This is a genomic window from Nocardia sp. NPDC049220 (assembly GCF_040647855.1).
In the GTDB taxonomy this organism is placed as follows: domain Bacteria; phylum Actinomycetota; class Actinomycetes; order Mycobacteriales; family Mycobacteriaceae; genus Nocardia.
The window spans coordinates 57,672-114,517 of record NZ_JBEZDA010000016.1 but is presented as its reverse complement, the minus strand read 5'-3'; the positions used below and the strand labels follow the sequence as shown (position 1 = coordinate 114,517).

The following is a 56,846-nucleotide window of genomic DNA, read 5'->3' as shown; positions in this document are numbered from 1 at the left end:
CGGGCACGGCCGACGAGGACCTTGTCCTCCTCCGACAGCTCGTCCATACCGAGGATGGCGATGATGTCCTGCAGTTCCTTGTACTTCTGCAGGATCCGCTTCACCTCGTTGGCCACGCGGAAGTGACGCTCCCCGACGATCGAGGCCTCCAGGATGCGGGAGGTCGAGGTCAGCGGGTCGACAGCCGGGTAGATACCCTTCTGCGAAATCGGGCGGGAGAGCTCGGTCGTCGCATCGAGGTGAGCGAAGGTGGTCGCCGGGGCCGGGTCGGTGTAGTCGTCGGCGGGCACGTAGATGGCCTGCAGCGAGGTGATCGACCGACCACGGGTCGAGGTGATGCGCTCCTGCAACTCACCCATTTCATCGGCCAGTGTCGGCTGGTAACCGACGGCCGAGGGCATCCGGCCGAGCAGGGTCGACACCTCGGAGCCGGCCTGGGTGAACCGGAAGATGTTGTCGATGAACAGCAGCACGTCCTGGTGCTGCACGTCGCGGAAGTACTCGGCCATGGTCAGGGCCGAGAGAGCGACACGCATACGGGTGCCCGGCGGCTCGTCCATCTGGCCGAAGACGAGGGCGGTGTCCGGCAGGACGCCCATTTCTTCCATTTCCAGCCGAAGGTCGGTGCCCTCACGCGTGCGCTCGCCGACACCGGCGAACACGGAGGTGCCGGAGAACTCCCGCGCGATGCGGGTGATCATCTCCTGGATCAGAACGGTCTTGCCGACACCGGCACCACCGAACAGACCGATCTTGCCACCCTTCACATACGGGGTGAGCAGGTCGATGACCTTGATACCCGTCTCCAGGATCTCGGTCTTGCCCTCGAGCTGGTCGAATGACGGCGGCTTGCGGTGGATCCCCCACTGCTCGCCGTCGCGACCAAGGCCGGGGGTGTCAAGGCAGTCGCCGAGCGCGTTGAAGACGTGACCCTTGACGACGTCACCGACCGGCACCGAGATGGGCTTCCCGGTGTCGGTCACGGTGGCACCACGGACCAGGCCGTCGGTCGGCTGCATCGAGATGGTGCGCACGATGTTGTCACCGAGGTGCTGGGCGACCTCGAGGGTCAGGGTTTTGGCCACCGAGGTCAGCGTGATCTCGGCGTGCAGAGCGTTGAACAGCTCGGGGATTGCTCCGCGCGGGAACTCGACGTCCACAACGGGGCCGATGACCCGGACGACGCGGCCCGCGGCGGCGCCGGTCCGGCTCGTGTTGTCTTGAGTGACAGCTGCGGTCATTGGTGTTGGTTCTCTCCGTGTCGATGTGCGGCCTTCGGGGGGCCTTCGTGGTTTCGCACGCTTCCGCATCCGGCCCCGTGCCTCAGGCCGTGTTCTTGACGGCGTTCGCGGTGCCCTTCGTGGCTACGCACGCTTGCGCCTCCGGGCACGTCTCTCATGCTGGAGCCGCTCAGTCTCGGTCCGAGCTCGACGCCAGCGCGTTCACGCCGCCGACGATTTCGCTGATTTCCTGCGTGATCTGGGCCTGGCGTACCGAGTTCGCCTGGCGGGTGAGCACACTGGCCAGTTCGTTGGCGTTGTCGGTGGCCGCCTTCATTGCGGTGCGCCGAGCCGCGGACTCGGATGCCGCTGCCTCGAGCAACGACGCGTAGATACGCGTGTTGACGTACTTCGGCAGCAGCGCTGCCAGCAGTACATCGGCGTCGGGCTCGAATTCGTACTGTGCGTGCACATCCGCGGTGGTGGAATCCGACAGGCTGTCCTCGCCCAGATCGAACTTCTCGTCGACGAAACTCACCTGGATCGGCGCGAGCCGGCGCACCTCCGGAACCTGGGTCAGCATCGACACGAACCGGGTGTACACGACGTGCAGTTCGTCGACACCGGCGATGTCGCCCGTCCCGTCCGGAGCGGCCACCGCCCCGTCCGCACCGGCCATGAACGCGTCGACCAGATGGTGGCAGGCTGCCGAAGCATCGGTGTACTTCGGCTGCTGCGAGAACCCGGTCCACGCGGACACGAACGGGCGGTTGCGGAAGGTGTAGTACGTCAGGCCCTTGTTGCCCATGACGTAGAGCACCGGCTCCTTGCCCTCGTCGCGCAAGGTGGTCATCAGCTCTTCCGCGCGTTTGAACACGTTCGAGTTGTAGCCACCACACATGCCGCTGTCACTGGTGATCACCAGGACGGCGGCGCGGCGAGGATTGGGGCGCTCGGTCAGCAGCGGGTGCGAAAGATTCTTCGACGCACCCGCCAGCTCACTGAGGACCTTGGTGATCTCCTCCGCGTACGGCTTGGCCGCCGCAACCCTGGCCTGAGCCTTCGAGATGCGCGAGGTCGCGATCAGCTCTTGGGCCTTGGTGATCTTCTTGATCGAATTCACACCACGAATACGGGAGCGCAATTCACGCAAACTTGCCATCAGCGGTTCACACTCCCTTCATTCGCGGCAGTAGGCGGGATCGAATAGCACATCGCAGACCCGCGTTACTTCTCGACGTGCTTGCGGGTCACCGACAGCGACTCGACCTCTTCGTGGTCGAGCTCACCGGCTTCTTCCTCGTTCACCACACGACTGCCGTCAGAGGCGAGGAAGCCCTGCTTGAACTTCTCCGTGCCTGCCTTGATCGCGTCGGCCGCGTCGCCGGCGAGCACCTTGCCGCCCGCGATGGCCTTGAAGGCGTCGGCGGCGGTGCGGTGCAGATCTTCCAGCAACTCGGCGTTGAAGCGGCGGATATCGGCGACCGGAACCGAATCGAAGTAGCCGCCGTCGACCAGGTAGATCGAGACGATCTGGTCCTCGACCGGCACCGGCGAGTACTGGTCCTGCTTGAGCAGTTCCACCCAGCGGGCACCGCGCTCGAGCTGCGCCAGCGACGCCGCGTCGAGGTCGGAAGCGAACGCGGAGAATGCCTCCAGTTCGCGGTACTGCGCCATCTCCAGACGCAGCGAACCCGCTACCTTCTTCATGCCCTTGGTCTGGGCCGCACCACCGACGCGGGAGACCGAGGTGCCGACGTTGATCGCCGGACGGACGCCCTTGTTGAACAGGTCGGACTCGAGGAAGACCTGACCATCGGTGATGGAGATGACGTTGGTCGGAATGAACGCCGAGATGTCGTTGGCCTTGGTCTCGATGATCGGCAGGCCGGTCATCGAGCCGGCGCCCATCTCGTCGGACAGCTTCGCGCAACGCTCGAGCAGACGGGAGTGCAGGTAGAAGACGTCACCCGGGTACGCCTCGCGGCCCGGCGGACGACGCAGCAGCAGCGAGATGGCGCGGTATGCCTCGGCCTGCTTGGTCAGGTCGTCGAACACGATGAGGACGTGTTTGCCCTGGTACATCCAGTGCTGTCCGAGAGCCGAACCCGTATACGGCGCAAGCCACTTGAAGCCGGCGGAGTCCGAGGCCGGGGCCGCGACGATGGTGGTGTACTCCATCGCACCGTGCGCCTCCAGCGCGGTCTTGACGCCCGCGATGGTCGAACCCTTCTGGCCGATGGCGACGTAGATGCAACGCATCTGCTTCGTCGGGTCGCCCGACTCCCAGTTCGCCTTCTGCGCCAGGATCGCGTCGATGCAGACCGCGGTCTTGCCGGTCTTGCGGTCACCGATGATCAACTGACGCTGGCCACGGCCGATCGCGGTCAGCGCGTCGATGGCGGTGATGCCGGTGGCCATCGGCTCCTCGACCGGCTGGCGCTCCAGCACGGTCGCGGCCTGCAGCTCCAGCACGCGCTGCTCGTCGGCCTCGATCTCGCCGAGGCCGTCGATCGGCTGGCCGAGCGGGTTCACGACACGGCCGAGGAACTTGTCGCCGACCGGAACCGAGAGCACGTCGCCGGTCCGGCGGACCTGCTGGCCCTCCTCGATCTCGGCGAACTCACCGAGGATGACCGCGCCGATCGCGCGGTCCTCGAGGTTCAGCGCGACGCCGAGCACGCCGCCCGGAAACTCGAGCAGCTCGTTGGCCATTGCCGACGGCAGGCCGCTGACATGCGCGATCCCGTCGCTGGTGTCGGTGACCACACCGACTTCTTCGATGGAGGTCTCGGGGGTGTAGCTCTGGGTGTAGCTCTCGATCGCGCTACGGATCTCGTCGGAGGAGATCGTCAGCTCCGCCATGTTCTTCCTGCTCTCGCTGTCTGGGTCTGGAATGTTCGGGGTGGTGTTAGCGCGCTAGATCAGGGCCCGGCGCAGCTTTTCCAGTCGGCCGATTGCGCTGCCGTCGATCACATCGTCCCCGACGCGTACGACGAGTCCGCTCAGCAAACTCGGGTCGACCTGGATGTGCACCGTGGTCGCCCTGCCGTAAATGCGCTGCAGCGAGGCGGCCAGCCGGTTGCGCTGCTGCTGGGTGAGCGCGATCGCGGCACGCACGTGCGCGACGATCTGATCGCGACGACCCGCTGCCAGGTCGGCCAGCTCGTCGAAGGCGGCACCGATGCTCGACTGCGGCCGGGTCACCACCTGCTCCGCCAGGGTCAGGGTGATGGGCTCCGTCTTGCCCGTCAGTAGCCGGGCGATGAGTTCGCGCTTGGCCGAGGCCGCCTTGGCCCGATCCGACAGTGCCTGCTCCAACTCGGGGTTGTCGCTGATGATCCGGCCGAGCCGGAACAGCTCGTCCTCGACCGCGTCGAGCCGTCCGCTGACGGCCGCCGATTCCAGCAATGCCTCCTGGCCCAGCAGCACCAAGATCTCGACCAGGTCGGGGGTGCGCGACCAGTCCTGGGCCACCGCGGTGGTCAGCACCGCCAGCGTGGCAGCGCTGACCTTGCCGCCGAAGACCCGCTCGCTGAGCTCCGCGCGTGCAGAACCCGGCACCGACACGTCCGCGAGCGCCACACGCAGCGAACGCTGGTCGTCCAGCACGGCGACAACGGCGAACAGTTCCGAACCCGTCGTGGCCGCAACACTGTCGCTTCCGGTCAGAGCGGCCCGAAGCGCCTCCTGCGACCGGGAGCTGGCCTCGCGGCTCGCTGCGTACATGCTTCTCACTTTCGCGTCGTTACCTTCCGACCCCGATGCCCGCATCGGTCTCGTCGAGCTCGGTCAGGAACCGCTCGATCGATGCCGCCTGCTTGGCTTCGTCCGAAACCGACTGTCCGATAATCTTTTCGGCCAGATCGACGGCCGTGCGGCCGACCTCGGAGCGCAGCTCGGTCAGGATCTGCTGGCGCTGGGCTTCCAGCTGGGTGTGGCCCGCCGCAACGATGCGGTCGGCCTCGGCCTGGGCGTCGGTGCGCATCTGCGCAAGGATTTCCTGGCCCTGGGTGCGTGCGTCCTCTCGGATGCGCGCGGCCTCGAGCCGGGCCTCGGCCAGCTGCTGCTGGTACTGCTGCAGGGTGAGCTGAGCTTCTTCCTGCGCGGCCTCGGCGCGAGCAATGCCGCCCTCGATCTTGTCGGAACGCTCATCGAGCGTCTTCATCAGGCGAGGGATCACGTACTTGTAGAACAGGATCCCGATGATGACGACGCAGACGACCGACCAGACGATGTCATACGTTTCGGGGATGAGAGGATTCACTTCCTCTCCCTCCACCGCGAGCAAAACCGACTCGTACATCGGAATCAGAAGATGAAGCCGGCGACGAGGCCGATCAGGGCGAGCGCCTCGGTGAACGCGATACCGAGGAACATGTTGGTCCGGATCGTGCCCTGCAGTTCAGGCTGACGAGCGATGCCCTCGATCGCCTTTCCGACGACGATGCCGACGCCGATACCAGGGCCGATCGCGGCGAGACCGTAGCCGATGGCACCGAAACCCTTGAACTTGTCGGGGGTCGTCGCGGCTTCCTGGGCCAGGTAAGCGAGGCTCATGAGTCTTCCATTCCCTTTCTGTTGCTCACCCGCCGGTCGGCGAGGTGTAGCAGTTTTCCGGTAGTTGTGTCAGTCAAAGTCAGTGATCGTCCGCGTGCTGCGCGAGCCCGATGTAGACGGCGGTCAGCAACGCAAACACATAGGCCTGCAGGAAGATGACCAACAGTTCGAACAGCGTGAATCCGAACCCCGCGAGCAGCGAGAACGGCGAGAACACCTTCATCCATGCGGCGGCGTCGAAGAGGAAGAACCAGGTCGCGCTGAAGAACAGCACCAGCATGATGTGGCCGGCGAGCATGTTCGCCATGAGTCGGACGGTCAGCGTGAACGGGCGCAGGATGAAGGTCGAGACGAACTCGATCGGAATCAGCAACACGTGCAATGCGGGCGGAACATTCGGAACGACGATGCTGCTGCGCATGTAGTTCAGAAATCCGTACTTGCGGATACCGACGTAATTGAATGCCAGGTATGCGACGACGGCGAGCACCAGCGGCATGCCGATTCGGGCGTTCGACGAGATGTTCAACCCCGGGATGACACCGGAGAAGTTCAGAAAAAGGACCGTGAAGAAGATCGATGCGATCAGCGGGAGGAACTTACGGCCCGATTCCTTGCCCAATACCTCCTCGCAGATCTGCTCCTTGACAAAGACCAGGCCGGTTTCGGCGACATTCTGCAGACCGCGCGGAACGATCTTGGGCGAACGGAAAGCCAGCACCATGACCAGGACCAGGACCGCCGTCATGAGGATGCGGATCAGCATCAAGCGATCGAGTTCGAACGGCGTTCCCTCGAACAGCACAGCTGGAGGGAAGAAGTCGGTAAGCGACGGCGCGTGGAACTCGCCCGCCAGAGTGGTGACGCTCAGCGTTCTCTCCCGTGTTCGGGCCGCGGGTAACGGTCATTCCCGCGGTTCGATCGGACATTGACGATCAATTTGGGTCGACTCAGGTCGGCTCGAAATTCGTCAGCAGCTGTGCGGCGGTTGGGTTCCACCAGGCGTCTGTACGTGTGTCGGCGACATCGTCGACATGCAGAACCGGAACCCTTCGGAGCCCGGCACGGCAGTAAGCATAGCGACCCAGGACAAGGATCTGGACGATCCCCCTCACTTGGTTGCCTGCTTACCAAGACTTTACCAACCTATCTACGACAGCGTGTAGGTGGGTGGGGTCGCTACTCGCCGGTATCCGCCGGACCGCTGGTCTCGGTGGTTGTCACGTACGGAACCTTCTGACGGAGGACACCGTATGTCTCCGCACCGAGCACGATCACCAAAGCCCCGACCACCGTGAGGAACAGGACGACCCGATCGTAGAACTCGAACCGCATCAGGATCGCGACGACCACCAGCGCGACCAGCATCTTGCCGACCCAACTGACCAGCATGACCAGACCGGCGGTGCTCGGCGGGAGTTTCGCACCGAACAGGACGACGGCGGCGGTGGTGAGGATGAACCCGCCGCCGATCGCAGCGCCGAGTAGGGCGCCCCACACCCCGGGCATCCCCGAAACCACGGCGCCGAGCGCCACAGCCAGGACCACCAGCACGCCCAGTCCGAACAGGCCGTAGCGCAGGGCCGCTCGCAGCGGCGCGTCGGGACCGGGGACGGGTGTGGGAGTAGGGCTCACGGCCGCCGACTTTACCTGGACGGCGTCCGGCCGCCCGCCGGCTCCCCACGCCGCAGCCCCGGAATCGCGGTGATCACCAAGGCGAAAACCAACCCGCCTGCCATCAGCAGGACAACCAGCCTGCGGTCCATCAGCGAGGTGCCCACCGCACCGAACGCCAGTACCCCGACCCACAAATAGATCAGCAGCACGACACGACGGTGTGAATGTCCGATCTGCAGCAAGCGATGATGCAAGTGCATTTTGTCCGGAGTCGAGAAACTCACGCCAGCGCGTACCCGGCGCACAATGGCGAGTAGCAGATCGAGCACCGGAATGAACATCACCGCACCGACCAGCAACAGCGGCGACAGCAGACCGACGATGTCACGCGGACCATAGCCCTGCAACGGAATTCTGCCGGAGGCGCCGGTCGACACCGCGGCAAGCATCAGGCCGATCAACATCGAGCCGGAGTCGCCCATGAATATCCGCGCCGGCTGGAAATTGTGCGGCAGAAATCCGAGGCAGGCACCCGCGAGCGCCGCGGCGAGCAGCGCAGGAGGATAGGTGTCGACCGAACCACCCTGCTCGTTCATCAATCCGAGGCAGAAGGCGAACACCGCGAGCGCCGCGATCACTCCGAGGCCCGCCGCGAGACCGTCCAACCCGTCGACGAAATTCATGGCATTGACCAAGGTGACCGTCACCGCGACCGTGACCAGTCCACCTTGCAATCCGTCCAACACCACCGTGGTGTTGCTGAACGGGTTGTAGACGACGTACCAGCCCAATCCCATCACGGCCATCACACCCGCCGCCGTCACCTGTCCGGCGAACTTCGTCAGCGCGTCGAGTCCCCAGCGATCGTCGACAATGCCGACGAGCACGATCAGTGTGCTCGCGACCAGCACCGCGATCGGGATGTTCGGCTTGTAATCGAACCCGCTGCGTAGAGCAGGCAGCTGATGGGCGAACAGCACCGCCGCGGCCACCCCGATGTACATCCCGACGCCGCCCATTCGAGGAATCGGTTTGACGTGCACGTCCCGATCGCGCGGCACCGCGACCGCGCCGAAACCGATCGCCAGTACCCGAACCCCGCCGGTGGCCAGAAACGTCACCACCGAGGAGATGAGAAGCACGACCAACAGCTCACGCAGCGGAACAACAGCGCTCGAACCCATCATCCGCGGTTGCGCCCCTTCATCCGAGCCGCTGCTGGGTCGCGGGACCGGTCAATGCCTCCGGCGACATGCCGAGCACCTCCGCGATGTCGGCGACCGCGACCGCACCCTCGCGCAGAATCCGCGGCTGGTCGGCGGTCAGATCGACAATGGTGGAGGCGACGGCATGCTCGGCGGGACCACCGTCGAGGTAAACGCCGACCAGCTCACCGAGCTGGTCGCGGGCCTCGGACGCGGTACCGGCCGGCGCCTGTCCTGAGACGTTGGCGCTGGATACCGCGAGCGGACCGACCGCGCGCAACAGTTCCAGCGCGACCGGGTGCAGCGGCATTCGCAGCATCACCGTCCCGCGCGTGTCCCCGAGATCCCACGCCAGCGAAGGAGCTTGCTGCACAACAAGACTCAAGCCACCGGGCCAAAACGCACGGATCAGCTCACGCGCCTGTGGGCGCACCGAGAACACCAAGCCGTCGATGGTGTGCCAGGAACCGACCAGTACCGGTACCGGCATGTCTCTGCCACGGCGCTTGGCCGCGAGTAACGACCCGACCGCCGTGGCGTCGAAAGCGTCGGCGGCCAGGCCGTACAGGGTGTCGGTGGGCAACACGACCAGACGCCCGGATTTCAGGGCGCTGGTGGCTGCGGACAGTCCGGCGGCGCGAGAGTCGGAATCCGCGCAGTCGTAGACGGTACTCACGGCACCCATCCTGGCATGGTCTACCGCCTTGCCGAGAATCCAGGCCGTAATAGCGCGGTGACGTGAGGTGCGGGGTCAGGTGCGGGTGGCGGCGACGAAGCGGGGTTTACCCGCGAGATCCGGGTGCTCGACGATGTCGGCGAAGGCGCCGTGTTCAGCCAAGAGGGCGGCCAGATCCGAGCCGTTGGAGTCGTCGTGCTCGATCGCGACGCGGCCGCCGGGACGCAGCAGACGGGCGATGTTCGGGATCATCGCGCGGATGACGTCGAGTCCGTCCCGACCGCCGAACAAGGCGAAGTGCGGGTCGTGCTCGGCCACTTCGGGGTCGAGAACAGCGTCCTTCGGGATGTAGGGCGGATTGGAGACCACGACGTCCACCCGACTGTCCAGGTCGGTGAGCAGCTCGGGATCAGTGGCATCGTCGGCATAGAGCGTGACCGGGGTGTCGCCGGCCGCGATGCGGTCGTCGGCGTTACGCCGCGCCCACGACAACGCGACCGGATCGAGTTCGATCGCGTGTACGTCGGCGTCGGGACGCGCGTGCACGATGGCCAGCGCCAGTGCTCCCGACCCGGTGCACAGATCGACCACAATCGGGACGTGGTCGTGCGTCAACGCCGCCAGCTGCGCAAGCGCCCACGCGAACAACAACTCGGTTTCCGGCCGCGGCACGAAAACACCGGGCCCGACCGCGAGATCTATCCGGCCCATCGCGGCCGTTCCGGTCAAGTGCTGCAAGGGGATACGCTGCGCACGGCGAGCGACCAGATCGTGATACTCGGCCAACTGGTCGGACGTCACGAGCGGGGTCAGCGCGAGTCTGGTGCGCTCGACGCCGAGAACATGCGCCGCCAAATGCTCGGCATCGGCACGTGGGCTGTGCACCCCCGCCGTCATCAATGTCCCGACAGCGGCATTGATGGCGGGGCGCAGTGCGACTCGGGTCGTAGACATGGCACCGACTCTGCCCGAAACTCGGTTATTCCGCCGCCATGCGTGCTTCGCGATCCGCTTTCCCCAGGGCGTTCAGCAGCGCGTCCAGGTCGCCGTCGAGCACGGCGTCCAGGTTGTGTGCCTTGAAGCCGATCCGGTGGTCGGCGATCCGGTTCTCCGGGAAGTTGTAGGTGCGGATCCGCTCGGAGCGGTCCACGGTGCGGATCTGGCTGGCCCGGCCCGCCGCGGCCTCCTGGTCTGCCTGCTCCTCGGCGAGCGCCTGCAACCTGGCCGCGAGCACCTGCATGGCACGGGCCTTGTTCTGCAACTGGGAGCGTTCGTTCTGGCAGGTCACCACGATGCCGGTGGGCAGATGGGTGATGCGCACCGCGGAGTCCGTGGTGTTGACGCCCTGGCCGCCTTTGCCGGAGGAGCGGTAGACATCGATGCGCAGATCGGATTCGTCGATCTGCACCTCGGCGACTTCGTCGGGCTCTGGGTAGATGAGTATGCCCGCGGCTGAGGTGTGGATGCGGCCCTGCGATTCGGTCACCGGGACGCGCTGCACCCGGTGCACGCCGCCTTCGAACTTGAACCTCGACCACACGCCGTCGCGAGCGGCGTCGCGACTTTTGATCGACAGTGTCGCCTCTTTGTATCCCCCCAGGTCGGACAGGGCGACATCGAGAATCTCGACCTTCCAGCCGCGCCGCTCGGCATAGCGCACGTACATTCGGGCCAGGTCGGCGGCGAACAGCGCGGATTCCTCGCCGCCTTCGCCGGACTTCACTTCGAGCACGACGTCGTCACCGTCGTGCGGATCCCGCGGGGCGAGCAGGTCGGCGAGCGTCTGCTCCAACTCGTCGACCTGTCGCGCCAAATCGGGGACCTCGGCGGCAAAAGCGGAATCGTCGGCGGCGAGTTCCCGCGCGGCCGACAGATCGTCACGTGCCGCGGCGAGCTTGTTGTAGGTGGACATGATCGGCGCCAGCTCGGCGAAGCGCTTGCCGACCCGACGTGCGGCGCCCGCATCGTTGTGCAGCGACGGATCGGCCAGCTGCGTCTCCAGGCCGGCGTACTCGGCCAGAATGTCGTCGATTGCGGACGGTTGCGTCACGGTGCTTCCTTCTCCTGGTACCTGTCCGTACAAAACACCGACGCCCGGCCTGCGCTGCAGGACCGGGCGTCGGCGAGGAAGCTACTTGGCGTCGGCTTTCTTGCCGGCACGCTTGCCGTAGCGCGCCTCGAAGCGAGCCACGCGACCACCGGTGTCGAGGATCTTCTGCTTGCCGGTGTAGAACGGGTGGCACTGCGAGCAGACCTCGACCGTGATGTGTCCGGACTCCTTGGTGCTGCGAGTCTGGAAGGTGTTGCCGCAACCACAGACGACCGTGGTGTCGACATACGTGGGGTGAATTCCTGCCTTCATGGATGTCCTCTCGATTGTGGTCGCCGGGTCGCTCGCGCGATGTCGCGAGAACGTGAACCGGAACCGACTAGGCGGGAGGTCTGCTCAGCTGAGCAGACGCAACGACCGTTCAGTATGCCAGAACTGCCGTTACGCTGCCAAAACGCCCCCGGCGCGTAATTTGTTCCCGCTTCGGACACTCTCCCGCCGCACCGCCCCCGGAATTTCGGGCACGCCAATCGACGTCGGCTCAGGAACCCTGAGAGCGGGCAGTCCGCCGCTCGGGGAGGTGAACTGCCGCGTGCACCGCGCTGCTTGCGTGTGACCGCGCACCGGGGTGCCTGGACACAAAGGAGAACACTGTGATCACTCGAATCGCGACCGCGACGTACGTGCTACTGATTCTCGCTGTCGCGGTGGGGTGGAGTGCGCACCCGGAATCCGCCGGCGCCGCCACGCCCCCGAACGCGGTACATACGCACTCTGCCACCGGCACCGCGATATCGAGCTGCACTGTGATCATCGGGTTCCTGATCAGCTGCGCTGCCGTGATCGGCAGCATGTGCTTCAGTCCGCAGACGCCGAAAGGGCCCCGCCTGCGCGGGGCCCTTTCGGCGAAGCAACTCGCGAATCTACTCGTCGAGCGCGCCTGGCGCGGTCTTGCTCACTTGCATCAGGAACTCGAGGTTGTTCTTGGACTTCTTGAGCCGGTCGATCAACAGATCGATGGCCTGGTGCGAGTCCAGGCCCGACAGTACTCGGCGCAGTTTGTGCAGCACCGCAGCCTCGTCGGGGCTGAGCAGTAGCTCGTCCTTACGGGTACCGGACGGGTTGACGTCCACTGCGGGGAACACACGCCGCTCCGCGATCTTGCGGTCCAACTTGAGTTCCGCGTTGCCGGTGCCCTTGAACTCCTCGAAGATCACCGTGTCACCGGTCGAACCGGTCTCCACCATCGCGGTAGCGATGATCGTCAACGAACCACCGTTCTCGATGTTGCGCGCCGCGCCGAGGAACCGCTTGGGCGGGTACAACGCAGTGGAATCGACACCACCGGAGAGGATTCGGCCCGAGGCGGGCGAGGAGTTGTTGTACGCGCGACCCAGGCGGGTGATCGAGTCGAGCAGCACCACAACATCTTTGCCCATCTCGACCAAACGCTTGGCACGCTCGATCGCGAGTTCGGCGACCGAGGTGTGGTCCGACGGCGGACGGTCGAAGGTCGAGGCGATGACCTCACCCTTCACCGAACGCTGCATGTCGGTGACCTCTTCCGGACGCTCGTCGACCAGAACGACCATGAGGTAGCAGTCGGGGTCGTTGGTCGCGATCGCATTCGCGATGTCCTGCATGATCGTCGTCTTACCCGCCTTGGGCGGCGAAACGATCAGCGCACGCTGGCCCTTACCGATCGGCATGATCAGGTCGATCACCCGGGTGGTCAGCTTGTTCTGCTGGGTCTCGAGACGCAGCCGCTGGTTCGGGTACAGCGGGGTCAGCTTGTTGAAATCGGGACGACGCTTGGCCGCCTCGACATCGCCGCCGTTGACCGTATCCAGCCGCACCAACGGATCGAACTTCTGCCGCTGGTTGCTCTGCTCACCATCGCGCGGCGCACGCACCGCGCCGGTGATCGCGTCACCGCGGCGCAGCCCGTTCTTCCGCACCAGGTTCATCGACACGTAGACGTCGTTCGGTCCGGCCAGGTAACCCGAGGTGCGGACGAAAGCGTAGTTGTCCAGCACGTCGAGGATTCCCGCGACCGGCTGCAGCACGTCATCGTCACGGATCTCCAGATCGCGGGCTTCACCGCCACCGCCACCGCCCTCGCGATCACGGCCACGACGACGCTCACGGAAACGACGTCCGCGACGACCGCGACCGCCCTCTTCCTCGTCGCCGCCACGGCTGTCCCCGCCACGGCTGTCCCCGCCACGACCATCGCCGCCACGGCTGTCCCCGCCACGGCTGTCGCCGCCACGGCTTCCGTCGCCACCACGATTGCCGTTCTGGTTCCGCTCACCCTGTCCGCGGTCACCCTGATTGCGTTCCCGACGGCGCTCGCCGCCCTGGTCGGCGTCCTGCTTCGACTCGTCACCACGCGCCTCGGCCGTCGCGGTCTCGCCGCCGGATCGCGCCTGGTCACGTCCACGACGCTGCCGACCGCGACCACGCTGACCGCCCTCGCGGCCGGAATCCTCGGCGGTGTCGGTTGGGGCAGACGCCTGGTCGGTCGCGTTCGTGGCCGCAGGCGCGGACTCGGCGGGCGCCGTCTTCGCCGGGCCGGAAGCCGTGGCACCCGCGGCCGAGGACGTCACGTCGAGGGTCACCTGCTCGGCCTTGGCCGACGCCGACTTGGGAGCCGCCGACGGGGCGGGGGCATCGTTGGTAGCGGTAACCGTGGACACGACTTCGCCCTTGGCGGGCTTTTCCACCTTCGCCGGTTTTCCGGCTTGGTTTTCCTTGATAGCGGCGATCAAATCGCCCTTGCGCATTCCGGAGGTTCCTCGGATACCGAGCTCCCCCGCCAGCGCGCGCAACTGCGGCAACAACATTCCAGTCAGCCCCGATCGTGCGACGTCGGTTTTTTCGCTCATTGTCGAAATCTGTCCGGATTCACTTTCGCGGTCGCCCGTCGGGTTGGATTCCACCCCGGGTGTCGCGAGCAGGTCCGTATCTGTCACGGATATCCTTTCCTTCCCTCGATTGCCGTGTGCTGATTCGAGGGTTCGTCCCGCAGCCCGGGCATTCTGCCGGACTCGGATGCGTCCGTCCGGGCGCTATGTGCCGTATCACCTGCCCCGCCGGACCGGCGGCTTCTCCACCGATCGTGAAAAGGTGGGGAGAGATCATTCCAGTTGCGCAGCTACGCAGCACCCCCATGGCCTGGAGGCTCGAGCCTGGAGCCTGCTGGAGCGATTGCCCTGATGAAGCACCGGCGTCTGATTGCGCACGATGTACGGACTCGCCCAGGATAGCTGCCCATGGCGAATATCGGCAAGGCGGACGCGCCGTCAGTCGATCTGGACGCCCTCGGCGAGTCCGGGCTCGACCACGCGCAGCCCTTCCGCGGCCGCGAGTTCGCGCAGTTCCGCAGGGAATTCGCTGGTGCCGAGGGCCAGCACGGTCGGACCCGCGCCGGAAACGGTGGCGGCGATCCCCGCCGCCCGTAGGCGGGTGATCCAGGTGGTGGTCAGGGGTAGCGCCGGGGCACGCTGGGCCTGATGCAGGCGGTCGGCGGTAGCGGGCATCAGCAGGTCGGGGCGCTGGGTCAGCGCCACCACCGCGAGCGCGGCGCGGCTGACGTTGAACGCGGCGTCGCCGTGTGGCACGACCTCGGGCAACAGGCCACGAGTGTGTGCGGTGGACGAGCGCTCCTCCGGGATCAGCACGACCGGACGCAACGCGGGATGCGGCTCGAGGCGGACGGCACGGTAGACACGGCCCTGGTAGTCGGTCACCGGAGCACCCTCGCTCCCCCGGTCCGCGGCGCGATCCGACTCGGTCCAGGACACCACGATCCCACCGAGGACGCTGGCCGCCGCGTTGTCCGGGTGACCCTCGAACTCCGAGGCGAGTTGCACCAATTGATCGGCCGAGATAGCCAACTCCGGATCCAGTTTCGCCGCGAGCGCACACCCCGCGGCCACACCGCCGACCACTGCGGAAGCCGACGAACCCAGCCCACGAGAATGCGGAATCACGTTGCGGCACACCACATCGAGACCATTGGCCCACACCCCGGCGGCCTCCAGGCCGCGCTCTATCGCGCGGACCACGAGATGCGAAGGGCCCCAGGGCACATCGTCGGCGCTCTCGCCCTCGACTCGAATAGCGAGCCCGGAATCGGTTGTGCGCACCTCGATCTCGTCGTAAATCCCCAATGCCACACCGAGCGAATCGAACCCGGGACCAAGGTTCGCGCTGGACGCGGGTACCCGCGCGGTCACAGTGAGACCGGCGGGCAGCGTCGCGCTCATCAACTGACTGTCGCGCGAATTCAACTCAGGTCAGCTCTAGTTCGGCGGCCACCGCGACCGGGTCTACCGAAATCGCTTGCACCTGCGGCATTCCCGACAACGCGGTATCCGGATCCTTGAGTCCGTTACCGGTCACCGTGCACACCACGGTGAGGCCGGAATCCAGCCAGCCCTCCTTGCGTGCGGCGAGCACGCCCGCCACGCTGGCGGCCGACGCGGGCTCGACGAACACGCCCTCGGTGGCCGCGACCAAGTGATAAGCCGCGAGGATCTCCTCGTCGGTGGCGGCGCGGAACGCGCCGCCGGACTGCTCCTTGGCCTCCACCGCGCCGTTCCAGGACGCGGGCGCGCCGATCCGGATAGCCGTCGCGATGGTCTCCGGGTCCTTCACCGGAGCGCCGTTCACCAGTGGCGCGGCGCCGGCGGCCTGCACACCGAGCATCCGCGGCAATTGGGTGGTGACGCCATCGGCGTAGTACTCGCGGTAACCGCGCCAGTACGCGGTGATGTTGCCCGCGTTTCCGACCGGAAGCGCGTGCACGTCCGGCGCCTTGCCGAGCACGTCGCAGATCTCGAAGGACGCGGTCTTCTGCCCCTCGATGCGCGCCGGGTTCACCGAGTTCACCAGCCCGATGCTGGGGAAATCCGCGGTGACCTTGCGCGCGAGCTCGAGACAGTCATCGAAATTGCCCCGCACCTGGATGATCTTCGCGCCGAGCATGACGGCCTGGGCCAGCTTGCCCATCGCGATCTTGCCCTGCGGGATCAATACGGCGCAGCTCATCCCCGCTCGGGTGGCGTACGCGGCCGCCGATGCCGAGGTGTTGCCGGTGGACGCGCACAGGACTGCGCGCTGCCCGCGATACTTGGCGTCGGTCATCGCCATGGTCATACCGCGGTCCTTGAACGAGCCGGTCGGGTTCAAGCCCTCGACCTTCAGGTACACCTCGCACCCGGTCAGCTCGGACAGGTGCGGCGCGGGCACCAGCGGCGTGCCGCCCTCGTACAGGGTGACCGGCTCCCAGTCCGCTGCGCCAACGAGCCGGTCGCGATAGGCCGCGATCAGGCCCGGCCAGCGCGAGTGCACCCCTACCTGCGGCGCGACGCCAGTCGTACGCGCACCCGTCTCCCGGCCACCGCCCCTCATGGCGTCGCTGCGCGACACTGTGCTCATTCTTCGGTGCCTTCCAATCTCAGAACGCTGGTCACGGATGTGACGGATGTCATCTCCGCCAGAGCGGCGACGGTGTCCGCGAGCGCCGATTCCACGGCGTGGTGGGTCACCACGACCAGGCGCGCTCCCGTGCCGTGCCCTTCTTGACGGACGGTCGAGATACTCACCTCGTGTTTGGCGAATTCGCCCGCTACCTTCGCCAGGACCCCAGGACGGTCCTCGACCTGCAGGTTCACGTGATAACGGGTGGGCGTATCGCCGATCGGCGCGATCGGTAGCTCAGCATAAACCGATTCGCCCGGCGCGCGGCCGCCGTAGAACTTGTTGCGCGCTGCCATCACTAGATCGCCCAGCACCGCGGAAGCGGTCGGCGCGCCACCCGCGCCCTGCCCGTAGAACATCAGCCGTCCGGCGTTGTCCGCCTCTACGACGACCGCGTTGAAGGCGCCGTTCACCGCGGCCAGTGGGTGTCTACGCGGGATGAGGGCCGGGTAGACGCGCACCGAGATGCGTTCCTTGCCGCCCTCCTCCGGACCAGGCTCACCGGGGCCCGCGTCGACACGCTCGCAAATCGCCAACAGCTTCACCGTGCAATCCAGCGCCGAGGCGGTCTCCAAGTCTTCCGCAGAGATCTGCGAGATGCCCTCACGGAACACGTCGGCTGCGGTGACCCGGGTATGGAACGCCAGCGACGCCAGGATCGCCGCCTTGGCCGCGGCGTCGTAGCCCTCCACGTCGGCCGTCGGATCGGCCTCGGCGTAACCGAGACGGGTGGCCTCGGCCAGTGTGGCCGAGTAGTCGGCGCCGGTCTCGTCCATCGCGGAGAGGATGAAGTTGGTGGTGCCGTTGACGATGCCGACGACCCGGTTCACCCGGTCACCGGCTAGAGACTGGATCAGCGGGCGCACCACGGGAATGGCGCCTGCGACAGCGGCCTCGAAGTACAAGTCGGCCCTGCTGCGCTCGGCGGCCGCGGCGAGTTCGCCGGTGTAATCGGCGAGCAGCGCCTTATTGGCGGTCACCACGGATTTGCCGGCGTTCAGCGCGGCCAGGATCAGCCGGCGCGGCGGATCGATGCCGCCGATCACCTCGACAACCAGGTCGACATCGTCGCGGGCGACGAGCCCATCCGCGTCGGTGGTCAACAGTTCCGCGGGGATACCGCGGTCGGTGTCCAGGTTGCGGACCGCGACACCGCGCAGCACCACTGGGGCGCCGACGCGGGAACGCAGATCGGCGGCGTGGTCACGCAGGATGCGTACGACCTCGGTGCCGACATTGCCCATACCGAGCACCGCGACGCCGATCGGGCGATCGGCCCCCCAGACACCGTTCTTCGCGTTCACCGTCACGATTCCACCTCCAAGCTGAGTAAGTCCGCGACCGTCTCCCGGCGCAGGATGAGTCGCGGCCGACCGTCACGCACGGCGACCACAGCGGGACGGGGCAGCTGGTTGTATCGGCTGGACATCGAATAGCAGTACGCGCCGGTGGCTGCGACGGCGATCAGGTCGCTGGGACCGACATCAGCGGGCATCCAGGTATCGCGAATGACGATATCGCCACTCTCGCAGTGCTTTCCCACGACACGGGCGACCACCGGCGCGGCCTCCGATGACCGCGAGACCAGCCGGCAGTCGTAGTCCGCCTGATACAGCGCGGGACGAATGTTGTCACTCATGCCGCCGTCGACACTCACATAGCGCCGGTGCAGACCGCCGTCCAGCGACACGTCCTTGGTAGTACCCACCTCGTAGAGCGTCACCGTTCCCGGCCCCGCGATGGCGCGACCAGGCTCCACCGCGACGATCGGTTCCGGCAGACCCGCGCGCTGTGCCTCCGCCGTGACCAACTTGCGCAGGTTCGCGGCGAACTCGTCCAGTGGTGGCGGGTTGTCCGTGGGCAGATACGAAATCCCGAGTCCGCCGCCGAGGTCCAGCGTGGCGATCCGCGCGGTCCGCTCGACGCCGAATTTGTCGATGGCGTCGCGCAGCAGGCCGAGCATCCGGCGCGCGGCGATCTCGAAGCCGTCGATCTCGAAGATCTGCGAGCCGATGTGGCTGTGCAGACCGACCAGACGCAGGTTGTCGGCGTCGAATACGCGCGCGATCGCCTCCATCGCGTCGCCGCCCGCGATCGAGAAGCCGAACTTCTGGTCCTCGTGCGCGGTCGAAATATATTCGTGCGTATGCGCCTCCACGCCGACCGTGACCCGGACCAGGACGTCCTGCACCACACCTGATCGACCGGCGACGGCTTCCAGGCGCTCGATCTCGATCAACGAGTCGACCACGACGTGGCCGACACCGGCGGACACCGCGGACTCCAGTTCGGCTACCGATTTATTGTTGCCGTGCAGGGCGATTCGCTCAGCGGGAAAGCCCGCGTGCAACGCGACAGCGAGTTCTCCGCCCGAGCACACGTCGAGAGACAGGCCCTCATCGCGGATCCAGCGGGCGATCTCACCGCACAAAAAGGCCTTGGACGCGTAATGGACTCGCGTGTTGGGACCGAAGGCACGGACCATGTCGCGGCAGCGGGATCGAAAATCGTCCTCATCGACCACGAACAGCGGCGTGCCGAACTCGGCGGCCAGATCGGGTACCGGCACCCCGGCGAGGGTGACCACGCCATCGGCGGCGCGCGCGGCATTGCGCGGCCACACATTCGCGGGTAGGTCGATCATCTGCTTCGGGTCGCTCGGACGCTCCGGCAGATTCGGGGCGTGCGGGATCTCGGCATGTCGGGGGCCAGCGGGGTGCGCACTCATGCTCGCGCCTCGCTGACCGTCGGCTCCGCCACGACCGCGCCGAGAGCTCGGTCCATGATTCGCTCGCGCACTAGCGCTTCCTTCCTCACACTGGTCGACCGAAACAACTTCGGCTCGTTCACATCCGCTCCGGCGCACTGACGCCGAGCAGGCCGAGCCCATTGGCCAGGACCTGGCGCGTGGCGTTGACCAGCACCAGCCGGGCGGCATTCATCGGTGCGACGGGCTCGTCACCCAGCGGAAGAACACGCAGGTTCTTGTTGGTCTGGAAACGGTGGTAGGCGCCGGCCAACTCCTCCAGGTAGCGGGCCACCCGATGCGGTTCACGCAGGCTCGCGGCGCTGGCCACGACGCGCGGGTACTCGCCGAGGGTGCGGATCAGTTCGCCCTCCTCGTCGGCCGTCAACAGCGCGAGATCCGGCGTCACCGCGTGGTATTCGAACTCGGCGGCATTGCGTGCGATGGATGCGGTGCGCGCGTGCGCGTATTGCACGTAGTAGACCGGATTCTCATTGCTCTGACTGGCCCACAGGTCCAGGTCGATGTCGATACTCGAGTTCACCGACGAGCGCACCAGCGAGTATCGGGCCGCGTCGACGCCAATCGCCTCGACCAGGTCGTCGAGCGTCACCACGGTGCCGGCGCGTTTGCTCATCCTGACCGCGACGCCGTCCTTCAGAAGGTTCACCATCTGCCCGATCAGCACCTCAACGGTGTCCGGGTTGTCACCGAACGCCGCGGCGGCGGCCTTCAGCCTGCCGATGTAACCGTGGTGGTCAGCGCCGAGCATGTAGATGCACAGATCGAAGCCGCGTGCGCGCTTGTTCTGAAAGTAGGCGATGTCACCCGCGATGTAGGCGGCCTTGCCGTCGCTCTTGATGACCACCCGGTCCTGGTCGTCGCCGTACTCCGAGCTGGCGATCCACCAGGCGCCGTCCTTTTCGTACAGGTCACCGGAGTCCTTCAGCTTCGCCACGGCCTGCTCGACCGCGCCGGAAGCGAAGAGCGAACTCTCGTTGAAGTACATGTCGAAGTCGGCGCCGAACTCGTGCAGCGACTTCTTGATGTGCCCGAACATGAGCTCGACGCCCTCGGCCCGGAACAGTTCGAGGCGCTCGGCCTCCGACTTGCTCAGTACGTCGGGGTGGGCGGCCACGATCTGCTCGGCGATCTCACCGATGTAGCTGCCGGCGTACCCCTTCTCCGGGGTCGGCGCTCCCGCCGCGGCGGCGACCAGCGAGGCGGCGAACCGATCGATCTGTGCGCCGTGATCGTTGAAGTAGTACTCGCGGACCACGTCAGCGCCCTGCGCGACCAGGATCCGGCCGAGCGCGTCGCCTACCGCAGCCCAACGGGTGCCGCCGAGATGCACCGGCCCGGTCGGGTTGGCCGAGACGAATTCGAGGTTGATCCGGGTGTCCCGCAGCGTCGCCGCGGTGCCGTACGCGGCGCCCGCGCCGAGCACCCGCTCGAGGATCGCGCCCTGCGCCGAGGCGGCAAGGCGGATGTTCAGGAAGCCTGGCCCGGCGACCTCGGCCGACGACACGCCATCGGCGTCGGACAGCGCGTCGGCGAGCCAGGTCGCCAGTTCGCGCGGATTCGCACCGGCGCGCTTGGCCACCTGCATCGCGACATTCGTGGCATAGTCGCCATGTTCCGGGTTACGGGGACGCTCCACGGTGACCTCGCCGGGCAGAACCGCAGGGTCCAGTCCACGTTCGACAAGCACCTTCGCCGCAGTCGTGCGAAGGAGATCTGCAAGGTCAGCTGGAGTCACGAGTCTCTATCCTATGGTCTGAGCGGGTGTGCACCGTGAGTGGGCACTGCGCAGCCAGCGGATCCACCACGTCGAAAGAGCACAACGAGCGATGCCGAGCAGTCCCAGCGCCAAATCGGCCAAGGCCGCCAAGTCCGCAGCGAAGTTGTCGGCTCCCCGTAAAGCGGGCAGACAAGGGCAACTCCCGAAGAAAAGTCACCAGATCCCCTGGCTGGCCATCGGCGCGGCCCTAGCCATCATCGCATTGATCGGCGGGTTGGCTTACAACCTGGTCCCCCGGTACCGGGAGCATGCCGAGCTCGACAAGTACACACCGAGCGCGGAGAAGAAGGACCCGTCGAGCGACATCGCGGGCGTGGTGAAGAAGGAGTACCCAGCGGGGCTGCATATCGGCCCGAACCAGCGGGTGGCCTACGACCAGGCACCGCCGTTCGGCGGCCCCCATGACCAGTCGTGGGCGACCTGCACCGGCGTGGTCTACGGCAAGCCGATCCGGGTGGAGAACGCGGTGCACTCGCTCGAACACGGCGCCGTCTGGATCACCTACAACCCCGAGAAGGTGAACGCCGACGGGATCGCGACGTTGAAGGCGAAAGTCGACGGCAAGCCGTACACGATGATGTCGCCCTATCCCGGCCAGGATTCCGCGGTGGCGCTGCAAGCGTGGGGCCACCAGCTGAAAGTGGACAGCCCCGACGATAAGCGAGTCGGCCAGTTCATCACCGCGCTGCGGCTGAACTCCTACTCCTACCCCGAGGTCGGCGCCGACTGCTCGACCATCGCCTTCGACACCGACAACCCGCCGCCGTTCGACCCGACGCCACCCGGACCCGACGCGGTGCCGATGGACGGCAAGGGCTTGCAGCCGGACGCGTCCGAACTCGGTGGCGGCATGCCCGGCGGTCTGCCGGGTGTGCCCGGCGTGCCTGGTCTTCCCGGCCTGCCCGGTGCACCGGTGCCCGCGCAACCCGCGCCCCGCCCGCCCGCACCGGGCGCGGAACGCTGATGCCGACCGAAACCGGCGCCGTGGAATCCGGCGAGTCCGTCCCCGGTCTCGCCGAACAGCTCCGCCGCCAGCGCACCGCACTGTTGATCCTCGGCACGATCGGCGCCATCCTGATCGGCTTCGCGGTCGGCGTGCTCGCGCGTATTCCGCTGGTCGACTCGCCCGAGCCGGATCCCGGCCCCGTCGACATCGGCTTCAGCCAGGACATGTCGGCTCATCACGCCCAGGCGGTGGAGATGGCGGGCGTGGTCCTGATCCGATCCACTGATAACGAGGTACGGCGCCTCGCCTACGACATCCTCACCACACAGCAGAGCCAGGTCGGCCATCTGCAGGGCTGGCTGCAGCTATGGGCAAAACCCGCACAGAGCGTGGACGGGTACATGGGCTGGATGACCGAGCCCTCCAGCGGTCACGTCCATTCCGGCGCGAGCTCCCCCGACCACGGGATGTCCGGACCGATGAACACCATGCCCGGCATGGCCACTCCCGCCGACCTGGCGGCGCTGCGCCAGGCCACCGGGCCCGCCCTCGACACCCTGTTCCTACAGCTGATGCTGCGCCACCACCATGGTGGGCTCTCGATGATCGACTACGCCGCCCGGCACGCCGAGACCACCGCGGTAACCGCCCTCGCCGAAACCATGGCCACGACCCAACGCGGCGAATCCGACCTGATGACAAGGATGCTGACCGCGCGGGGCGCCACCCCTATCCCGGCCGGCTGAACCCGGAACCGCTCGTTTCAACGCACTTTTTGGCGGACGGCGACCGATGCGATAGGCTGACCCAGCCCGATCGGACCGCCCCCAGGCCCCGACCGAGATCTATCCCGCCCTCGTAGCTCAGGGGATAGAGCGTCTGCCTCCGGAGCAGAAGGCCGCAGGTTCGAATCCTGCCGAGGGCACGTAGGCCGCCCACCAAAGCATTTGGTAGGCGGCCTTTTTCGTGCCGAGACTCGAAACGACCGAGTGACCGTGCATACCCGCGAATCGCCGACAATCCGGCCATTCCCAACCGGCTATATCTGCCCGTGGCGAACCGGCCCGACTGGTTCGTAGGTGCTGAGGACGATGCCGAGATCGGTCACGGTGAGTTCGACAGGGCGCATCGTCGCCGGGAGGACGCCGTCGTTGAACAAGCGGCGACCGGAGCCGAGCACCACCGGAAACGTCATCAGGCGGAAACGGTCGACGAGCTCGTGCTGCAACAGCGTCCGGAGCAGTTGGCCACTTCCCCAGATCTGCAGCTCGTCGCCAGGTTCCTCTTTCAGCGCTTGCACCGCCGCGACGACGTCGCTCGTCAGGAGGCGAACGGTGTCGGGGTGCTCGCCGCGCCACGTGGCATCGGCCGCGCTGAACGAGTGGGACACGACATACTTGGGCAGCGAGTTGATCGCCATGGCAATGGGGTTGTCGGGGTCGGTCTGATCAGGCCAGTGGCCGCGGAAGATATCGAACGTTCTGCGACCGAACAAGAACGCGCTGGCGTGGCTGTTGAGCTCGGTGACGAACTCGCCGACGGCCTGGTCCGCGAACGGGGCCTGCCAGCCGCCGTGGGTGAAGGCGTCGCTGGGATCTTCTTCAGGCCCGCCGGGGGCCTGCATCACGCCGTCGAGGGTCAGGAACGTCTGAACGGTGAGCTTCATGTGGATGCAGACGGTGCGGCGCACTGATTCTGAGCGGTAGCACGATCGCAACTCCTGGTGAGCGGGCCGCAGGCGCGACAACAGTGCGAGGCTCCCCCGGTCATGGGTTCCGCACAGAGCGAGTGTCGGGCAAACGCGAAAAGGCCCCGACCGGAGGTCGGGGCCTTACTTGTCGGACTGTGGGTTATGAAAGGGGTTCGGTGGGTTTTTCGGTGCCTGTCAGAACGCCGGCGCTGGACAGGTAGGCGAAGGCGGCCGCAGTCAGGTCCGGGGCGAGGAAGTAGAGGTGAGCCTTGCTGACGGTTCCGGTTTCGGTGGCCTCACACAGGGCGTTGAGGGCGTTGGGATCGACCGTCAGACCGCTCAACTTGCCTGCCTCGTAGTCCATCTCCACCCACTTGGCGTGGATCGCCGCGCTCATGATGTTGCCGGTGAAGTCGGCGCGGTCAGCCGCGGCGCTCAGACTCATCTCGAGGCCGTCATCGAGGTCGGTCGGCGTGTCATGCCATCGACCGTGTTCCCACCAACGCACGAAGGAGATCGGCCCGTCCGTGGTACGCGGACGGTACGCCGTCAGCTCCACCGAGCGTACCCAAGCAGGCGCGGTGGCCAGCGGATCGTAGGCAGTGCCCGCGACCTTGTTGTCCTCGTCGGTACCGAACAGCAGCGCGCGATCACCGGAATATCTGATCAGCGTGTACCAATTACCCTCGCGGTCGTCGTAGCTCAGGCGACCACCCGCCACTGTGGCCGACTGCCCGATCCCCTCTCCGCTCCCGACGCGATAGTCCTCGTCGGCATGAGTCGCGGAGGTGATCACGTCGAACACGGTCATGCGCGCCCACAGCACCTCGGGATGCGGCAACTGAAATCCCATGCCCGGCAACGTATCACCGGCCCACCACCACGACAACCGGGCCGGCAACCAACCGGACAATACTTCCGGCAGTGCCGACCCACCCCGGCAAATCCATCTACTGCACAGCTATCAGGTCATCCATGAAAACCTGACGGCGAAGCAAATTCACAGTAATAGCTCATATCGCGGCCGCATCCGCGCGGCGACTCGGCTGCCGAATTCGACCAGCGTTCAGATTCCCGGGCGCGTCGCGCGCTACGGCGACGTTCAGGCGGATCCGGACAGTCGTCACTGTTTCACTTGCCACGGGGTCCGGGGCACGGATCCGAATCACATCCCGTCGCATCCCGCCCAGTCGGGTGACAGTCGACATCCGCGGCCAGCGCGTGATCCGTTCGGATCGACACCAGACCGGGGCGAGTGCTGATCTCGGTGCGTAAGCCGGCCCGCTTCAGCTGTCGATTTCCCGCCGACCTGCGATGACACCCCGTCGCCGGTGTTTCGTTTGCGACAGCGAGGGCACGCCGGTGCCGTAACGTTTCAGAGCTACCAGGGGGTAGACCGGAGGCGAAACGATGACATATCCGCCGGGCGGGCAACCGCCACACGATCGACTCGAGGCACAACAGCAGCCCCCCGACTATCCACCACCCATGGGCCACGGCTACTCATCACACGATGGGTACCCACCCCAGGGTTTCCCGCCGCCCGGTTATCCACCGCAGGGACCTCCCAGCGGTTATCGACCGCAGCCGCCGAAGAAGAGCAGGACCGGCGTAATCGTCGGATCGGCGGTGATCATGGCACTCGTCCTGTCCGGGGTGGTGATCGCCGGCGCCGTCCTGACCTCCCGCGGCAAAGGCCCGCTGGCCTCGGACGAGAAGAAGATCGAGGTGGCGATCCGCGACTTCTACGACATACTCGGTTCGGAGGGCTTCCGTGCTGCGGCGGAACGGGCGTGCGCAGCCGACCACGCCGAGTTCGGCGCGATGACCGAGGCGCAGAAGCAGGAATTCGATACCGCGACCGTTTCGGTCACCATCGATAAGATCGAGGACATCGTTGTGATCGGCGACCGCGCGACCGCGGAGATCACCGGCAAACTCACCGTCGTGGTTCCCGGCGAACAACCCGATATCGATACCAGCACCACTGAACACTTGAAGAAGGAAAACGGCACGTGGAAGGTCTGCTCCGCGCAGCCGGGCATGAACTGACCGCACGCTCCTGCGCATGAGGTGCTGTCGACCGCCCCCCCGCGCTGCCCCCGCTCGATTCGCACCGAGACGTACTCTGGCACAACGTGATTCGATATCGGCAACGGATCGCGAGACAGTCACGATCACCGGCACTTCGGTAATCGTGACCCGCACCCGACCCGTCCCGGCGGGCCCCGACGCTCAAACCCCCCGGTGTCACCGCTGAGATTCGGTCCGGAACCCCCGGGCCGTTGTCGAGCGAGCGGCGGGAATCGAACCCGCGTAAACGGCTTTGCAGACCGCTGCCTCAACCACTCAGCCACGCCCGCCTCGACACTGATACTGCCCGTAGCGGCGGGCGCCACCCAGCCTTGCGCTCAGCCTGATCCGAAGTCGCCTCGCCGGTCCGCGACCCGCGCACGCGCATGGAATGATCGGGGGATGTCTCGGCCACGCCCACTTCCGCACGACCCGATCGAGGAGGCCCACCGTCAGTGGGTCGGCCACGGCTGGGGGGACGTCGCCGACGGCATGGCCGCGGTGACCTCCTTGGTGCGGGCCCAGCAAATCGTGATGGCGCGGGTCGACGAGGCATTGAGACCAACCGGGCTGACCTTCTCGCGGTACGAATTGCTCATGCTGCTCAACTTCAGCAAAACCGGCGCGCTGCCGATGGCGAAGGCCAGCGCGCGGTTACAGGTACATCCCACCAGCGTGACCAACACCGTCGACCGCCTGCAGGCGGCGAAGCTGGTCGAGCGGGTACCGCATCCTAGCGACCGGCGCGCGACGTTGATCGAGATCACCGACGCGGGAAGAGAATTGGTAGCGAAGGCGACCGAGGATTTGAATACGAAGGTCTTCGCTCTGCCGGGGCTCGCACCGGAACGACTACATACTTTGCTGCAATTGCTCGCCGAATTCCGGCACGCCGCGGGCGACTTCGACACCGGTGCGGGAACGGCGCGCTGGGCGGCGATCGGTACCGAGTGAAATAACGGAACCGAGCGGTTGGATTCGCGCTCGGACCGACCGTCCGGCGCCGGACTGGCATCCGGCTAGCGAATTGCCGGGCCTGCCATCTTGGCAGCGGGGGCGAAAGGGTCCACCATAGAGTCCATGGTGCTGGTCTTGGGGGTATCGGCGGGCGCTGGTGGCGCTCGTGCGATGCTCACGCATTCCGATCAGCCACACCTGCCCCCGATCGACCACTGTCAGGTGCCACGACGCGCGGGCGGCGCCGTCGACGAGCCGGTCTTCGAGGCGATCCGTCGGATGAACGGAGCCGCCGACCGACGCGACGAGCTGATCTCCGGGATGGCCGTGACCTGCCGGTGCCCCCTGCACGCCGAGGCGATCCGCGCCAGCGCGGGCGGGCATCGGGTCACCATCATCGACGAGCCGCTGGCCCAGCTGCGCTATCTCCGCTTCACCGGGCAACTTCCGGACAGCGGCTCGGTGCTGCTCTACGACCTGGGCAGCTCCGGGCTGACCATCACGCACGCCAACTGCCGCACCGACACCATCCTGTCCACCAAGCGCAGCACTGTGCTCGGCGGCGACGGCTACGACACGCTGCTGCGCTGGCGACTCGCCCGCCACGGCGTGCTCACCGACAGGCCGACCAGTCGGCAACACCGCGAGGAACTGAGCAGCGCACGGGTGGTCACGGCGATCGACATCGGCTCCGGCGATCGCGCTGTGGTGACCCGCAGCGATCTCGCCGAACTGTGCGCGGCGGGCATCCACCACTCGGCGTCGTTCGTACGCCAGATGATCGAGGAGTCCGGGGTGCAGCCCGAGGCGATAGTGCTACTCGGCGGCTGCACTCGAAACCCGAGCATCCGCGAGGAGTTGGCCGCGATGGTCGAACTCCCGATCATCTACGACCCCGACCCGGACTACGTCTCGGCGCGCGGTGCGGTCCTACTGGCCGCCGAACGGCCCAGCGGCGACGTCCGGATGACCCAGGCCCGCTCCGGCGCCAGTGTGGTTCGTGCGACCGGCGACCGCCGCAAGCTCATCGCGGCAGTCGCGGTGACGGTCGCTCTCGGCGCCACCATCGCCGGACTGCTCGCCATGCAGAAGAGCACGACACAGCCCACCGACGGCCGCGCGCCCACCCCGGTCGAAATCGTCGCCCCGTCCGCCGGGCCCTTCGGATAGCCGCTAGCCGACCCCGGACGAATCGCCGGCGCTGATCGCTCGGTCGCCGACGGACTCAGCGGTTGGTGAATTTCGCAGGACGCTTCTCGACAAAGGCGCTCATGCCTTCCTTCTGGTCTTCGATCGCGAAGAGCGAGTGGAAGACTCGCCGTTCGAAGCGCAACCCCTCCGCCAGGGTGGTCTCGAAGGAGCGGTTCACCGCTTCTTTGGCGATCATCGTGACCGGCAGTGACATCGACGCGATGGTCTCGGCGACCCGGAGCGCGGTATCGAGCAATTCGTCGGCGGGCACGATGCGCGAGACCAGCCCGGCGCGCTCGGCCTCCTCGGCGTCCATCGTGCGACCGGTGAGGACCAGGTCCATCGCCTTGGCCTTGCCGATCGCGCGGGTCAGGCGTTGCGAACCACCGATGCCGGGGATGACCCCCAAAGTGATCTCCGGCTGCCCGAACTTCGCGGTGTCCGCCGCGAGCAGGATGTCGCAGATCATCGCCAGCTCACAGCCGCCGCCCAGCGCATACCCGGCGACCGCGGCGATGGTGGGCTTGCGGAACTGCGCCAGCCGGTCCCAGCGGGCGAAGTAATCATCGAGGAACATGTCCATGTACGACTTGGGCTGCATCTCCTTGATGTCGGCGCCCGCCGCGAAGGCCCGCTGCGACCCGGTGATCACCACGGCGCCGATCTCGTCGTCACGCTCGAGGTCGTCGAGGGCCGCGATGACTTCGTCGAGCACCTGGGCGTTCAACGCGTTGAGCGCCTTCGGGCGATTCAGCGTTATCCAGCCGACCCGGCCCTTGCGTTCCAGCACAATCGTCTCGAAATCGGGCCCTCGCCGGTCGCCACCCGCCACGGAATCGCTTCGCGATGCGTCCATCTTCAGGCATCCTCCTGGTCGGAACGGTCACGGATATCGGTGACGATACAGCAGGAGGGTTTAGTGAACTTCCTGCTATCTCCCTCGAATGCCTTAAATGTCCTGCACTGCAAGGCAATTCGATGTTACTGGAATCCCTGATGGTCCCGGCCGCTCCCCCGTCATCCCTCCGAAAATGACGGTCAATCCTCCAAGATGATTCCCGCTGTGTCCTCCGGTGGATAGGTTGCCTATCCGCCGCTTTGGCATGTCTGGGGACTTCTCTCCCCCTGCTTCCTCATACTGGCCATCCTGAACCGAGGGAGGTCGTGTCAAGGGCGCTCTTTCCCTTGACTCGGCCGAGGGAGGTCAGACAATCGGGCCATGAGGAGGCAGGGACACCCCACCCCGGATGTCATCTCGAATCGGGAGTTCCGTCGTGTGCTGATCCTGTTCGATCGGGACCACAGCCGGTTGAGTGAGCTGGAGCTTCCGGTTTCGATCATTGCTGCGGGAGGCCAGTCGGGTACGGCTCTCGTCGTGCCCAGCACTGCTCGGTTGTTGAAAAGTGGTCAGACAGGAACACAGATCGTTCTGCCACGGCGCAAACGTGTCGCCGACGCGCCGACGCGCCGCGGGCGACGCCTCATCAGCCGCGCTGCGCGTCGAAGCGCGGCGGCGGCGCGTATGCGCCGCCGCAGGCGCTCCTTGATCCTGTATGGCGAAATTCGGCAACAACCCGCGTAGTGCGGGCAACCTGCCAACTGAGCCCCGGTCCTAGACGGTCCGTTGCTCGGCAATGAGATCGAACCGGGTCGTGATGTGCATCGACGCGGCTCGTTCGTCGATCAATCGCATTCTTGCCGTTCGCTCGATCGGGTCGAGATGAGTGGGGTGTGCGGTCATCTGCCCATCCCATTTGCGATACAGCATTCCCGGCTCGGCGGTGAACCAGCCGTCCGTGAGTGCGTCTGCCGCGAGCAGCAGGCCGACATCCTCAGAGGCGGGGAGTGCCATCCAACCGCCAACTGCAAGGAGAAGGTCTCGACGGATGCACAGCGATGCCGGGTGAACGGACGCGCGGAAGTCATTGCGCCGCCAATGATCAAGCACGGTTCCACTCGCCAGTCGTCCATCCGGAGGGTCCTGGTCGAACCCGATCGTTGATCCGTCTGGGAGTAGATCGAGGACCCGCGAGGTCGTCCAGCCAACACCTGGTTGTTGCAGGGCTTCAATGTCGCGCGCGAGTGCACCAGGAGCTAGTTGGTCGTCCGCGTCGAGAACCTTCACGAACGATCCGATAGACCTGGCCAGAGCCAGCGAACGGCAGACACCTGGGCCTCCGTGCCGTCCCATACCGGGCTTGATCCGTGAATCGGCGGCGGGCAGCATTGCCGCTGCTTCGCCTGTGGTCCCGTCCTCCTGGACGATCCATTCCCAGTCCCAACCGGCTGGGAGTTCCTGCGTAAGCAGCGACCGGTAAGCATCGTCGAGATATTCGGCGACAGGGCGATACGTCGCGGTGATGACAGAGACTGTGTGGACCATCAGAGCTCCCAGCGGCGGAGCGTGGTGGAGAAAATGAGCTCGGTGCGGTCGCCCGGGAGGATTACGTCAGAGAACTCAACCACCCTGCCCGTGGTGTCAATAGTGCGCTTCTGCACGACGAATACTGATACACCAGTCGAGAGGTCGAGTTCCTCGGTCTCCGCCGCGGTCGGAGGTCGGGTGCTGATGGTCTCGTCGATTCGGTCTATCTCGATGCCCACCGTGTATAGCTGGTGCTGGGTACCACCAGGCCACGGTTCATTCGCATCGTCGAGAAGGTTGGGATTTCCCGCCACCAGGTCGTACGCCAGATACGAGGTGCTGAGATTCAGCGGGACGCCCTCATGATCGAGCATTGTTCTGTAGTTGCGGCGAAGGACTCGTACTCCGGGCGGAATCTCAAGCACACCGGCGATGCGCTCATCCGACTCAATGATTTCGTACCGTGCCGAGAACTGAAGATCATTGACGGTAACACCGGTGTCGCGTTCTGTGGATCCCGTCGCTCCGCGCTCGACCTCCGGCAGATGGACTCGGTCTTTCTCCCACTGATACCGGGCGGAATCCCGACGGACCTTCTGCCGGGGCGCGCGCACAAACGTGCCGATCCCGTGCTTAGCCTCCAGGAGTCCTTCTGTCCGGAGAACGGCCAGTGCTTGGCGGAGGGTCGGCGGGCTGACCCTATAGCGCTCGATCAGGGCAGTCTCGCCCGGAATCCGGTCGCCTGGGCGTAGCTCTCCGGTTGCTATTTGCCGACGCAAGTCGTCAGAGATCAGCTCGTACTTAGCTGGCATGGGTGTCCTTCTCGGCATCGGTGACTTCATCATCTTAAGTCCTCTGTAGGTGTTGACTCGCTCACGTCTTCTGTGCTCCTATATAGGAGTAGGTCCTATATAGGACATCAGTACAGCAGAAGGAGCTGACATGGCTATCAAGCGCGGTTTCGGGTTCCCGATCGAGTCGAGGGTGGCGTTCCCTCAGGGACTTGTTCTGATGGGCGAGATTTCGCAGAAGACGAAGTACAACCCGGATCGGACGGCGTTGCCGGAGCCGGTGTACGACATCGACAAGGAGGGTCAGGGCACGGGGTTGCCGGTGTGGAAGGCGATGGTGACCGATCCTGATCAGGAGAAGGCCACGCAAGCGTCATTCGAGATCGAGTTCGTCTCCTCGCACCAGCCGGTCCCCGCGTCGCCGGAGATCGTGCCGGGTACCGGGATGCGGATGATCGAGCTGGAGGGTTTGACCGCGGAGCCGATGGTGGTCCGGAAGGGCTCGGGGGACAAGAACTTCTCGTTCGTGTCCTACAAGTTCCGTGCGACCGGGATCAAGGGCGACAACAATACCCCGAAGGCCAACGCCGCCAACGGTTCGAAGGCGGCGTGATGAGTGTCGAGGATGTTTCGCTGCGGATGCGGTGGGCGCGGGCGGCGGCGGTGTTGATCATCGTCGGTGTCGGTGTGGCCGCGTTCATTCTCAGCTATGAGACATTGCGGGATCTGGCGGAGTTGGCGCGTATCGAGGATCGGATTTCGTGGCTGTTCCCGGTGATCGTGGACGGCACCATCATCCAGGCCACGGTGTCTGTGATGGTGCTGTCCAACCGGCCCGATGAGCGTCTCTGGTTCTCCTGGGTCCTGGGTGTCGGCGCGGTGGTGTCGGTGGCGGGCAACAGTTTGCACGCGTTCACCGATGGTCGTCCGCTTCCGGCGTGGCAAGCGGCTGTCATCGCGGCTATCGCTCCGATCGCGTTGTTGGTGGACACCCATGGCGGGGTGATGCTGTTCCGCGCTGCTCAGCGCAAACCCGTCGAGGAACCCGTCCGGGAAGCCGTCGCTGCACCTGTCCCGGACTTGGTGCCGGAGAACGAAGTGCCCGCGATCGAGGCTGCCGAGCCTGAGCCTGTGACGGTTCCGCTTCCGGCTGCTCCGGCTGTGGCGGTGGTGGCTCCGGTCCGGCCGCTGCGTCCTGCTCGTCCTGTTCCTGTTCCTGTTCGTCCGCGTCCGGTTCAGCCGATGCTGCCGCTCGCGATTGGGGGTGCCTGATGTTCACGTTCGTTACGGTTCGTCCTGGTGTGGTGGGGTTGTTCGTGGTCGCTGCGCTGGTGGTGCTGCCTTTGACACTGCTGCTCACGGTTGATCGTGAATCGACTGTGACAGTTCCGGTTTCGCCTGTTCGGTCGGATGGCTGCGTGATGTTCTGCGCTGGTCCGGTGGTTGAGGGTGGTGATCGGTGATGTCGGTAACTGCTGCTCTGGTCAGCGCTGGTGTGGTGGTGACCTCGGGGTTGATGTGGCAGTGGCGTCGTGTCGGTGCCGACACCACTCCGACTCCGGAGGATCACGCCGCGGCTGCCCCGCTGGAGCTTCGTTCGGCGGTGTTCATCGTGACCGATCCGGCGCAACTGGCCCTGATGTGGCCTGCTCTGGGTCTCGGCTCATGGCAGATCGGTTATCCGAACATCGTCTCGGCTGAGTACACCGCGTCCGGTATGTCGGTCGAGGTGCAGATGCTCGGCGGTCAGAAGCTCAAGGACTGGAACAACGACAACACCCGTGATGCGCTCGCTCAGTACCTGGGTGTTCCCGCGGTAACGGTCTGCTCGACTGATCCCGGTTTCCTCCGCCTGGACCTGCGGGTCTACGACACCCTTGCCGACACGGCAATCCTGTCGGGTCCGGTCTCGCATGAGGTCGATTTGGAAGCGGTCCCGGTCGGGGTGACCGAGGACTTCGACACTTGGCGGTTGCGGGTGCTGTATTCGCACATCTTGCTGGCTGGTGCGATGGGTTCGGGTAAGGGCTCGGTGTTGTGGTCGATCATCGCTGCTCTGGGTCCGGCTATCAAAGCGGGTCTGGTGGATGTGTGGATGGCGGATCCGAAGGGCGGCATGGAGTTCGGCCGTGGGCAACGGTTGTGGGTGCGGTTCCAGTGGGACGCGCACGGCATCCTGGCCATGCTGAATGAAGCGGTCGAGATGATGCAGGAACGCGCGGCTCGGTTGCGTGAGGCCGGTATCCGCAAGCTCGTCCCCACCATCGATGAACCTTTGATCCTGATCGTCATCGATGAGGCTGCCGCCTTGTCCGCCTACGCCGACCGGGAACAGCGCCAAGAGTTCGACCGGTTGACCGGGCTGCTGCTGTCCCAAGGCCGCGCGGTCGGGGTGAGCGTGATCGCGGCGTTGCAGGACCCGTCGAAAGAGACCATGCCCAACCGGCAACTGTTCCCGGTCCGCATCGGCCTCCGGTTGGATGAGCCGACCCAAACCGTCATGGTGCACGGCCAAGGCGCTAGGGATCGTGGTGCGCGTTGTGACGAGATCAGCGAGCACACACCAGGCGTCGGCTATGTCGGTGAGGACGGCACCACGGAGTTCGTGCGGGTGCGGGCGTTCTACGTCTCCGACGAAGACATCGACACCATTGTCGACACCTACTCACCAGCACCTGAGATCACCGGTCCGACTGAGGACTACAGCGGTTTCAACCCTGATGACCTCGGCGATGAATCCGGGCCGGTGGCGGCATGAAGCACGGGTTCGTGACCGAAAGGCATGTGGTCGTGTACTGCGACGGCTGCGGCGACATCTACAGCGACGACGACGGCGAGTCGATTTGCTTCGACTCGGTCCACCAGGCTGTTTCCTACATCAACGCCCGTAGCGCTCGCGTGGGCTGGCGCTATGACGGCGACCGCGTGCTGTGTGTCCACTGCGTGGCTGCCATCTGGTGCCCACACGGACACCATTTCCCCGATGCCTGGCAGACCACCGTCTGGCCGCTGGGCACCACCACCCGTTCCCGCACCTGCAAGGTATGCGGCATCCGCGAAATGGAGATCCATCCATGAACATCAAGCGCACCCACCCCACCAGCACCGACGCGGATGTCGTGATCGATCTGCGGGCACGTCGCCGCTGCCAACTCGAAGCCCGTGGCCTGGACCCGGTCGCGGTCGCGGTCAACCTCCTCGTCGAAACCGGATCGGCCCCCGGTTGGGACATCAGCGACTACGACGACGGTTCGGGGTGGGCGGCATGAACAGCCCCGACCGGCAGGTGTTCTTCTACCTGCTCCAGCCCAACCAGGTCCGCTCCGGTGATGTCCTCTATGAGATCAATGACCGACCAGTGCCCGGCAACCCGATCCGCATCCACGAAACCTGCTGTCTGGCAACTGATTACAGCGTTAATGCGAGTGGTGAATGGGAATTGTTCGGCGAGACCGGTGAGCCCTGGCGGGTGGCTGCCGATGCCCGGCTGAAGGTCCGGCGTCAGCGTCGCCGCACCAGTGATCTCCATGCCCCGTGTCGTGGGCAGATGACCTTGTTCGACCCGACGCAAGGGGTGACCAAATGACAACGACGAAATCTCCCTCCAGCAAACGCCTGGATGTCTTCGACCTGATCGCCCTCGGGTTGCTCAACACCGTGTGGGAAATCGGTGCGTTGGCCCTGCTGTTCCCCATGTTCTCGATTCCGCTTGCCGTGACCATCACGGCGTGGGTGATGTCGGGTTGGCCGGTCGGTGTCGCGGCTGCCGGGGTGTCCGTCGCGGGGATCATGCTGTGGCAGCGGATGCGGCCGGAGATGTTCGAGCGATGGGTCACCCAGCGGGCCCGCACCCGATACCTGACCTGGACTCGCTACCGGCGGCGGTGGGCCAAGCTCATGGGCGCGTGCCATCTGACCATCACCCAGGGTGATCGGACGTTCATTCCTCGCCTGCTCGATGTCCAGATCGGTACCGCGGTCGACCGTGTCCGGGTGCGGATGCTCGACGGGCATTGCCCCGCCGACTTCGAAAACCGTGTCTCGCACCTGGCACACGCCTTCCGCGCCCAGGAATGCCGCGCCACCATCACCGCACCCGGCACCATCGAACTGGTCTTCCGGCACTCGGACGCACTGGCTGACACAATCACCCTTCCGCGGGTGGATCACTGGACGAAACCGAAGGCAGCCTGATGGACACCACTCCCACCACCGTCTCGTCGGCCCCTGAGGTCCCGCCCCGGCAGACCGCGGCTGATCGTCGGGCGATGCCGTCGTTTCTGGAGGTCGCCGAAGCGACAGCAGAGAAGTTCGATATCTGTAAGCGCCCGATACCGATGCGGGTGTATGACCCGAAAACGGTGACCGAGTCCTACATTGCGGCACCGTGTAAGTCCACGATCGCCTCGACCTGCCCCTCGTGTGCCAAAAAGGCCCGTCAGATGCGGATCACCCAGTGCTACGACGGCTGGCACCTGGAAGCCGAACCCGTGCAGGCCAAGAACGACCCGACCGAGCAGCAAACCGAACTGCTCACCGCCCGCGCGGTCATGTTCGACGACTACCAGGCCGCGAAAGCCGACGGCGACCAAGAGTTGATGGCAGGTATCCGGGAAGTCGTCGAATCCCTGGACCGGGAACTGCGGGACTCCGGTCTGCGGGGCGGCAAGTTCCCGCCTCTGGAACCCAAACCCGCCAAGCGGCGTACCCGCTCCACCAGACGCCGCCAAGACGTCCCGGACCTGCCGCGGCGCAAAGTCGGCCGCAAGACAGTCGGACGCGAGTATGCAGGCAAGTACCGGCCCTCGATGATGATCACCCTGACCCTGCCCTCCTACGGCACGGTGCACTCCGATGGCGCGGTCAACAGCAAAGGCGAACCCTGCGGTGACGGGTCACCCCGCAAACCCGACAGCTACGACTACTCTTCCGCGGCCCGTGACATCATCCACTTCACCTCGCTGTTCGACCGGTTCAAACAGAACCTCCGTCGCGCGGTGGGCTGGAACGTGCAGTACTACGCAGTCGTCGAACCCCAGCGTCGCGGTGCCCCGCATGTCCACATGCTGATCCGGGGAACGATCCCGCGTGAGGTCGTCAAGCAGGTCGCTGCTGCAACCTACTTCCAAGTGTGGTGGCCCCATCACGACCACGAGATCTACCGCGGTGACCGGATGCCGGTGTGGGATCACCAGGCGTGCCGGTTCGTCGATCCCGATACTCGCCAACCACTTCCGACGTTCGATGAAGCACAAGACATCCTCTCGACCGTCGATGACCTCGAACCGGCGCATGTCGTGAAGTTCGGGACCCAGATCGACCCGAAAGACATCCGCGGTGTCCTCGGCAACACCGAGGAAGCTGCCCGCACCGTCGGCTACGTCACCAAATACCTCACCAAGTCCATCGCCGAAGTCCTTGAGCCCCAAACCGCCCGTGCCGCCGTCCACTACGACCGTCTCCACACCGAGCTGCAGCACACTCCGTGTTCGGAGACGTGTGCGGTGTGGTTGCGGTACGGGATCTCCCCGAAGGGTGCCAGCGAGAAAACCATTGCTGGTCGCTGCCGCGGCAAAGCACACCGCCGAGACACCCTCGGGTTGCCCGGTCGCCGAGTCCTGCCCTCGGAGCAGTGGTCCGGCAAGACCCTGCCCGACTACCGCGCCGAACGCGCCGAGTTCGTTCGGCAACTCCTCGCCAGAGTCGGAATGGTCAAGGCTGACACCTCGCATCTGAAGATCACCCCGGTTGAACCCGGTGACCACGCGGTACCACCCCGAGAACACCTCATCATGGCCGCCATCTCCCAACGCACGAAATGGCGCGCCGAATACACCAACGCCCTACTGGCAGCCGATCCACCAGGGCCACAAGAAACTTCGGCAATTCCACAAGCGGCATAGGGGATGACGATGACCAACAGAACAGCAGCGGCGGCCGGTCTGCAATTCGGCCCAACCTGGCAAACGCGCGAAGAGGTTGCCCAGAGGTTGCGCTTCTCCGTGAAAACGCTCGCCAACTGGGCATCGCAGACCCCTCCAAAGGGACCACGATTTACCAAGGTGGGTAGGCAGTGCCGCTATAACCTCGCTGACGTTATCGCGTGGCAAGAGGCGCAAGGTGCGGAGGCTGCGTAGATGCCCCAAGTAGCTCTAGAGCCCGGCGCATACCCGCCGAAACACAAGCTCCAGCCGGTCAAAGGGGCGGATGGACTTTGGAGGCTCACTGAGGTGCGGCACCGCTCGTACAGCGGCATCTACGTGCGAACCAGCGGCATCGGAGCCACCAAGAAGGACTGCTTGGCCGATTGGGAAGCAAAGTTCGAGAAGAATCGTCGCAAGGGCAGCGTTGTTGCATACGCCTTCGATGACGAACCCGAATTCGGGCTGACCGACAAGATGAGCGAAGTCTTCAAGCGGTTCATCGACGAACAGCGCCGGAGGGTGGAAACGGGCAAGCTCAAGGCGCAATCGCTGCACCATTACGAGACTGCCATTTACCCCACTGACAGCGTCCGGGCCAGTGATAAGGCCATCAAGCTCGAACTAGAGCTCGGCAATCTGTCGGTTGGCGAAGTCGGAAAGCCTCGGTTCCTGAATGCCTATCTCAAAGCTGTGGCCAGGCGCTCTCCGAGTATGGCTGCTCGCCACCACCTGATTCTGACGTCTGTGTTCGCCGACTTGACGTTGAATGGTCCGTTCGACGATTCGCCGATGAGGCTGGTTCCGAACCCATATGAGGTTGGCGGGAAGCAACGGGCTCTCACCGCAGATGAGCGTGTGTTGCTCGTCGACCTGATTACGTCGAGTCGCCGCAAGCCGAAGAACTCTGCGTACTTACTTTCGTTCACTCTGATGCTGCTGGGCACTGGAGTCCGGCCGAGTGAGGGTCTGGCGGTCCGCTGGTTGGACTGTCTTGGTCTGGACGACGAGACAGTGGAATGCGCACTGCTTCACGTGTGCGGCACCGTTGTTCGCCTCGATCACCAGAAGCCGTTCAGACAGGATCATCGCAAGCGGGGTGACTCCTACTTCCTGACGTTGCCAAAGTGGCTCACAGGTGAACTCAGGGCGTGGAAACGGCTATGCACGCCAACGGATGAGGCCGACTTGATGTTCACGCACAGGGGCAGGGTGATCGACCCGGACAACCCCGGATATTGCCTGAGTCGTGTCCGCGAGAGCACTCCCCTGGCGTGGGTCAGCTGGGGCAATCTGCGTGACACGGTGGCGACGGAGGTTACGGGCAAGACCGGTGATCCGAAGCGCGCCAGTGCTCAACTGGGACACTCGGAAGGGTCGAGCATGGCGACTCGCCACTACATCGACCGGAACGGGTATGTCCGCAAAGCCGTAGACAATGCGGACGCCCTGGAAGACCTCTACCCCGCCAAAACTGACGGCAAAGTGACGATTCTGGCCAGTACGGCCAAGCACTCACCCCTCTGAGCTGGGGCTATCGCTTCTTTCCCGGATATCGGTGACGATAGCCGAGAAGTCCCGCCCCGCGTCGGTCCGGTTGAATCGGGTGTAAATCTCGGCGGCGAGCAACCCGAGTTGACCGTCGACGTTGTTCCCACGCAACGCGTTCGCGGCCAGACCGAGGTCCTTGGTCATCAGCGCGGTGGCGAAACCGGGCTGGTAGTCGTTGTTGGCCGGGCTGGTCGGCACCGGTCCGGGGACCGGGCAGTAGCTGGTCAACGCCCAGCTCTGGCCGGAGGCGGTGGAGACGACGTCGAAGAAGGACTGATGACTCAGTCCCAGCTTCTCGCCGAGCACCAGCGATTCCGACAGCGCGATCATCGAGATGCCGAGCAACAAGTTGTTGCAGATCTTGGCCGCCTGGCCGACACCGGAGCCGCCGCAGTGCACCACCTTGCCACCCATCACCTCGAGCACCGGCAGCGCGGCGGCGAAGTCCGCCGCGTCACCGCCGACCATGAAGGTGAGTGTGCCCGCCGCGGCACCGGCGACACCGCCGGAAACCGGCGCGTCCAGCGCACGATGACCGGCGGCGACGGCGAGTTCGGCCGCGGATTTGGCGTCGGCCACATCGATGGTCGAGCAGTCGATGAACAGCGTGCCCGGCTTCGCGGCGGTGAACAGCTCGGCGTACACCTCGAGGACGAGTTCGCCGTTGGGCAGCATGGTGATCACGAGGTCGGCCGCCGCGGTCTCCGCAGCCGCGCCGACCACCCGCGCGCCATCCTGCTCCGCCTGTTCCCGCGCCGCGGGCACCGGATCGAAGGCGAGCACCTCGTAACCTGCCCGCACCAGATTGGCCGCCATCGGCGCGCCCATGTGACCGAGGCCGAGAAAGCCGATCGTCGTGCTCATTGCGCCACCTCCGGGGTCCGCAGACCCAGTTCCTGATCGCCCAGTTCGATGAAATACGCGTCCACCTGCACGTCCGTCACCTCGGCGAGCGTCGCGGGCGACCAGATCGGGTTGCGATCCTTGTCGATCACCTGGGCGCGGATACCCTCGACCAGGTCGTGCGAGGACAGCGCCGCGATGGAGACGCGGTATTCCTCGTTCAACACCGCCTCCAAGCTCGGCGCCGACCGCGCCGATCGCAAGGACCGCAAGGTGACCTCGAGCGCCACCGGCGATTTCGACAAGATCTCGGCGGCCGCCGCCTGCGCTTCGGGCGCTTCGTGTCGTTGCAGCCGCGCGACAATCTCCGCGACCGTGTCGACGCGATAGCATGCGTCGATCCAGGCCTGTTCGGCGCCGAACGCGGATTCCGGCGCGTCCGTGGCGAATTTGGCGATCGCGATCTCGGCGCTCTCGGTACGCAGCGTCTCCAGTAGTGCCGGCAGATGCTCGGAGGTGATGAAGTAGTCCGCGAAGCCCGCCGCGATAGCGTCGCCCGCGGTCATCCGCGCCGTGGTCAGCGCGACGTGCGTACCGATCTCGCCCGGTGCGCGGGCGAGCAGATAGGTGCCACCGACGTCCGGGACGAACCCGATGCCCACCTCCGGCATGCCGATCTTGGACCGCTCGGTGACCACGCGGTGGCTGCCGTGCCCGGAAAGGCCTACGCCACCGCCCATCACGATCCCGTCCATCACCACCACATACGGCTTCGGGTAGCGGCCGATCAGTGCGTTGAGGACGTACTCGTCCCGCCAGAACTTGCCGGTCGCCGAATCAGCGGTGGTCGCACCGCTCGTCGCGTCGGCGTGGATCGCGACGATGTCGCCGCCGGCACACAGTCCGCGCTCACCGGCGCCGGTGACGACCACGGTGCGTACCGCATCGTCGTCCGCCCATGCCCGCAGCGCATCCGTGATAGCCAGGGTCATCCGATGATTCAGCGCGTTGATGGCCTTCGGCCGATTCAAGGTGATGGCGCCGAGCCCGTCGCGCCGCTCGATCAGCACTTCTGGTTCCGTCACGCTCTGCCCCTCTGCATGAGCGGAACCCTCCATGGCCACGCGCCGCTCATGCTGCTCCTACCACCGAGCGGGCGACGACCACCCGCATGACTTCGTTGGTGCCCTCGAGAATCTGGTGCACCCGCAGATCCCGGACGATCTTCTCCAAGCCGTATTCGGCCAGGTAGCCGTAGCCGCCGTGCAGCTGAAGCGCTTTATTCGCCACCTCGAATCCGGCGTCGGTGGCGAATCGCTTTGCCATGGCGCACAGTTCGACCTTGTCGGAAGCGTCGGCATCCAATGCTGCCGCGGCACGCCACAGCAGCGTCCGCGCGGCCTCCAGTTCGGTACGCATATCGGCGAGCTCGAATTGCAGCGCCTGATTCTTCAGCAGCGGCTTCCCGAATGCCTGCCGCTCGGCCAGATACGGCACCGTCTTGTCCAGCGCCGCTTGCCCACCGCCGACCGAGCAGGCGGCGATATTCAGTCGCCCGCCATTGAGCCCGTTCATGGCGATGCGGAAGCCGTCGCCCTCCGCGCCGAGCAGATTCGTCGCCGGAATCCTGGCGTCGGTGAAGATCACCTGACGGGTCGGTTGGGCATTCCAGCCCATCTTTCGCTCGTTGGCGCCGAAGGAGATTCCGGGGGTGTCGGCGGGCACGAGGAACGCCGACACCCCGGATGCGCCCGCATCCCCGGTGCGGGCCATGACGACGTACACGTCGGTGGCGCCTGCGCCGGAGATGAACTGTTTGACGCCGTTGAAGACATAATCGTCGCCGTCGCGAACGGCCTTGGTACTCAACGCTGCCGCGTCCGAACCGACTCCGGGCTCGGTCAACGCGTAGCTGGCCAGCAGTTCCATCGCGGTCAGCGACGGGAGCCACCGATCGCGCAGTTCAGCGCTGCCATGACTGTCGATCATCCAGGTCGCCATGTTGTGGATGGAGATGTAGGCGGCGATCGCCGGGCAGCCGGTGGCCAACTGCTCGAAGATGCGCACGGCGTCGAGCCTGCGCAGACCCGACCCGCCGATGTCCTCACGCACGTAAATACCGCCGAGGCCGAGCGGGCCCGCCTTGCGCAGCACGTCGACCGGGAAGTACTTCTGCTCGTCCCATTCCAGTGCGTTCGGGGCGAGGAATTCGTCGGCGAAACCGCGCGCGGTATCGCAGATCGCCTTCTCGTCGGCATCGAGGCGGAACATCGGTCACTCCATCGTGGGCATGACGAAGGCGTTGCTTTCCTTCAGACCGGAAGGCCAGCGCTGGGTGACGGTCTTGGTCTTCGTGTAGAACCTGATCGAGTCCGGACCGTGCTGGTTCAAATCGCCGAAACCGGAACGCTTCCAGCCGCCGAAGGTGTAATACGCGATCGGCACCGGGATCGGAACGTTGATGCCGACCATCCCGACCTGCACGCGGGCGGCGAAGTCGCGGGCGGTATCGCCGTCGCGGGTGAAGATCGCGACGCCGTTGCCGTACTCGTGCTCATTGGCCAGGCGTAGTCCCTCTTCGTAGTCCCGTGCGCGGACCACGGTGAGCACGGGACCGAAAATCTCTTCACGGTAGATCCGCATGTCCGGGGTGACCCGGTCGAACAGCGTCGCGCCGACGAAGTAACCGTCCTCGGCACCCTGCACGACCAGGCCGCGCCCGTCGACCACCAGCTCGGCCCCCTCATCGACACCGACCTGGACATAGTTGTGCACTCGCTGCACGCCGTCTTGCCCGACCAGCGGGCCGAAATCCGCGCCGGGATCGTCGGAGCGTCCGACGTTCAGTTTGTGCACCCGCTCGGTCAGCTTGGCGACCAGGCGGTCGGCCGTCTGTTCACCGACCGGAACGGCCACCGAGATCGCCATACAGCGCTCGCCGGCGGAACCGTAACCGGCGCCGATCAACTGGTCTGCGACGTCGTCGAGGTCGGCGTCCGGCATCACGATCGCGTGGTTCTTCGCGCCGCCGAAGCACTGGGCGCGTTTGCCGTTCGCGGTCGCCGTCTCGTAGATGTACTGCGCGATCGGGGTGGAGCCGACGAAGCCGACGGCCTTGATACGCGGGTCGTGCAGCAACGCGTCGACAGCTTCTTTGTCGCCGTTGACCACGTTGAACACACCGGCGGGCAGACCGGCCTCGATAAACAGCTCGGCCAGCCGCAACGGCACCGAAGGATCACGCTCCGACGGCTTGAGCACGAAGGCGTTGCCGGTGGCCAGCGCGGGGCCTGCCTTCCACAGCGGGATCATGGCCGGGAAATTGAACGGAGTGATGCCCGCGACGACGCCGAGCGGCTGACGCATCGAGTAGACGTCGATGCCGGTGCCCGCGCTCTCGGTGTACTCGCCTTTGAGCAGGTGTGGGATGCCGATCGCGAACTCGATGACCTCGAGCCCGCGCTGGATGTCGCCCTTGGCGTCGGCGATGGTCTTGCCGTGCTCCGAGGACAGCAGGGCCGCGAGGGAATCCATCTCGTCCTGCACCAGGCTCAGGAACTTCATCAGCACGCGCGCCCGCCGCTGCGGGTTGACCGCGGCCCATGCCGGTTGCGCCGCCTGCGCGTTCGCGATGGCCGCCGCCACCTCGGACGTATTCGCCAGCGGTACCCGCGCCTGCACCTGGCCGAGGTTGGGGTCGAAGACATCGCCGAAGTTGCCGGACGTGCCGGATACGTGCCGGCCGCCGATGAAGTGAGTGAGGTCGCGAACCATGCCAATCCTGTCTCGTAGCCGTCCTGGTATGCGGTCATCCTATAGTTGGATGTCCAAGTATTAATAGGATCGCCAGCCGGATGTGATTCATCCCACGCCCGCCGCGACGCGTCTGTGGCCGGTGATAGTCGTACGCCGAGGGCCTCCTGGCGTTGTTGCTCGGAAGATCCAGGGTCGGGCGTAGAGGAATTCCTCGGCCAGAATCCGGTGTAGCGCTCCACTTTCCCGTTGTGTCGGGGTGTGTAGGGCCTGGTCCGCTTGTGTCTTGCTCCGAGCAACGATTGAGTGAACGCGTCTGCGCGGTAGCACGGGCCGTTGTCGGTGACGATCTGCTCGATGCGTGTGATCCGTGCGCGGCGAACCACGCTCGCGCGCGGTGTATGAATCCTATTGCAGTCGATGCTTGTCGTCCGCGAGCGGTTCGGTGTAGGCAAGGCGGGTATGTCCGTCGATGGCGGAATGTGGGTACACGTACCCACGTTTGCCGGTCTTGGTCTTTGATCGCGCGGCGGCTCGGGCTTGTTCGGAGTCGCGGCCATGAATGCGCCACCCGCCGCCGTCGGGGATTCGGCCGACCTTTTCACGTCGACGTGGACCATGTGGCCCGGCCTTCTCGCGACGATTTGGCCGGATCGCCGGTTGATGTCGCCGTTGGGGTCGATGAATCGTCGCCGGTTGAGCCCCATTCGGCCGATGATGCGGGTGACGGTGCGGCGGCCGATTTGAACGCCGTCCTCGTCGAGTTCGAAGGTGATTCGGGATGCGGACCATTTGCGCTCACGGCGCCAGGTTTCGATCATGTTGACGACCGCCGGCGATGTCGCGGTCGGTTGGCGGTGCGGCGTGGACGATCGGTCAAGTAGACCGATGTCCCCGTACCTGCGCCATCGGTTCACCACTTCGAGGAACACGCCCGCGAGATTCCCATCTCCGCTGCCACGTGAGCGATCTGCCTGGTGCGGCAGCGCTAGATGAGTCTGCGACGACCTTCGATTGACAACGGGGAGTTCGCATGACTCACGCTTGGACCGCCAGTTGCACCGTGTACGCGGTTGACGCTACCGCGAGCAGCATATATATGCCCGGAAAGGCGATGTTGTAGAAGACCCTGGCTCGGACGTGCGCGGCGACAGCACCAATGAAGAACAAGACCAAGCCGACACCTGCGGCGACGCCCAACCACGGCACGGCGGTCACGCCAACCACAAGGCCGACAGCGCCCACCAGTTTCAACGTCGCGAGGTAGGGCAGGACACTGGCGGGAACGAGCACCTCTGCGGAGTTCTTCAACACGAATCCTGCCTTCGCGTAGTCAGCAACCGCGATGAACGCGTTCACCACGATGGACACAATCGTGGCGACGAAGAGAGTGGGCATCATGCGCTGTACCTGCCAAGAACTGTGCACGACCGCGGTGTCGGGTCATCGTCGGTCTGGCCAGGCAGCCAGCTGCGGAAAGACGCGGCAGCTGGGATCGAGGGCAGCGGGTTCTCCGCTCCATCGGGGAGTTCGAGGATCAAGGTGAACACTGGTTCATCGGTCTCCCGCAGTGCGACGTACTGCAACGCGGCCGGTGCCGCCTCATGGACGGCAGCCAATAGTGCCGCAATTTCGTCTGCGACGGCGGCAGAGTGTTCGGGACTGGTGCGGAATCGGACCATCTGTACGCTCATCAGCGGGTGTCTCCTCTTCGGTGGACTTGTCGGACGTGAGATTGGTCGTCTCATCAGTCCCGACGTTCCTCGGCTAGGAAAGGTGACAACTGGTGGTATCGACTTCGGCGTTCGAAGCGGCGCGGCCGCAACTGACCGCGGTGGCGTTCCGAATACTCGGCTCGATCCACGATGCGGAAGACGCTGTGCAGAGCACGTGGATCAAAGCCTCGACCGCAGACACGCAGGAGCTTCGCAATCCCGTCGCCTGGCTGACGACCGTCGTCAGCCGAGTGTGCCTCGACTTGCTACGCGTGCGGAAGAATCGCGTTGAAGAGCCACTGCTCGCGGACATGCTTTCCGCTGATGTCGTCTCAGCGGACGAGGACTACCTGCAGCAGGAGAGCATCTCCCGTGCGCTGATGGTGCTTCTAGACCGGCTGACGCCGGATCAGCGCGTCGCCTACGTCCTGCACGACCTCTTCGATGTCCCGTTTCGGAAGGTGGCTGAGACGCTCGGCACCAGTCCAGACAACGCGAAACAGCACGCAAGTCGGGCACGGCGAAGGATCGAACGGACCGAGCCAGCGCAGGCGGCGGCGCCCATCAACAGCGCCGTCGTGGAAGCGTTTCTCGCCGCAGCCAGCGGCGGCGATATCAACCGCATGGTAGCCCTGATGACCGATGACTGCGTGCGCGTCGTCGACCCTGCCCTCATCCCTGTGGGTACGCCCATAAGCGTCACCGGCGCGCGCGCCGTCGCCGAGGAGACAAAGCTGTTCGCGGACCGAATCCGAGCCAGTGCGCCGATGCTCGTCGACAACCGATCAGTCCACGTCATGGCACCGGGCGGTCACCTTCTCGGTGTCATCGCCATAACGGTCAGGGAAAGTCGAGTCGCCCGGATCGACATCAGCCGAGCCCCCGCGCGTGAGATCTGCGCACGGCCGTCAACAACGTCCTGACCCGCAACATCTAGCTGAGCTTTTTCTGCGACCGCGTGAGCTGGACCGCGCCGAAGGTGAGCACGATCGCGCCGATCACCACCACGACACCCGCGGCACCGAGCGCGTCATCGGTCCACGCGGACACCGCTTGGCCGGCGGCGAGGGCGATCGAGAGACCGCCACCGATGACGAGCACCACCGACCGGGCGGTCGCATACAGTGCGAAACAGACAACGGCCACCAGCACGGTGAGCACATACGCCGACGTCCGTCCGGCACCGTCGATACTCTGCGCGGCCGCGACGGAGGTGACGATAGCGATTAGGTAGCCGGCCCAGGTCTCCACCACCGCACCTGCCCTGGTCAACGCGAACCACAGTCCGCCGAGCAGCAGCACGGAGACACTGCCCCACACGGCGTCCAGATCGAAGACGTCGGTGAGCAATCCGGCGACGGCCGCGGGGACGAAGCAGGCGCACGTGATCATGCCGAGCACCGACGGCACCGCGAGATAGCCGAGCACCGCCAGCACCGAGCCCGCGAGGCACGCGGAAACCTGTGCGAGATCGGCACTTCCGTTCTCCAACGCCGTTCCGACGGCCCCGGCTACCGCGACCGACGCCAGGGCGAACAACACTGCCGCGAGCCGGGTGCGCACACTGTGCGAGCCCTTCGCCCCAGAGCGCGACCGCGACAATCCACCAGCGAGCGTGACCCCACCGAGCAAAAGACCGGCCGCGACGACGGTCAGCACGCAGACACGTACCACCCTTCCGAGGTCCTGCCACGACGAGGCCATCAGCAGGAAGATCCCGCCGAACAGCAACCCGGCACCGAGATAGGCGGCGATCTCGGCGAGCACCTTCCCGCGCGTGGGCGCCGCCGACCGCTCGGCAACCAATGCCGCGAGCACCGCGTCGGCCTGGGATCGGGACAGCACTCCCTCGGCGACCAGACGCGCCAGCGCGCTCCCCGCCCTATTGTCGCTCACCATGCGCCCAGTATGTCCGAGTCGGCTACTCGGACGGCACAAATCAGGCTCCACATCTCAACGAGATCGCGCGGTCCGATCCAGGGAGGCAGACGCCGATTCCCGCCGGTCGAGCCGGATCACCGACACACCTGGCGACGGGATCGCCATCACCGTACGATTAGTTTGACGTCCTAGTATCGGACGCCAATAGAGCTCCTGGAGGAACCCGTGGCCGACAGCAGCGTGCTCTACACGCCGACCGCCCCCGTCCGCTTCGTCACCTCCGCCGCCCTGTTCGACGGGCACGACGCGGCGATCAACATCATGCGCCGCATCTTGCAGAACCAGGGTGCGGAGGTGATTCACCTCGGCCACAACCGGGCGGTCAGCGACGTCGTCGACGCGGTGCTCACCGAGGACGCGCAGGGCGTCGCGGTCAGCTCCTACCAAGGCGGGCACGTCGAGTACTTCGAATATCTGGCCGACGCGCTCCGGAAGGCGGGGGCCGAACACGTCCGGATCTTCGGCGGCGGCGGTGGCGTGATCGTCGCCGAGGAGATCGCCCGGCTGGCCGAGTCCGGCGTGACCATCTTCTCCCCGGAGGACGGACAGCGCCTCGGCCTGCCCGGCATGATCAATCAGCTGATTCGCGACTGCGACGTCGACCTGGCAGCTGAGCCGCCGGTACTGGACGCGGTGCTCGCCGGTGAGCGCGCGGCCTTGGCCCGCGCCATCACCTGCCTGCAAGCGGGCACGCTGCCGGAGGCCGACCGACAGAAACTGGCCGCTGCCGCGGCGGGGCGCACGGTGCCGGTGCTCGGCATCACCGGGACGGGCGGCTCCGGAAAGTCCTCGCTCACCGACGAAGTGGTGCGCCGACTGCGTTCCGACCAGCGCGACGGACTGCGGGTCGCGATCCTCGCGGTGGATCCGACCCGGCGCCGCGGCGGCGGCGCGCTGCTGGGCGACCGCATCCGCATGAACGCACTCGACGGTGACCGCATCTTCTTCCGCTCGCTGGCCACCCGCGGTGGACGGGAGTTACCGGAGAACATCGACCTGATCATGACCGCCTGTACCGCAGCGGGATACGACCTGGTGATCCTGGAGACACCCGGCATCGGCCAGGGTGACGCCGCGGTGACCGACCATGTCGACGTGTCGATGTATGTCATGACGCCCGAGTTCGGCGCCGCCTCCCAGCTGGAGAAGATCGACATGCTGGACTACGCGGACGTGGTGGTGATCAACAAGTTCGAGCGCCGAGGCGCGGCGGACGCGCGGCGCGATGTCGCCCGGCAATTGATCCGCAATCGGGAGGCCTTCGGCGCGACCCCGGAAGACATGCCCGTCTTCGGCACCAGCGCGGCAACGTTCAACGATGATGGAGTGACGGCGCTCTACCAGCATCTGACCGGCCTACTGGCCGACCGCGGGCTACGGCTGACACCCGGCGTGCTGCCCAGGGTGAATACCCGGACCTCCACCCGGTTCGCCCAGATCATCCCGCCCGCCCGGGTGCGCTACCTCGCCGAGATCGCCGAGACCGTCCGGGCCTATCACGCCGAAACAGCCACGCAGATCGTCGCCGCGCAACGCCTGCAACGGCTCGAGCAGGTAGCGGCGGAGTTGCCCGACGACCACGCCGTCGCCGAACTGGCCGCACGCGCCCGAGCCGATCTCACCCCGCAGAATGCCGCGCTGCTCGCCGAATGGCCGTCGCTTGCCGAGTCCTACCGCGGCGACGAGCAGGTGGTGCGGGTGCGCGACCGTGAGATCCACACCCAGCTGCGGCGGGAGACACTATCCGGAAATTCGATTCCGCGGGTCGCGCTGCCCCGCTTCACCGATGACGGTGAACTGCTGCGTTTTCTGCGCGCCGAGCACCTGCCCGGCCGATTCCCGTTCACCGCGGGAGTGTTCTTGTTCAAACGGGACAACGAGGATCCCGCACGAATGTTCGCCGGCGAGGGTGACCCGTTTCGCACCAACCGCCGGTTCAAGGTGCTCAGCGAGCATTCCGACGCGAAAAGGCTGTCCACCGCCTTCGATTCGGTCACGCTGTACGGTCACGATCCCGCCGAGCGTCCCGACATCTACGGCAAGATCGGCACGTCCGGGGTGTCGATCGCCTCGCTCGACGACATGAAGGCGCTCTACGACGGCTTCGACCTGACCGCGCCGACCACCTCGGTGTCGATGACCATCAACGGACCCGCGCCGACCATACTGGCGTACTTCCTCAACACCGCGATCGACCAGGCGCTGGACCGTTTCGCGGCCACGGAGGGCCGGCCCCCGACCGACGCCGAGGCGGCGGACATCCGGGCGACGACGCTCGCGACGGTGCGTGGCACGGTGCAGGCCGACATCCTCAAAGAGGACCAGGGCCAGAACACCTGCATCTTCTCCACCGAATTCAGCCTGCGCATGATGGCCGACATCCAGGAGTGGTTCGTGCGCAATGGCGTTCGCAATTTCTACTCGGTGTCGATCTCCGGCTACCACATCGCCGAGGCGGGCGCGAACCCGATCAGCCAGCTGGCCTTCACACTTGCCAACGGATTCACCTATGTGGAGGCCTATCTCGCGCGCGGGATGAATATCGATGACTTCGCGCCCAACCTGTCGTTCTTCTTCTCCAATGGCATGGACCCGGAGTACTCGGTCATCGGGCGGGTGGCCCGGCGCATCTGGGCGGTCGCCATGCGGGACCGCTACGGCGCGACCGAGCGGTCGCAGAAGCTGAAGTACCACATCCAGACCTCCGGTCGCTCGCTGCACGCACAGGAGATGAATTTCAACGACATTCGGACCACGCTGCAGGCGCTGATCGCGATCTACGACAACTGCAACAGCTTGCACACCAACGCCTACGACGAGGCGGTGACCACCCCGACCGAGGAATCGGTGCGCCGCGCGCTGGCTATTCAGCTCATCATCAACCGCGAGTGGGGAATCGCGATGAACGAGAATCCGCTGCAGGGCAGTTTCCTCGTCGACGAGCTCACCGACCTGGTCGAGGAGGCGGTGCTCGTCGAGTTCGACCGAATCAGCGAACGTGGCGGCGTGCTCGGCGCGATGGAGACCGGCTATCAGCGCGGCAAGATCCAGGACGAGTCGCTGCGCTACGAACACCGCAAACACGACGGTTCCCTGCCGATCGTCGGCGTCAACACCTTCCGCAACCCGCACGGCGAGCCGCATCGGGAGCTGGAGTTGGCGCGCGGCACCGAAGCGGAGAAGCAATCACAGCTGACGCGGGTCCGGCAGTTCCAGCATCGGCACCACGACGCCGCCGGCGCCGCGCTTGCCCGCCTCGATGCCGTCGCCCGCACCGACGACAACATCTTCGAGGTACTGATGGACGCGGCCCGCGTCTGCACGCTGCAGCAGGTCACCGAGGCCTTCTTCACTGTCGGCGGACAGTACCGACGCAACGTGTGAAGCCCGACGGCAGCCGATCCGGCGCGGCGACGCAGGCCTGCCGGTCCGCGTACGGTTCCCGCTGATTCCGGACCCAGCCCATCAGCAGCGTGGAACAATCGCCGTGCAGACCATCGGCGCAGTGGGGACGGCAAACATGGATCTCTCGGGCATCCGGATCATCGACGCGCATATGCACCAGTGGGATCCATTCCGGACGCCTCGGAATTTCAGCGCGTTGGCGAAACTGCTCCGACTGCTGCCGGTACCGGTGGATGTCGCGAAACGGCTTGCTCCGCGACGGGATCGGGAATTCGTCGGAGATCCGGTGGCATACCTGCATCCGTATCTGCCATTCGACTACCGTGCGGACGCCGGGAACGCGCCGATCGAGACGGTCGCGCACATCGAGGTGGAATGGTCGGAGCAGGGCCCGTTCGGCAAGGTCGGTGAGACCACCTGGGTGGCCGGCCTTCCGCTGCGGTCCGCGCCCCGACTCGGGGCGATCCTCGCGGGCGGCGACCCGGCGGCACCCGAGTTCGCCGCGTTGCTGGACGCGCACATGGCCGCTTCCTCGCTGGTGCGCGGCATTCGCGCGGAGGTGGCCCACCACCCTGATCGTGGCGTGCGATCGTTCACCGACGACGACGCCGCGCTCACCAGCAAGGAATTCCTGAACGGGTTCGCGCAGCTGGCCGAACGGAGCTTGTCGTTCGAAGCGTGGGTGTACTCGCACGCCATTCCCGATGTCACGGCGCTCGCCGAGCGATTTCCCGAAGTGCCGATCGTGCTGAACCACCTCGGCACCCCGGTCGGCATATTCGGGGCAGTCGGCAAGCACACCGGAACCAATCCCGGGCTCCGCAGGCAGCTGCTGGTCCGATGGCGCGACGACCTCACCGCATTGGCCACGCGACCGAACGTCGTCGCGAAGGTCAGCGGCCTGATGATGCCGATTCTCGGCCATCCGGTCCCCCGGCGCGGCGTCGCGACGCCGGTGCCGGAACTGCTCGACCGGATCGGCCCGCTGGTCGGGCATGCCCTCGATGTCTTCGGCGCCGACCGCCTTCTCTGGGGCTCGAATTTCCCGGTGGACAAACCGATCACCAGCATCGCCAACAGTATCGAGGCGGTAGCGGCAGCGGTCACCGACCATGGTGGCGGCAAGCGCGAACTCGAGCAGATCTTCCGAACAACCGCCCAGCGCGTGTATCGGATCGCGGAGACCTCGGACCGAGGTGCAGGTCCGACGCCGTAATCCCGACGAACTCAGGAGCGCGACCACCGACCGAATTCGCGGTATCACGTTGTGGAGCTCGCTGGAACACCGCATGTCGCCGACGAGGTGAACACGTGCGGTGCCAGTAATTTTCCTCCTGAGCCACATAGGCGTTTGCGCTGGAGCCAGAATGGTGCCATACTGGCTCACATGGATCTCAGGCCCTATCTCGAAAGCCTTCGCTACGAGCTGGTAGTCGCCGCCGAAGCGGGCGGCGACGAGGCACGCGAACTGGCCGAACGACTCACCTCGACACTCGGATCGGCGACCCGACTCGCCCTGCTCAACGCATTGTCCGACGCCGCCGACGAGATCACCCGCGATCTCGCGCCCGGCTCGGTCGAAGTGCGGCTGCGGGGCGTAGATCCGACCTTCGTCGTCACACCACCGCCCTCGGAACAAGAACACCGGACGGAAGGTGCCATATCGACGCCAGTGGTGCCACTTGTGGCACCACTGGATGACAGTGGTGGCACCTCTCGGATCAACGTCCGGCTGCCGGATCAGCTCAAGCAGCGGGTCGAAGAGGCGGCGGGCCGCGAGGGGCTCTCCGTCAACGCCTGGCTGGTCCGGGCGGCCGCGGCGGCACTGGAGCCGCAGCCGCTTCCGCCCGTCGCGAGCCGAGGGTCCCGCACCACGGCGGGCGGGCAGACCTTTACGGGCTGGGCCCGATGACCTAGCGCCGCAGTAAACGACTTTCACACCCCACGCCCCGACCGGGGATTTCACACCACATCACCAAGAGGAGGGCACCGCCATGCCTGAATTCAAAACTCCCGAAGCCATTTCCGTCGTCGTCGACGCCTACGTGGGCGACATCAGAATCGTCGCCAGCGACCGCGTCACCACGGTGGTCGACGTGCGCGCCGTCAGCCGAAACCAGCGCCTCGACGTAGAGGCCGCCGAACAGACCGTGGTGGACTATTCCGCGGGCGAACTGCGGGTGAAGGCGCCGCGCCCGCCACTGTGGAAGCAAGCTGTCGTCTTCGGTCGCAAGTACGGCTCGATCGAGGTGGTGATCGAGGTGCCGAGTGGCTCACGGGTCCAGGCCGACACGGAAATGGGAGCGATCCACACCACCGGCCGACTCGGCGATTGCCGGTTGAAGAGCTCCTTCGGCGACATCCAGGTCGACACGGCCGGCGCCGTGGACGCGACCACCGGCATGGGCACGATCTCCGTGGAGCAAGCCAACGGTCGAGTCGAGATCGGCACCGGTTCCGGCGCGGTACGCATCCGGCGCGTCGACGGTTCCGCCGAGATCAACAACTCCAACGGCGACACTCGCATCGACACGATCACCGGCGAGCTGCGGGTCAAGTCGGCCAACGGCGACATCACCGTTGGCGCCGCGCAATCCGACGTCACCGCCAAGACGGCCGCGGGTTCCATTCGCATCGGCGAGGTTGCCCGGGGATCGCTTTCGATGGAGACCTCCGCCGGCCGGGTGGAGGTCGGCATCCGTCGCGGCACCGCGGTCCTGCTCGACCTGCACACCAAGTTCGGCTCGGTGCGCAACGAACTCGACACCGCCGAGCGCCCCGAACCCTCCGACGAGAAGGCGCAGGTGCGGGCGCGCACTTCCGCCGGCGACATCATCGTCCGTCGCTCGGCCTGACCGCCGCGACAACTACGAAAGGCAACAACTGTGTCCACCAGCGCGATCGACGTCCGCGGACTGCGCAAGTCCTACGGCGACAAGACCGTTCTCGACAGCATCGATCTGACCATCCCGGCGGGGAGCATCTTCTCACTGCTCGGCCCGAACGGCGCAGGCAAGACCACCACCGTGCAGATCCTGTCGACCCTCATCCCCGCCGACGGCGGCGAACTGCACGTGGCCGGTCACGACGTGTTGCGCGAACCGGAAGCCGTACGCGCCACGATCGGCGTCACCGGCCAGTTCGCCGCGGTCGACGAACTCATGACGGCCGAGGAGAACCTCCTGTTCATGGGCGACCTGCACCACCTGGACCGGCGCGAGAGCAAGCGTCGCGCAGGCGAATTGCTGGAGAAACTCGACCTGGCCGGCGCGCGCGGCAAGCTGGCGCAAACCTTCTCGGGCGGCATGACCAGGCGCCTGGACCTGGCGATGACTCTGCTCGGCGAGCCGAGCATCATCTTCCTCGACGAGCCCACCACCGGCCTGGACCCGCGCAGCCGCCGTGCCGTGTGGGACATCATCCGCGGCCTGGTCGCCGAGGGCATGACGGTCTTCCTCACCACCCAATACCTGGAGGAGGCCGACGAACTCGCCGATCGGATCGCGGTGCTCGACCACGGCCGCATCGTCGCCGAGGGCACCCCGGATCAACTCAAGCGCCTGGTGCCCGGCGGCTACATCCGCCTGGTGTTCGCGGACCCCAGTTCGCTCGACGCGGCCGCGAACACCCTGGACGGCGCGCTGCGCGGCGACCACGACCTGACCCTCCAGGTCCCCAGCGCCGGCGACATCGGCTCGCTGCGCGCCGTGCTCGACCGGCTCGACCACAGCCGGATCCCGGTCGACGGCCTGTCGGTACACACCCCCGACCTCGATGACGTCTTTCTCGCGCTCACCGGTCACACCACCGGCACCGAAACGGAAGTGGCACTGCGATGACCACCCTGGCATACACCTCGAATGATTCACTCACGATGCTGCGGCGAAATCTGTTGCACGCCCGGCGCTATCCAGCGATGGTCTTCTCGATCATCATCATGCCGATCCTGTTGCTGCTGATTTTCAACTACTTCTTCGGCCATGCGTTGAACGCGGGCGTCGGCGACGGACACGGCGGCGAGTACATCAACTACCTCGCCCCGGGAATGCTGCTCATGATCCCGGCATGGATGGTGGCCTCCACCGCGGTCGGCGTCGCGACCGACCTGACCAAGGGCATCGTCAACCGGTTGCGCACCCTGGCGATCTCCCAGACCTCGATACTCACCGGCCACGTGGTCGGCTCACTGATCCAGGCAATGCTGGGGGTGGGGTGCATGGTCGGTGTCGCATTCGCCGTCGGATTCCGACCGAACGCCGACGCGGTCGAGTGGCTCGCCGTTCTCGGCCTGCTGGCTCTGCTGTCGTTCGCGTTGATCTGGCTGGCGGTCGGATTCGGCGCCTCGGCGAGCACCCCGGAGTCCGCCAGCAACGCGCCGACTCCCCTCATCATGCTGCCCTTTCTCGGGAGCGGATTCGTGCCGACCGACTCCATGCCGACCGGCGTCCGTCAGTTCGCCGAGTACCAGCCGTTCACACCGATCACCGAAACCGTGCGCGGACTGCTGATGGGCAGCCACATCGGCAATAACGGCGTCATCGCCGTGGCCTGGTGCGTCGGCCTCGCCGTGCTCGGATATCTCTGGGCCAGATCATCTTTCCGGCGCAGGGCCGCGGCGTAAGCAGCCCGATCCCCCGTCCCGCCCGCTCGAGTACGCCGAGCGGGCGGGACGGTGTCCTTTCCGGGATGTCCGAAAAATAAGGACCTCCGAAGCGGTGGTTCCCCAATGAAAGTCACGACTTGAGACGCGACCGGTCCCGGGCTACGCTGCCAGCGCTTGAATCCTGAAGCGGACGCGATCAGAGCATGCCTCTGCCTCGGCCGATCGCTTTCTCCGACTGTAGGTTTCACCGTCTGGAGGTCATCGTTGACCACGCCGTACGTTTCTGAGCCCGCCAACGACCAAGCGGCCGCCTCGGCGTCCTGCCCCGTCCACCACGGCTCGCCCATCGATTCCAGCGAGGCCCGAATCTCGCTGAACACCGCGGAATACGCGTCCGACCCGATGCGGGTATACGACGAGATGCGCAGCAAGTACGGCGCGATGGTCCCGATCGAGTTGGCGCCGAATGTGCCCGCGACATTGGTGATCAGCTACCGCGCCGCTATCCGAATTTTGAATGACCCCGACCACTTTCCGGCTGATCCGCGGATGTGGCAGGAGACCATCCCCGCCGACTCGCCGGTCCGGCCGGCCATGGAGTGGCGTCCCAACGCACGGCGCAACACCGGCGAAGCGCACCATCGCTATCGCCAGGCCTACACCGACGCCGTCGCCGAAATCGATCTCCACGCCCTGCGTTCCACTGTCGAGAAGATCGCTACCCCGCTGATCAACGACTTCTGCGAAAGCGGTTCAGCGGACTTGATCGCGCAGTACGCCTTCCCGGTGGTCTTCCAGGTCCTCAATCACCTGGTCGGCTGCTCGGCGGACATCGGCGGGCGAATCGCGGCTGGCATGGCCGCCCTCATCAACACGGTCGACGCCACCGAAGGCGTCCAGATGATCAGCGGAGCGCTGATGGAACTGGTCCAACTGCGACGCCGGGAGCCCGCCGCCGACGTCACATCATGGATGGCGGGCCACCCCGCCGATCTCGACGACACGGAACTGCTGTTCCAACTGCTCGACTTCTACGGTGGGGGGATCGAACCGCTGCAAAATCTGATCGCCAACACGCTGCTGCTGGTGATCGCCGACGAACGGTTCGGTGGCTCCGTCGTCGGCGGGAGTCTGTCGACCCGCGACGCACTCGATGAAGTCCTTTTCAACGACCCCCCACTGGCGAACTTGTGCATCAGCTTCCCGCGACAGCCGATCCTGATCGACAACAACTGGCTGCCCGCACATCAACCGGTCCTCATCAGCCTCGCCGCCTGCAACAACGACCCCGCCATCGCCGGCGGCGAGCGCATCGGTAATCGCTCGCATCTGGCGTGGGGCGGCGGACCGCATGCCTGCCCCGCCAAGTCCGTGGCATACCTGGTCGCGCAGGACACGGCCGACCAACTCCTCGACGCCCTTCCCGATATCCGACTCGCGGTTCCGAAGACCGATCTGGTCTGGCGACCAGGACCGTTCCACCGGTCGCTGGCGTCCTTGCCCGTCGTCTTTCCCGAAACCCCTCGACTGCCTGTGCTGTGAGGCCGCCACCACCGACTCGAACTCGCCGGCTGATATTTCTCTTTTGCGTGATGCCTACGGCACTCAGCGCACCTGGTTCGACTACGAACTGGGTTGATCGGGTCGACGAGCCCGAGACAATTGTGCCGTGAGGGTGGTACGGGCCGTAGCCAGCGACGGCCCGTACCAGGTGAGCGCGCGACCCTCCACCAAGGCGA

General features: G+C 65.7%; 56 protein-coding genes, 2 tRNA genes and 1 pseudogene (2 of these 59 cut by a window edge). 25 read left to right on the top strand and 34 right to left on the bottom strand.

Going from position 1 to position 56,846, the window contains the following annotated elements:
• The 19 genes from atpD to argS all read right to left on the bottom strand — a co-directional run.
• Positions 1-1,241, bottom strand: partial view of a F0F1 ATP synthase subunit beta gene (atpD, locus tag AB0C34_RS26350; RefSeq protein ID WP_357078305.1) — the 5' portion only. Its footprint begins 208 nt before the window's first position; 1,241 of the gene's 1,449 nt are visible here — the first part of the coding sequence; the start codon lies at positions 1,239-1,241; the stop codon falls past the left edge of the window.
• Between the two features lie 169 nt (positions 1,242-1,410).
• Positions 1,411-2,382 (bottom strand): F0F1 ATP synthase subunit gamma, encoded by a 972-nt coding sequence (locus tag AB0C34_RS26345; protein WP_357078302.1) that lies wholly within the window; start codon positions 2,380-2,382, stop codon positions 1,411-1,413.
• A 65-nt stretch (positions 2,383-2,447) separates the two neighbouring features.
• Complete coding sequence (gene atpA, locus AB0C34_RS26340; protein ID WP_357078299.1) at positions 2,448-4,085, bottom strand: F0F1 ATP synthase subunit alpha; 1,638 nt, start codon at positions 4,083-4,085, stop codon at positions 2,448-2,450.
• A gap of 54 nt (positions 4,086-4,139) precedes the next feature.
• Positions 4,140-4,949, bottom strand: coding sequence for a F0F1 ATP synthase subunit delta (locus AB0C34_RS26335; protein WP_357078297.1), 810 nt, complete (start codon positions 4,947-4,949; stop codon positions 4,140-4,142).
• A 19-nt stretch (positions 4,950-4,968) separates the two neighbouring features.
• Entirely contained in the window at positions 4,969-5,526 is a 558-nt protein-coding gene (locus AB0C34_RS26330) for a F0F1 ATP synthase subunit B (RefSeq protein WP_357078294.1), read from the bottom strand.
• Between the two features lie 5 nt (positions 5,527-5,531).
• The gene (locus AB0C34_RS26325) at positions 5,532-5,780 is read right to left on the bottom strand and encodes an ATP synthase F0 subunit C (RefSeq protein WP_327113151.1); all 249 of its coding nucleotides are present in this window, start codon (positions 5,778-5,780) and stop codon (positions 5,532-5,534) included.
• A gap of 79 nt (positions 5,781-5,859) precedes the next feature.
• Positions 5,860-6,585, bottom strand: coding sequence for a F0F1 ATP synthase subunit A (atpB, locus tag AB0C34_RS26320; RefSeq protein WP_357078291.1), 726 nt, complete (start codon positions 6,583-6,585; stop codon positions 5,860-5,862).
• A 374-nt stretch (positions 6,586-6,959) separates the two neighbouring features.
• Positions 6,960-7,415 (bottom strand): hypothetical protein, encoded by a 456-nt coding sequence (locus tag AB0C34_RS26315; protein WP_357078288.1) that lies wholly within the window; start codon positions 7,413-7,415, stop codon positions 6,960-6,962.
• An 11-nt stretch (positions 7,416-7,426) separates the two neighbouring features.
• A complete protein-coding gene (locus AB0C34_RS26310) occupies positions 7,427-8,584 on the bottom strand; it encodes an MraY family glycosyltransferase (protein ID WP_357078285.1) in 1,158 nt (385 codons plus the stop codon).
• A 16-nt stretch (positions 8,585-8,600) separates the two neighbouring features.
• Complete coding sequence (locus AB0C34_RS26305) at positions 8,601-9,278, bottom strand: L-threonylcarbamoyladenylate synthase (RefSeq protein WP_357078334.1); 678 nt, start codon at positions 9,276-9,278, stop codon at positions 8,601-8,603.
• A 75-nt stretch (positions 9,279-9,353) separates the two neighbouring features.
• On the bottom strand, positions 9,354-10,232 hold the full coding sequence (prmC, locus tag AB0C34_RS26300) for a peptide chain release factor N(5)-glutamine methyltransferase (RefSeq protein WP_357078282.1): 879 nt from the start codon (positions 10,230-10,232) through the stop codon (positions 9,354-9,356).
• A 25-nt stretch (positions 10,233-10,257) separates the two neighbouring features.
• The gene (gene prfA, locus AB0C34_RS26295) at positions 10,258-11,328 is read right to left on the bottom strand and encodes a peptide chain release factor 1 (protein WP_357078279.1); all 1,071 of its coding nucleotides are present in this window, start codon (positions 11,326-11,328) and stop codon (positions 10,258-10,260) included.
• A gap of 81 nt (positions 11,329-11,409) precedes the next feature.
• On the bottom strand, positions 11,410-11,640 hold the full coding sequence (gene rpmE / locus AB0C34_RS26290; RefSeq protein ID WP_039796334.1) for a 50S ribosomal protein L31: 231 nt from the start codon (positions 11,638-11,640) through the stop codon (positions 11,410-11,412).
• Between the two features lie 611 nt (positions 11,641-12,251).
• Complete coding sequence (rho, locus tag AB0C34_RS26285) at positions 12,252-14,216, bottom strand: transcription termination factor Rho (RefSeq protein ID WP_357078276.1); 1,965 nt, start codon at positions 14,214-14,216, stop codon at positions 12,252-12,254.
• Positions 14,217-14,633: 417 nt separating this feature from the next.
• Complete coding sequence (thrB, locus tag AB0C34_RS26280) at positions 14,634-15,599, bottom strand: homoserine kinase (protein WP_357078274.1); 966 nt, start codon at positions 15,597-15,599, stop codon at positions 14,634-14,636.
• Between the two features lie 25 nt (positions 15,600-15,624).
• Positions 15,625-16,746 (bottom strand): threonine synthase, encoded by a 1,122-nt coding sequence (gene thrC, locus AB0C34_RS26275; protein WP_357078331.1) that lies wholly within the window; start codon positions 16,744-16,746, stop codon positions 15,625-15,627.
• Between the two features lie 23 nt (positions 16,747-16,769).
• Complete coding sequence (locus AB0C34_RS26270) at positions 16,770-18,125, bottom strand: homoserine dehydrogenase (protein ID WP_357078272.1); 1,356 nt, start codon at positions 18,123-18,125, stop codon at positions 16,770-16,772.
• Positions 18,122-19,543, bottom strand: coding sequence for a diaminopimelate decarboxylase (gene lysA, locus AB0C34_RS26265; protein WP_357078269.1), 1,422 nt, complete (start codon positions 19,541-19,543; stop codon positions 18,122-18,124). Before lysA ends, AB0C34_RS26270 begins: the two co-directional genes overlap by 4 nt.
• 118 nt (positions 19,544-19,661) lie before the next feature.
• The gene (argS, locus tag AB0C34_RS26260; protein WP_357078266.1) at positions 19,662-21,320 is read right to left on the bottom strand and encodes an arginine--tRNA ligase; all 1,659 of its coding nucleotides are present in this window, start codon (positions 21,318-21,320) and stop codon (positions 19,662-19,664) included.
• Between the two features lie 91 nt (positions 21,321-21,411).
• Between argS and AB0C34_RS26255 the strand changes: the two genes are divergently transcribed.
• From AB0C34_RS26255 to AB0C34_RS26245, 3 genes are all read left to right on the top strand, one after another.
• On the top strand, positions 21,412-22,326 hold the full coding sequence (locus tag AB0C34_RS26255; protein WP_357078263.1) for a DUF3105 domain-containing protein: 915 nt from the start codon (positions 21,412-21,414) through the stop codon (positions 22,324-22,326).
• Entirely contained in the window at positions 22,326-23,054 is a 729-nt protein-coding gene (locus AB0C34_RS26250) for a DUF305 domain-containing protein (protein WP_357078260.1), read from the top strand. The genes AB0C34_RS26255 and AB0C34_RS26250 overlap by 1 nt, the downstream gene beginning before the upstream one ends.
• 106 nt (positions 23,055-23,160) lie before the next feature.
• Positions 23,161-23,233, top strand: a tRNA-Arg gene (locus tag AB0C34_RS26245).
• Positions 23,234-23,347: 114 nt separating this feature from the next.
• Here the strand turns inward: AB0C34_RS26245 and AB0C34_RS26240 are convergent.
• Both AB0C34_RS26240 and AB0C34_RS26235 read right to left on the bottom strand, forming a co-directional pair.
• Positions 23,348-23,998: a dihydrofolate reductase family protein gene (locus tag AB0C34_RS26240; protein ID WP_357078257.1), complete on the bottom strand. Its 651-nt coding sequence runs from the start codon at positions 23,996-23,998 to the stop codon at positions 23,348-23,350.
• Between the two features lie 160 nt (positions 23,999-24,158).
• The gene (locus AB0C34_RS26235; protein ID WP_357078254.1) at positions 24,159-24,851 is read right to left on the bottom strand and encodes a hypothetical protein; all 693 of its coding nucleotides are present in this window, start codon (positions 24,849-24,851) and stop codon (positions 24,159-24,161) included.
• A gap of 782 nt (positions 24,852-25,633) precedes the next feature.
• Here AB0C34_RS26235 and AB0C34_RS26230 point away from each other — a divergent pair.
• Positions 25,634-26,050, top strand: a complete 417-nt coding sequence (locus AB0C34_RS26230; protein ID WP_357078252.1) for a hypothetical protein — start codon at positions 25,634-25,636, stop codon at positions 26,048-26,050.
• 239 nt (positions 26,051-26,289) lie between these two features.
• On the opposite strand, the gene AB0C34_RS26225 is transcribed toward AB0C34_RS26230, so the two are convergent.
• Positions 26,290-26,361 (bottom strand) — tRNA-Cys (locus AB0C34_RS26225).
• Positions 26,362-26,473: 112 nt separating this feature from the next.
• On the opposite strand from AB0C34_RS26225, the gene AB0C34_RS26220 reads away from it, so the two are divergent.
• Together AB0C34_RS26220 and AB0C34_RS26215 are read left to right on the top strand one after the other, a co-directional pair.
• Positions 26,474-27,025 carry a MarR family transcriptional regulator gene (locus tag AB0C34_RS26220; protein WP_357078249.1) on the top strand — a complete coding sequence of 184 codons (552 nt, stop codon included), beginning with the start codon at positions 26,474-26,476 and terminating at the stop codon, positions 27,023-27,025.
• A gap of 126 nt (positions 27,026-27,151) precedes the next feature.
• The gene (locus tag AB0C34_RS26215; protein WP_357078246.1) at positions 27,152-28,198 is read left to right on the top strand and encodes an Hsp70 family protein; all 1,047 of its coding nucleotides are present in this window, start codon (positions 27,152-27,154) and stop codon (positions 28,196-28,198) included.
• Positions 28,199-28,253: 55 nt separating this feature from the next.
• Here the strand turns inward: AB0C34_RS26215 and AB0C34_RS26210 are convergent, their stop codons facing one another.
• Positions 28,254-29,075: an enoyl-CoA hydratase gene (locus tag AB0C34_RS26210; protein ID WP_357078243.1), complete on the bottom strand. Its 822-nt coding sequence runs from the start codon at positions 29,073-29,075 to the stop codon at positions 28,254-28,256.
• A 420-nt stretch (positions 29,076-29,495) separates the two neighbouring features.
• Between AB0C34_RS26210 and AB0C34_RS26205 the strand changes: the two genes are divergently transcribed.
• Positions 29,496-29,801: a hypothetical protein gene (locus AB0C34_RS26205; protein WP_357078240.1), complete on the top strand. Its 306-nt coding sequence runs from the start codon at positions 29,496-29,498 to the stop codon at positions 29,799-29,801.
• A gap of 30 nt (positions 29,802-29,831) precedes the next feature.
• On the opposite strand, the gene AB0C34_RS26200 is transcribed toward AB0C34_RS26205, so the two are convergent.
• Entirely contained in the window at positions 29,832-30,602 is a 771-nt protein-coding gene (locus tag AB0C34_RS26200) for a glycosyltransferase (protein ID WP_357078237.1), read from the bottom strand.
• The gene (locus AB0C34_RS26195) at positions 30,602-31,396 is read right to left on the bottom strand and encodes a GntR family transcriptional regulator (RefSeq protein WP_357078234.1); all 795 of its coding nucleotides are present in this window, start codon (positions 31,394-31,396) and stop codon (positions 30,602-30,604) included. Before AB0C34_RS26195 ends, AB0C34_RS26200 begins: the two co-directional genes overlap by 1 nt.
• Before the next feature lie 130 nt (positions 31,397-31,526).
• Here AB0C34_RS26195 and AB0C34_RS26190 point away from each other — a divergent pair, with 130 nt between their 5' ends.
• From AB0C34_RS26190 to AB0C34_RS26145, 10 genes are all read left to right on the top strand, one after another.
• Positions 31,527-31,988 carry a hypothetical protein gene (locus AB0C34_RS26190; RefSeq protein WP_357078231.1) on the top strand — a complete coding sequence of 154 codons (462 nt, stop codon included), beginning with the start codon at positions 31,527-31,529 and terminating at the stop codon, positions 31,986-31,988.
• On the top strand, positions 31,988-32,647 hold the full coding sequence (locus AB0C34_RS26185; protein WP_357078228.1) for a DUF2637 domain-containing protein: 660 nt from the start codon (positions 31,988-31,990) through the stop codon (positions 32,645-32,647). The genes AB0C34_RS26190 and AB0C34_RS26185 overlap by 1 nt, the downstream gene beginning before the upstream one ends.
• A gap of 190 nt (positions 32,648-32,837) precedes the next feature.
• Positions 32,838-34,133 (top strand): FtsK/SpoIIIE domain-containing protein, encoded by a 1,296-nt coding sequence (locus tag AB0C34_RS26180; RefSeq protein WP_357078225.1) that lies wholly within the window; start codon positions 32,838-32,840, stop codon positions 34,131-34,133.
• 11 nt (positions 34,134-34,144) lie between these two features.
• The gene (locus AB0C34_RS26175) at positions 34,145-34,453 is read left to right on the top strand and encodes a hypothetical protein (RefSeq protein WP_357078222.1); all 309 of its coding nucleotides are present in this window, start codon (positions 34,145-34,147) and stop codon (positions 34,451-34,453) included.
• On the top strand, positions 34,450-34,644 hold the full coding sequence (locus AB0C34_RS26170; RefSeq protein WP_357078220.1) for a hypothetical protein: 195 nt from the start codon (positions 34,450-34,452) through the stop codon (positions 34,642-34,644). Before AB0C34_RS26175 ends, AB0C34_RS26170 begins: the two co-directional genes overlap by 4 nt.
• On the top strand, positions 34,641-34,961 hold the full coding sequence (locus AB0C34_RS26165) for a hypothetical protein (protein ID WP_357078217.1): 321 nt from the start codon (positions 34,641-34,643) through the stop codon (positions 34,959-34,961). Before AB0C34_RS26170 ends, AB0C34_RS26165 begins: the two co-directional genes overlap by 4 nt.
• The gene (locus AB0C34_RS26160) at positions 34,958-35,569 is read left to right on the top strand and encodes a hypothetical protein (RefSeq protein ID WP_357078215.1); all 612 of its coding nucleotides are present in this window, start codon (positions 34,958-34,960) and stop codon (positions 35,567-35,569) included. The genes AB0C34_RS26165 and AB0C34_RS26160 overlap by 4 nt, the downstream gene beginning before the upstream one ends.
• A complete protein-coding gene (locus tag AB0C34_RS26155) occupies positions 35,569-37,278 on the top strand; it encodes a replication initiator (protein ID WP_357078212.1) in 1,710 nt (569 codons plus the stop codon). Before AB0C34_RS26160 ends, AB0C34_RS26155 begins: the two co-directional genes overlap by 1 nt.
• A 3-nt stretch (positions 37,279-37,281) precedes the next feature.
• A complete protein-coding gene (locus AB0C34_RS26150) occupies positions 37,282-37,512 on the top strand; it encodes a helix-turn-helix domain-containing protein (RefSeq protein ID WP_357078210.1) in 231 nt (76 codons plus the stop codon).
• Entirely contained in the window at positions 37,513-38,823 is a 1,311-nt protein-coding gene (locus AB0C34_RS26145) for a hypothetical protein (protein ID WP_357078207.1), read from the top strand. It begins immediately after the preceding gene.
• On the opposite strand, the gene mmsB is transcribed toward AB0C34_RS26145, so the two are convergent.
• The 7 genes and pseudogenes from mmsB to AB0C34_RS26110 all read right to left on the bottom strand — a co-directional run bounded on the left by mmsB (position 38,812) and on the right by AB0C34_RS26110 (position 45,137).
• Entirely contained in the window at positions 38,812-39,711 is a 900-nt protein-coding gene (gene mmsB / locus AB0C34_RS26140; RefSeq protein WP_357078204.1) for a 3-hydroxyisobutyrate dehydrogenase, read from the bottom strand. The two genes, AB0C34_RS26145 and mmsB, sit on opposite strands and share 12 nt — an antisense overlap.
• A complete protein-coding gene (locus AB0C34_RS26135) occupies positions 39,708-40,808 on the bottom strand; it encodes an enoyl-CoA hydratase/isomerase family protein (RefSeq protein ID WP_357078328.1) in 1,101 nt (366 codons plus the stop codon). The genes mmsB and AB0C34_RS26135 overlap by 4 nt, the downstream gene beginning before the upstream one ends.
• A 13-nt stretch (positions 40,809-40,821) precedes the next feature.
• Complete coding sequence (locus AB0C34_RS26130) at positions 40,822-41,961, bottom strand: acyl-CoA dehydrogenase family protein (RefSeq protein ID WP_357078201.1); 1,140 nt, start codon at positions 41,959-41,961, stop codon at positions 40,822-40,824.
• Positions 41,962-41,964: 3 nt separating this feature from the next.
• Entirely contained in the window at positions 41,965-43,464 is a 1,500-nt protein-coding gene (locus AB0C34_RS26125) for a CoA-acylating methylmalonate-semialdehyde dehydrogenase (protein ID WP_357078198.1), read from the bottom strand.
• Between the two features lie 109 nt (positions 43,465-43,573).
• Positions 43,574-44,485 (bottom strand): annotated as a pseudogene (locus AB0C34_RS26120) (IS481 family transposase); the annotation flags it as partial.
• Positions 44,482-44,844 carry a DoxX family protein gene (locus AB0C34_RS26115; protein WP_357078195.1) on the bottom strand — a complete coding sequence of 121 codons (363 nt, stop codon included), beginning with the start codon at positions 44,842-44,844 and terminating at the stop codon, positions 44,482-44,484. The pseudogene AB0C34_RS26120 and the gene AB0C34_RS26115, both read right to left, overlap by 4 nt.
• Positions 44,841-45,137 (bottom strand): antibiotic biosynthesis monooxygenase, encoded by a 297-nt coding sequence (locus AB0C34_RS26110; protein WP_357078193.1) that lies wholly within the window; start codon positions 45,135-45,137, stop codon positions 44,841-44,843. The genes AB0C34_RS26115 and AB0C34_RS26110 overlap by 4 nt, the downstream gene beginning before the upstream one ends.
• A 92-nt stretch (positions 45,138-45,229) precedes the next feature.
• Here AB0C34_RS26110 and AB0C34_RS26105 point away from each other — a divergent pair, with 92 nt between their 5' ends.
• Positions 45,230-46,081 carry a sigma-70 family RNA polymerase sigma factor gene (locus tag AB0C34_RS26105; protein ID WP_357078190.1) on the top strand — a complete coding sequence of 284 codons (852 nt, stop codon included), beginning with the start codon at positions 45,230-45,232 and terminating at the stop codon, positions 46,079-46,081.
• A gap of 10 nt (positions 46,082-46,091) precedes the next feature.
• On the opposite strand, the gene AB0C34_RS26100 is transcribed toward AB0C34_RS26105, so the two are convergent.
• Positions 46,092-47,057, bottom strand: a complete 966-nt coding sequence (locus tag AB0C34_RS26100; protein WP_357078187.1) for a DUF2157 domain-containing protein — start codon at positions 47,055-47,057, stop codon at positions 46,092-46,094.
• A 207-nt stretch (positions 47,058-47,264) separates the two neighbouring features.
• Between AB0C34_RS26100 and icmF the strand changes: the two genes are divergently transcribed.
• The 7 genes from icmF to AB0C34_RS26065 all read left to right on the top strand — a co-directional run bounded on the left by icmF (position 47,265) and on the right by AB0C34_RS26065 (position 56,649).
• The gene (gene icmF / locus AB0C34_RS26095; protein ID WP_357078184.1) at positions 47,265-50,483 is read left to right on the top strand and encodes a fused isobutyryl-CoA mutase/GTPase IcmF; all 3,219 of its coding nucleotides are present in this window, start codon (positions 47,265-47,267) and stop codon (positions 50,481-50,483) included.
• 121 nt (positions 50,484-50,604) lie between these two features.
• Positions 50,605-51,720 carry an amidohydrolase family protein gene (locus AB0C34_RS26090; protein ID WP_357078181.1) on the top strand — a complete coding sequence of 372 codons (1,116 nt, stop codon included), beginning with the start codon at positions 50,605-50,607 and terminating at the stop codon, positions 51,718-51,720.
• 171 nt (positions 51,721-51,891) lie between these two features.
• Positions 51,892-52,416 (top strand): hypothetical protein, encoded by a 525-nt coding sequence (locus AB0C34_RS26085; protein ID WP_357078178.1) that lies wholly within the window; start codon positions 51,892-51,894, stop codon positions 52,414-52,416.
• An 82-nt stretch (positions 52,417-52,498) separates the two neighbouring features.
• Positions 52,499-53,359 carry a DUF4097 family beta strand repeat-containing protein gene (locus tag AB0C34_RS26080; RefSeq protein ID WP_357078175.1) on the top strand — a complete coding sequence of 287 codons (861 nt, stop codon included), beginning with the start codon at positions 52,499-52,501 and terminating at the stop codon, positions 53,357-53,359.
• A 30-nt stretch (positions 53,360-53,389) separates the two neighbouring features.
• Positions 53,390-54,343, top strand: coding sequence for an ATP-binding cassette domain-containing protein (locus AB0C34_RS26075; protein ID WP_357078172.1), 954 nt, complete (start codon positions 53,390-53,392; stop codon positions 54,341-54,343).
• Positions 54,340-55,125: an ABC transporter permease gene (locus tag AB0C34_RS26070; protein WP_357078170.1), complete on the top strand. Its 786-nt coding sequence runs from the start codon at positions 54,340-54,342 to the stop codon at positions 55,123-55,125. The genes AB0C34_RS26075 and AB0C34_RS26070 overlap by 4 nt, the downstream gene beginning before the upstream one ends.
• Positions 55,126-55,371: 246 nt before the next feature.
• Positions 55,372-56,649 carry a cytochrome P450 gene (locus AB0C34_RS26065; protein WP_357078167.1) on the top strand — a complete coding sequence of 426 codons (1,278 nt, stop codon included), beginning with the start codon at positions 55,372-55,374 and terminating at the stop codon, positions 56,647-56,649.
• Between the two features lie 81 nt (positions 56,650-56,730).
• Here the strand turns inward: AB0C34_RS26065 and AB0C34_RS26060 are convergent, their stop codons facing one another.
• On the bottom strand, positions 56,731-56,846 hold the final stretch of the coding sequence (locus tag AB0C34_RS26060) for a helical backbone metal receptor (protein ID WP_357078164.1). Its footprint extends 697 nt past the window's final position; 116 of the gene's 813 nt are visible here — the last part of the coding sequence; the start codon falls outside the window, past its right edge; the stop codon is at positions 56,731-56,733.

Coding starts and splice junctions, on each gene's coding strand:
- AB0C34_RS26310 (WP_357078285.1), bottom strand. CDS start 8,584: ATGATGGGTTCGAGCGCTGTTGTTCCGCTGCGTGAGCTGTTGGTCGTG.
- AB0C34_RS26190 (WP_357078231.1), top strand. CDS start 31,527: ATGGCTATCAAGCGCGGTTTCGGGTTCCCGATCGAGTCGAGGGTGGCG.
- AB0C34_RS26230 (WP_357078252.1), top strand. CDS start 25,634: ATGGCACTCGTCCTGTCCGGGGTGGTGATCGCCGGCGCCGTCCTGACC.
- AB0C34_RS26200 (WP_357078237.1), bottom strand. CDS start 30,602: ATGGTCCACACAGTCTCTGTCATCACCGCGACGTATCGCCCTGTCGCC.
- AB0C34_RS26195 (WP_357078234.1), bottom strand. CDS start 31,396: ATGCCAGCTAAGTACGAGCTGATCTCTGACGACTTGCGTCGGCAAATA.
- AB0C34_RS26100 (WP_357078187.1), bottom strand. CDS start 47,057: ATGGTGAGCGACAATAGGGCGGGGAGCGCGCTGGCGCGTCTGGTCGCC.
- AB0C34_RS26080 (WP_357078175.1), top strand. CDS start 52,499: ATGCCTGAATTCAAAACTCCCGAAGCCATTTCCGTCGTCGTCGACGCC.
- AB0C34_RS26135 (WP_357078328.1), bottom strand. CDS start 40,808: ATGGAGGGTTCCGCTCATGCAGAGGGGCAGAGCGTGACGGAACCAGAA.
- AB0C34_RS26325 (WP_327113151.1), bottom strand. CDS start 5,780: ATGAGCCTCGCTTACCTGGCCCAGGAAGCCGCGACGACCCCCGACAAG.
- AB0C34_RS26255 (WP_357078263.1), top strand. CDS start 21,412: ATGCCGAGCAGTCCCAGCGCCAAATCGGCCAAGGCCGCCAAGTCCGCA.
- lysA (WP_357078269.1), bottom strand. CDS start 19,543: ATGAGTGCGCACCCCGCTGGCCCCCGACATGCCGAGATCCCGCACGCC.
- AB0C34_RS26170 (WP_357078220.1), top strand. CDS start 34,450: ATGAACATCAAGCGCACCCACCCCACCAGCACCGACGCGGATGTCGTG.
- AB0C34_RS26165 (WP_357078217.1), top strand. CDS start 34,641: ATGAACAGCCCCGACCGGCAGGTGTTCTTCTACCTGCTCCAGCCCAAC.
- AB0C34_RS26215 (WP_357078246.1), top strand. CDS start 27,152: ATGGTGCTGGTCTTGGGGGTATCGGCGGGCGCTGGTGGCGCTCGTGCG.
- thrB (WP_357078274.1), bottom strand. CDS start 15,599: ATGAGCGCGACGCTGCCCGCCGGTCTCACTGTGACCGCGCGGGTACCC.
- AB0C34_RS26220 (WP_357078249.1), top strand. CDS start 26,474: ATGTCTCGGCCACGCCCACTTCCGCACGACCCGATCGAGGAGGCCCAC.
- AB0C34_RS26180 (WP_357078225.1), top strand. CDS start 32,838: ATGTCGGTAACTGCTGCTCTGGTCAGCGCTGGTGTGGTGGTGACCTCG.
- AB0C34_RS26085 (WP_357078178.1), top strand. CDS start 51,892: ATGGATCTCAGGCCCTATCTCGAAAGCCTTCGCTACGAGCTGGTAGTC.
- AB0C34_RS26150 (WP_357078210.1), top strand. CDS start 37,282: ATGACGATGACCAACAGAACAGCAGCGGCGGCCGGTCTGCAATTCGGC.
- AB0C34_RS26330 (WP_357078294.1), bottom strand. CDS start 5,526: ATGTACGAGTCGGTTTTGCTCGCGGTGGAGGGAGAGGAAGTGAATCCT.
- AB0C34_RS26250 (WP_357078260.1), top strand. CDS start 22,326: ATGCCGACCGAAACCGGCGCCGTGGAATCCGGCGAGTCCGTCCCCGGT.
- AB0C34_RS26115 (WP_357078195.1), bottom strand. CDS start 44,844: ATGATGCCCACTCTCTTCGTCGCCACGATTGTGTCCATCGTGGTGAAC.
- AB0C34_RS26110 (WP_357078193.1), bottom strand. CDS start 45,137: ATGAGCGTACAGATGGTCCGATTCCGCACCAGTCCCGAACACTCTGCC.
- AB0C34_RS26125 (WP_357078198.1), bottom strand. CDS start 43,464: ATGGTTCGCGACCTCACTCACTTCATCGGCGGCCGGCACGTATCCGGC.
- AB0C34_RS26130 (WP_357078201.1), bottom strand. CDS start 41,961: ATGTTCCGCCTCGATGCCGACGAGAAGGCGATCTGCGATACCGCGCGC.
- rho (WP_357078276.1), bottom strand. CDS start 14,216: ATGAGCGAAAAAACCGACGTCGCACGATCGGGGCTGACTGGAATGTTG.
- AB0C34_RS26160 (WP_357078215.1), top strand. CDS start 34,958: ATGACAACGACGAAATCTCCCTCCAGCAAACGCCTGGATGTCTTCGAC.
- thrC (WP_357078331.1), bottom strand. CDS start 16,746: ATGAGGGGCGGTGGCCGGGAGACGGGTGCGCGTACGACTGGCGTCGCG.
- rpmE (WP_039796334.1), bottom strand. CDS start 11,640: ATGAAGGCAGGAATTCACCCCACGTATGTCGACACCACGGTCGTCTGT.
- AB0C34_RS26185 (WP_357078228.1), top strand. CDS start 31,988: ATGAGTGTCGAGGATGTTTCGCTGCGGATGCGGTGGGCGCGGGCGGCG.
- mmsB (WP_357078204.1), bottom strand. CDS start 39,711: ATGAGCACGACGATCGGCTTTCTCGGCCTCGGTCACATGGGCGCGCCG.
- AB0C34_RS26345 (WP_357078302.1), bottom strand. CDS start 2,382: ATGGCAAGTTTGCGTGAATTGCGCTCCCGTATTCGTGGTGTGAATTCG.
- prmC (WP_357078282.1), bottom strand. CDS start 10,232: ATGTCTACGACCCGAGTCGCACTGCGCCCCGCCATCAATGCCGCTGTC.
- AB0C34_RS26155 (WP_357078212.1), top strand. CDS start 35,569: ATGGACACCACTCCCACCACCGTCTCGTCGGCCCCTGAGGTCCCGCCC.
- AB0C34_RS26235 (WP_357078254.1), bottom strand. CDS start 24,851: ATGGGATTTCAGTTGCCGCATCCCGAGGTGCTGTGGGCGCGCATGACC.
- AB0C34_RS26210 (WP_357078243.1), bottom strand. CDS start 29,075: ATGGACGCATCGCGAAGCGATTCCGTGGCGGGTGGCGACCGGCGAGGG.
- AB0C34_RS26335 (WP_357078297.1), bottom strand. CDS start 4,949: ATGTACGCAGCGAGCCGCGAGGCCAGCTCCCGGTCGCAGGAGGCGCTT.
- AB0C34_RS26070 (WP_357078170.1), top strand. CDS start 54,340: ATGACCACCCTGGCATACACCTCGAATGATTCACTCACGATGCTGCGG.
- AB0C34_RS26145 (WP_357078207.1), top strand. CDS start 37,513: ATGCCCCAAGTAGCTCTAGAGCCCGGCGCATACCCGCCGAAACACAAG.
- atpA (WP_357078299.1), bottom strand. CDS start 4,085: ATGGCGGAGCTGACGATCTCCTCCGACGAGATCCGTAGCGCGATCGAG.